Here is a 55,479-nt window from a genome sequence, read left to right on the forward strand (position 1 = left end):
CTTCGGCATCGGCGAGGTCGGCGGGGGCGGCAGGTTCGGCCGGGTCGGCCGGGGCGCCGATGACGGTGGCGGGCAGGCCGAGGGCGGTGAGCAGGCCGGGCCGGGGGTCGTCGGTGCGCGGGTCGACGACGAGGACGCCGTCCACCCGGCGCTCGGCCCACCAGCGGCGGTGGAGGGCGCACTCGGCGGCGAGGTCCTCCACGACCTGGAGCAGCAGGGCGGTGCCGCGGGCGGAGAGCACTTCCTGGATGCCGGAGACGAGTTGCAGGAAGAACGATTCGACGCCGAGGGTGCGGGCGGGGCGGGCCAGGACCAGGCCGAGGCAGCCGGCGCGTTCGCCGGAGAGGGCGCGGGCGGCGCTGTTGGCCTGCCAGCCCAGTTCGTCGGCGACCCGGCGGATCCGGGCGCGGGTGCCGGCCGAGACGCCGGGGCGGTCGTTGAGGGCGAAGGAGACCGCGCTCTCGGAGACCCCGGCCCGGCGGGCGATGTCCTTGATCGTCGGGCGGCGCGCCGGCCTGCGGCGGGCGGCCTCACCGGGCGCTGTCATCGCGGGCTCCTCCCCGGCCGGACGGCGTGGGTGCCGACAGTGTGGGCAGCGCGGCCGGGCCTGTCAAACCCCGTCGGGCGCCCGTGCCGTGCGTGCGGAAAATCCTTGCGGATACGGGGTGTTGACACCCGCTAAAGCGCATTAGTAGCGTCGTGCCGCGGCGCGGTCCGGCAGCCCGGTAAGGGGTGTGAGCGCGCCGGATCGCCGCACCGTGACGACCCCGTTGATTCCGCCCGCATTCCCCGGTCCGAGCACGTCCGCGTACGTCCGAGTACGCCCTCAGATTCACGGTCCACAAACCTTCCGGTCCGAGTACGTCCGAGCACGTCAGCCAAGGAGCCGGCCATGCGTCGTACCGTCCGTCGGGCACCCGCCGCCATAGCATTGCTGACCGGCTGGGCGCTGCTGCTGTCCGGCTGCGGTGCGCCGGGCGGCGGGGATTCCGGGAATGTGTCGGGGAAGGTGGCCGGCAAGGTCACGTTCCAGACCTGGAATCTCAAGGCGCGTTTCCAGAAGTATTTCACCGGTCTGATCACGGAGTTCGAGAAGACCTATCCGGGCACGGAAGTGGTGTGGGTCGATCAGCCGGCGGAGGGGTACGCGCAGAAGCTGAGCGCGGACGCCGCCGCCGGGACGCTGCCCGATGTGGTCAATGTGTCGCCGGATCTCGCCTATCCGCTGGCGAAGGCCGGGCTGGCGCTGGACCTGGAGAAAGCGGCCGGGAAATACCGCGGGGAATACCTGGACGGGGCGTGGCGGAGCCAGCAGATGCCGGGACTGCCCGGGGTCTACGGCTTCCCGTGGTATCTGAACACCGGCCCGATGTTCTACAACAAGGAGCTGTTCCGGAAGGCCGGTCTCGATCCGGCGAAACCGCCGGCCACCTACGACCAGTTGTTCGCCGACGCGCTGGCCATGGCGCGGAACAGCCGCCGGCGGATCGCGATGCTGGCCGGCGCCCCGGCGGTCGAGGACTTCGGACGCTACGGCGTCCCGCTGATGGACGCGGCCGGTACGCGTTTCACGTTCAACGGGCCCAAGGGCGTGGAGCTGGTGACGCGTTACCGCGAGCTGTACGCGGCCGGGGCGCTGGATTCCCAGGCGCTGACCGCGGTGGCCGAGTCGGCGGGGCGGAAGTTCGCGCAGCAGTCGGTGGCGATGAATCCGGGCAGCGCGCTGGACCTGGAGAATTTCCGGCGGGACGCGCCGGAGCTGTACCGGAACATCGGTATCACCGACGCGGTCAGCAACACCGGTAAGGCCAATATGTATGTGCAGGGCCTGATGGTGAACGCGCGGAGCGGGGTGAAACCGGCCGCGGTGGCGTTCGCGCACTTCGTCACCGATCGGAAGCACCAGATGGCGTTCGCCCGGCAGGTGACGGTCTTCCCCAGTGCGCGGGGCGCGCTGGACGATCCGTACTTCACCAAGGAGGACGGGACGGATGCCACGCGGGTGCGGGTGGCGGCGGCGAAATCGCTGAAGACGGCGGTGAATTACACACCGGTGGTGTTCAGCGACCAGATGAAGACGGCGCTGCGCAATGCGGTGGCGCGGGCGTTGCAGGGAAAGCAGTCGCCGAAGGAGGCGCTGGATTCCGCGGTGGCGGAGTGCGACCGCCTGCTGAGGAACGGCTGAGCCGGTGCGTACGGAGGCGGAGCGGCGGCCGGCCCGGGGAATCCGTACGCGGCTGCCGGTGAGCCCCTGGCTTTTCCTGGCGCCGGGGCTGCTGATCACCGGCGGATTCACCCTCTATCCGTTCCTGAGCACGGTGGCGCGGTCGTTCACCGATGCCCGGACGCTGACCGCGGGGCGTTTCACCGGCGGCGCCAATTACCGGGAGCTGGTGCACGATCCGGTGTTCTGGACGGCGCTGCGCAACAGCTTGCTGTACGTGGCGGGGGTGGTGCCGCCGCTGGTGGTGCTGCCGCTGCTGCTGGCGCTCCTCGTCCAGCGGCAGGTGCCCGGGATCGCGTTCTTCCGGGCCGCGTTCTACACCCCGGTGGTCGCCTCGGTCGTGGTGACCGGGCTGATCTGGGTGTGGCTGCTGGACGACCGGGGGCTGGTCAACGCGGTGCTGTCGGCGCTGGGCTCGGGCCGGGCCGGGTTCCTCAGCGATCCGTGGCTGCTGCTGGGCAGCGCGATGGCGGTGACGGTGTGGAAGGGCCTCGGCTACTACATGATCGTTTATCTGGCGGCGCTGGCGCGGGTGCCGCGGGAGCTGCACGAGGCGTGCGCGGTGGACGGGGCCGGTGCGGTGCGGCGGTTCCTGACCGTGACGGTGCCGGCGGTGCGCCCGACGATGGTGCTGGTCGCCGCGCTGGCGGCGGTCAACGCCTGCCGGGTGTTCTCCGAGGTGTATCTGCTGGCCGGGCCGGGCGGCGGGCCCGGCGGGGAGGACACCACGCTGGTGATGCTGGTCCAGCAGGCCGGGACGGGGCTGAGCGGCCGGACGGGTTACGCCTCGGCGCTGTCGGTGGTGGTGTTCGTGCTGACGCTGGGGCTGATGCTGCTGGTGCTGCGCGCCGACCGGACGGCGGACCGGTGAGCGGGCCGCGGGTGCCTGGCCGGGCGGGGCGCCGGTGGTGGCCGCTGGTGGTCCGCTACGTCCTGCTGCTCGGGGTGCTGGCGCTGACCATCGGGCCGTTCCTGTGGCAGCTGTCGACGTCCCTGAAGGGGCCGGGCGAGGACATCTACCGCTTCCCGCCGAGCCTGCTGCCGCAGCGGCCGACGCTCGCCAACTACGGCGCGGTCGCCGAGGTGGTGCCGGTCTGGGACTTCGCGCTGAACTCCCTGCGGGTCGCCGCGGCGAGTGTGCTGACCAACTGCGCGGGCGCGGCGCTGGCCGGCTACGCGCTGGCCCGGCTGCGGTTCCGGGGCCGCCGGGTCGCGCTGCTGGTGTTCCTGGCGGCGCTGCTGGTGCCGGCCGAGAGCATCCTGGTCGCCCAGTTCCTGACGATGCGTCAGTTCCAGTTGAACGACACGCTGCTGGGCGTCGTCCTGCCCGGCAGTATCGGCGCGCTGAACGTCCTGCTGATGCGGAACGCCTTCGCCGCGCTGCCGCCCGAGGTCGAGGAGGCGGCGTTCGTGGACGGCGCCAACGCCTGGCAGCGGTTCACCCGGATCGCGCTGCCGTCGGCCCGGGGGACGCTGGCGGTGGTCGCGGTCTTCGCGTTCATGGGCGCCTGGGACGACTTCCTGTGGCCGCTGATCGTGCTGAGCGACCAGTCGAAGTTCACCCTGACCGTCGGGCTGAACTACCTGCACGGCACGTTCGCCGACAACCAGCGGCTGGTGGCGGCCGGGTCGGTGATCGCCGTGCTGCCGCTGATCGTGCTGTTCGCCTGCCTCCAGCGCTCCTTCTTCCGCGGCGCCGGCGAGGGCGCCGTGAAGGGCTGAGGCCGCACCCCACCGGAGGGACCCCACCGTGCCCGTACCGAACGAGGACCGCCGGATCCGCTTCGGCGTCAACTACACGCCCAGCCAGGGGTGGTTCCATCACTGGCTGGATTTCGACCTGGACGCGGTGTGCGCGGACCTGGACGCGATCGCGGGGCTGGGCCTGGACCACGTACGGGTCTTCCCGCTGTGGCCGCTGTTCCAGCCCAACCGCACCCTGATCCGGCCGCGCGCCGTCGAGCAGCTGGTGCGCCTCGCGGACGCGGCGGCCGAGCGCGGGCTGGACGTGGCGGTGGACGGCCTCCAGGGCCATCTGTCGAGCTTCGACTTCCTGCCGGCCTGGACCCGGACCTGGCACCGGCGGAACCTCTTCACCGACCCGGAGGTGCTTTCCGGCCAGGAGGAGTACCTGCGGACGCTGGCCGCGGCGCTGGCCGACCGGCCGGCCTTCCTGGGGATGACGCTGGGCAACGAGATCAACCAGTTCGCGGACGGCCCGCACCCCGATCCGGACCGGATCACCGGCGCGCAGGCGGCGGCCTGGCTGGAGCGGATGCTGGCCGCCTGCGAGCGGGGCGCGCCCGGCCGGCCGCATCTGCACGCCGCGTACGACGCCGCGTGGTACCGCGACGGCCATCCGTTCACCCCGGCGCACGCCGCGCGGCTGGGCGCGATGACGGCGGTGCACTCCTGGGTGTTCAACGGGACCGCGCAGCGGTACGGCCCGGCCGGGGCCGCCACCGAGCAGCACGCCGCCTACCTCATCGAGCTGTCCAAGGCGTGGGCGGTGGACCCGCGGCGGCCGGTGTGGCTCCAGGAGGTGGGCGCGCCCGCCCCGCACATCCCCGGGGAGCGGGCGGCGGCGTTCACCGCGGCGACCGTCACCCACGCGCTGGACTGCCCGGACGTGTGGGGCGTCACGTGGTGGTGCTCGCACGACGTCCCCCGGTCGCTCGCCGACTTCCCGGAGCTGGAGTACGGGCTCGGGCTGCTGGCCGAGGACGGGTCGGTCAAGCCGGTCGGGCGGGCGTTCGCGGCGCTGGCGGCGCGGTGGCGGGGCCGTCCGCACCGGCCGCCGGCCCGGACCACCGCGGTGGTGGTGGACGCCGGGGACGTCGAGGGGGCGCCGCGCCGCTCGGTGTGCGCGCCCGGCGGGCCGGTCTTCGACGCCTGGGCGGCGCTCGCCGCGCGGGGCGCCCGGCCCGCCCTCGTCCTCGCCCAACTCTCCGAGGACGCACATCACTTGGCGTCCCGGGGGATCACCGAGGTGTGCCGTCCCGAGGAGGTGGGGCGGCGGTGAGCCGGCCGGCCCGCCGCCGGGTGCTGGCCGCCGGGGCGGGGGCGGCGGCCGCCCTGCTCGGCGTCCCGGCGGCCTCCGCCGCGCCCCGCCCCGGCGCGGACCCGGCGGATCCGGCGGCCCCGCTCCAGCCGTACGCCGCGTACTGGTTCCCCGACACGCTGCCGGCGGGAACGCCCCCGGACGGGGTGGTCTGGCGCAGTCTGGCGGCATGGACGCCGGAGACCGACCGCGATCTGCCGTTCAACACCGCGACGGTGCCGCTCGCCGCGCGGTTCACGCCGGTGCCCGCGAACCGCTCGGCCCGCGCCGGGCAGGCCCGGATCAGCGCGCTGGTCTCCTTCGGGCCGACCGCGGGCCTGCCGTCCCAGGGGGAGGCCACCGCCGACCGCTACGCGCCGACCCACTGGGCGTATCTGGACGAGCTGGTGTTCTGGGGCGGTTCGTCCGCCGAGGGGCTGATCCTGGCGCCCGCCGCCCCGGTGGTGGACGCCGCGCACCGCAACGGCGTCCCGGTGCTGGGCACGGTCTTCCTGCCCCCGGCGGCGTACGGCGGGCAGCTGCGCTGGACCCGCGACCTGGTGCGCGAGGACGGCGCCGGGCGCTTCCCGCTGGCCGCGAAGCTGGTGGCGGTGGCCCGGGCGTACGGCTTCGACGGCTGGTTCGTCAACGCCGAGACGGACGGCGGCGATCCGGCGCTGGCCGCCCGGATGCGCGGTTTCCTGCGGGCGCTGCGGTCCGGCGCCCGGCGGCACGGGCTGCGGGTCACGTGGTACGACGCGATGGACCGGGACGGCCGGGTGGCCTGGCAGGGCGCGCTGAACGACCGGAACGAGGAGTTCTTCCAGGACGCCGCGGGGCCGGTCGCCGACACCGTCTTCCTGGACTTCCGGTGGACCGCCCGGACGCTCGCCGACTCCGGGCGGCGGGCCGCGCGCCTGGGCCGGGACCGCTACGCGCTGTGGGCCGGGGTCGATGTCGAGGCGGCGGGCCGGGACACCGCGGTGGACTGGGACGCGATCGCGCCGCCCGGCCGCGACCATGTGGTGTCGTACGGCTTCTACCGGCCGGAGTGGACGCTGCACCACCTGCCCGCCGGGCGGACGCCCGGGCAGTTCCACGCCGAGGACGACCGCTTCTGGACGGGCGGGGCGGAAGCCGGCCCGGACCGGGCGGCGGACCCGGTCCGGGCGGCCGCGGGCGGTGGCGGCTGGCGGCCCCCCGCCGCGCTCGTCGCCGACCGCTCCACGGTCACCGCGCTGCCGTTCGCCACCGCCTTCAACACCGGGCACGGACTGCGCTGGTACGAGCGCGGCGCGGTCACCTCCGGCACGCCGTGGTACCACCTGGGCCTCCAGGACCGGCTGCCGCCGCGCCGCTGGCCGGTCCGCACCCGCTCGCCGCGCCCGGACATCGCGCTGGACTTCGCCGACGCCTGGTACGGCGGCAGTTCGCTGCTGGTCCGCGGCCCGCTGCCGTTCCCCGCCGTGCTCGACCTGTTTCCGGTCCGGCTGCCGTGCCCGCCCGGCACCGTTCTGGAGCTGGTGCACCGCGCCGACCCGGGGTCCGGGCCGGTGGCGGTGGAGGCCGCGGTGGCCCTGCGGGACGCCCCGGCGCCCGGCGCGCCGGTGCCGTACGCGTACCTCCCGGCCGGGACGGTGCGGGCCGGCGGCTGGCGGACCGTCTCGCTGCGGCTGGACGGGCTCGGCCCGGGAACGGTACGGGCGCTGGGTGTGCGGCTGACCGGGCGGGGCGGGCGGCCGGTGGCCTGGCGGCTGGGCGCGCTGGCGGTGCGCGGCGCCACCGGGACACCGGCCGCGCCCACCGGGCTGGCGGTCACCGGCGCCGCCACCGGCGGCGGGGCCACCGCGCTGCGGCTGGTGTGGCGGCCGGCGCCCGGCCCGGTCCGCCACTACGCGCTGCACCGCCGGCTGCCCGGTGGCGCCCGGCACTTCCTCGGCGGCACCTGCGGTACCGCGTTCTTCGCCGCGGGCCTGCGCCGGGCCGGCCGGGAGGCGGCCGCGGTACTGGAGGTGCGGGCCGTGGACGAACTGTTCGCCGCCTCCGCCCCGGCCACTGTCCGGCGCCCCTGGTGACCGCGGCCCCGGCCCGTAGGACCGCACCCCTCCCCCACCTTCCCCCGACTTCTGGAGCCGTCCGCCATGCATGACGATCGCGCACTGGTCGAAGCCCGTCTCGCCCGGGTCCTCAACGAACGCATCCGGCCCGCCGTGTACGCGGAGTCGGTCCCGCTGGAGGTGGCGGCCTGGGTGGCGCCCCGGGCGGAGTCCGGCAATCCGGGGAGCGACCCGGTGGCCGAGGGGCTGGCCGCGCCGCACACCCCGGTGGCGGTGGGCGATGCCTGGGGCGCGCCCTGGCGGACGACGTGGTTCCGGGTCCGCGGGACCGTACCGGAGGAGTGGGCCGGGCGGACCGTGGAAGCGGTGCTGGACCTGGGCTTCGACGAGCGGATGCCGGGGTTCCAGTGCGAGGCGCTGGTGTATCTGCCGGACGGTACGCCGGTGAAGGGCCTCAACCCGCGCAACCAGTGGGTGCGGGTGGGGGCGCCGGTGCGCGGCGGGGAGCGGGTCGAATGGCATCTGGAGGCCGCGTCCAACCCGGTCATCCTCGACGTCCACCCGTTCCGGCCGACGCCGCTCGGCGACCCGGAGACGGCGGGCGACGCGCCGCTGTACCGGCTGGCCCGGATGGATCTGGCGGTCTTCGACACCGAGGTGTGGGAGCTGGTGCAGGACCTGGAGGTGCTGGGCGAGCTGATGGCGGAGCTGCCGGTGGACGCCCCGCGGCGCTGGGAGGTGCTGCGCGCGGTGGGCCGGGCGCTGGACGCGGTGGATCTGCAGGACGTGGGCGGGACGGCCGCGGCGGCCCGCCGGGAGCTGGCCGGGGCGCTGGCGGCGCCGGCGGCCGCGTCCGCGCACCGGATCAGCGCGGTGGGGCACGCGCACATCGACTCGGCGTGGCTGTGGCCGCTGCGCGAGACGGTCCGCAAGGTGGCCCGGACGACGGCGAACATGACGGCGCTGCTGGCCGACGAGCCGGAGTTCGTCTACGCCATGTCGCAGGCGCAGCAGTACGCCTGGATCAAGGAGCACCGGCCCGAGGTGTACGCGAAGGTGAAGCGGGCGGTGGCGGAGGGGCGGTTCGTCCCGGCGGGCGGGATGTGGGTGGAGGCGGATACGAACATGCCCGGGTCGGAGGCGATGGCCCGGCAGTTCGTGCACGGCAAGCGGTTCTTCCTCGCGGAGTTCGGGATCGAGAACGAGGAGGTGTGGCTGCCGGACACCTTCGGCTTCGCCGCCGGGCTGCCGCAGATCATCAAGGCGGCGGGGTCGAAGTGGCTGCTGACCCAGAAGATCTCCTGGAGCCGGGTGAACGCCTTCCCGCACCACACCTTCCGCTGGGAGGGCATCGACGGCACCCGGATCTTCACCCACTTCCCGCCGGTGGACACCTACAACTGCCAGCTCTCGGGCGCCGAACTCGCCCACGCGGCAAGGAACTTCCGGGAGAAGGGCGCGGCCCGGCACTCCCTGGCGCCGACCGGCTGGGGCGACGGCGGCGGGGGCACCACCCGCGAGATGGTGGCCCGGGCGCGGCGGCTGCGGGACCTGGACGGTTCGCCGGTGGTGTCGTGGGAGAAGCCGGCGGACTTCTTCGCGCGGGCGGAGGCGGAGTATCCGGGCGCCCCGGTGTGGGTGGGCGAGCTGTATCTGGAGCTGCACCGGGGCACGCTGACCAGCCAGGCCCGCACCAAGCGCGGCAACCGCCGCGGCGAGCATCTGCTGCGGGAGGCCGAGCTGTGGTCGGCGGCGGCCGCGGTCGCCACCGGGTTCCGCTATCCGTACGAGGCGCTGGACCGGATCTGGAAGACGGTGCTGCTGCACCAGTTCCACGACATCCTGCCCGGGTCCTCGATCGCCTGGGTGCACCGGGAGGCGGAGCGGACCTACGCCGCCGTCGCCGCGGAGCTGGAGGAGCTGATCGCGGCGGCGCTGGCGGCGCTGGCCGGCCCCGGGGAGCGGCGGCTGCTGGCGAACGCGGCGCCGCACGCCCGCGGCGGGGTGCCGGCGGGCGCCGTGGGCGCGCCGGTCACCTCGGGCGCGCCCGTGGCGGCCGGTCCGCGCCCCGGCGGCGGCTTCGTGCTCGAAAACGGCCTGCTCCGGGTGGAGATCGACGGCCGGGGCCTGGTCGTCTCCGCGTACGACGAGACCGCCGGGCGGGAGGCCGTCGCCCCGGGCGCGGCGGCCAATCTGCTCCAGCTCCACCCGGACTTCCCGAACATGTGGGACGCCTGGGACGTGGATGCGTTCTACCGCGATGTGGTCACCGATCTGACCGGCGCGGAGGAGGTCGCGCTCGCCGAGGCGTCGGACGGGGCCGCTTCGGTCCGCGTGGTCCGCCGCTTCGGCCGCTCCCGGGTGGTGCAGACGCTGACGCTGGCCCGGGGGCAGCGGCGGCTGGACATCGACACCGAGGTGGACTGGCACGAGACCGAGAAGTTCCTCAAGGCCGCCTTCCCGCTGGATCTGCACGCCGAGCGGTGGGCGGCGGAGACCCAGTTCGGGCACCTGTACCGGCCCACCCACACCAACACCAGCTGGGAGGCGGCCAAATTCGAGGCGTGCGCGCACCGCTTCGTGCACGCCGGGGAGCCGGACTGGGGCGTGGCGCTGGTCAACGACGCGACGTACGGGCACGACGTGACCCGGACCGTGCGGGACGGCCGGGACGGTACCGCGCCGGGCACCACCACGACCGTGCGGCTCTCCCTGCTGCGCGCGCCGCGCTTCCCGGACCCGGCGACCGACCAGGGCCTCCACCGCTTCCGGTACGCGCTGGTGCCCGGCGCGACGCTCGGGGACGCGGTGCGCGAGGGCTACCGGATCAATCTGCCGGAGCGGGCGGTGACCGGGGCCGGGCCGGTGGAGCCGCTGGTCGCGGTGGACCACGACGCGGTGGTGGTCAGCGCGGTCAAGCTGGCCGACGACCGCGGCGGCGATGTCGTCGTCCGGCTGTACGAGGCCCGCGGCGCCCGGGCCCGGGCCACGGTGACCGCCGGCTTCCCGCTGGCCGGGGCGGTCGCCACCGATCTGCTGGAGCGCCCGGTGGACGACGGTCCCGAGCTGGTGCGGGACGGCCGGGCGGTGCGGCTGGCACTGCGGCCGTTCCAGATCGTGACGCTGCGGCTGCGCCGGGCGGCGGACCCGGCCCCGGCCGGCTGACCGGGCGCCCGGGCGGGGCGTAGCCGGTTCTTACGGGCCCGGGCCCGGCTCACCCCGGGTCGGCGGACGGCGTGCGGGCGTCGTGGCAGGTGTCGCGGCGGGCCGCCTGGCGCCGGTCCCGCCCGGCGGGACGGCCCCGGCCGCGCGGCGGGCCGGGGCCGGGCGCGGGGTCCCGGCCCGGGTCCCGGCTGGGGTCCAGCCCCAGCATGTCCATCAGCAACGACAGATCCGCCGCGTCCCGCGCGCGGCCGGCCAGCGCCTTCCTGGCGCGCCGCCGCTCCTCGGCGCCGGGCCCGGCGCGGGAGGCGCCGTCCTTCGCACTGCGGTGTTCATCGGTCACCGCTGCATTCTCGGCCGGACCGGGGTCCGCTGCCCGTCGAGCGGGCCGATGGGCGCACCACGGAACCGCCGGCAGCGGAATTCCCTCTTTATGGGCACTTGCACTTTGATCGTCCACGGTCACTCGTCTGTGATCGTCCAGTAGCGGAGTCACCGTTGAAAATCCCTTACGCCCGCGCGCTCACGGCCGTCGTCCTCGCCTCCTGCGCCCTGCTCACCGGCTGCTCGGAGAACGGCGAGCCGGTCGACTTCAACGCGGGCGCCCCGGGCAACCCGTCGTCCCCGGCCACCCCGGTCGACAAGGACACCCGGATGCCCACCGGACCCAAGAGCGAGTTCCGGATCACCCGCACGCTGGACGACGGCACGCATATCGCCCGGACGACCCTGACGGGCGCGAAATCCCACGTCACCGGCAGTGTATGGGTGTGGGCCCCGAAGGAATACCAGGACCCGAAGTACGCCAAGAGCGGTTTTCCGGTGCTGATAGCCCTGCCGGGCGGCCTGGGCAGCCCGAAGGACAAGGACGGCGTCACCAACTACTGGGTCGGCGGCGACATCAAGCTCCAGGAGAATCTCACGAAGTGGACGTCGGAGGGCAAGAGCCTGCCGTTCATCGTGGTGATGCCGATGCTCAACCCGGACACCCGCTACCACGACGGCAGCGACATACCCGGGCAGGCGAAGATGGGCACCTGGCTGACCGATGACGTGGTCGATCTGGTGAAGGCCAATTTCCGCACCTTCGACTCGCGTGACGGCTGGGCGTTCATGGGCTCGTCCTCGGGCGGCTTCGCGAGCCTGAAGGCCGTGCTGAAGTACCCGGAGAAGTTCAAGGCGGCGATCGCCAGCGGCCCGGACATCGTGCCGGATTCCCCGATGTGGGCCGGCCACCAGAAGGAGAAGGACGCCAACAATCCGGAGAAGCTCGCCGCGCAGCTGCTGAAGAAGGGCGGCCCGGACGTGTACCTCGCGTTCCAGGCCGGCAGCAAGGAGGGCGCGGCGGTCATCAATCCCGTCAACCGGTTCCGCCAGAAGTACGGCAAGGGCCCGATCCACACCGCGCTGCAGATGATCCCCGGCGGCCGGCACAACGCCTGGGACTACGAGAAGGGCATGGAGACCAGCTCCATCAAATTCATCAGCGACCATCTGAAGGCGCCGATCCCCAGCTCCTCCTGATGCGCCCGGCCGGGCCGGGGGCGATCCTGGCGGTGCGGGGAACCCGTGCCGAGGAGGACCACCCATGTCTGTGTTGGACAAGCTGAAGCAGATGCTCAAGGGCCATGAGGACCAGGCGGGCAAGGGCATCGACAAGGCCGGCGACTACGTCGACGAGCGGACCCAGGGCAAGTACAGCGGCCAGGTCGACACCGCGCAGGACAAGCTCCGCGAGCAGCTCGGCGGCGACCAGGGCCCGGACCGGCCGCAGCCGCCGCAGTAGTCCGCGCACGGCCGGGGACACCGGAACGCCCGGTGATTAGGCTGGACGGATGATCACCACGTCCGTCCGGCTCGTCCCCGGCATCGTGCTGCGTCCCGCCGAGGTGGCGGACGCGGCCGCGTTCGCGCGGGCCTATCAGCGCAGTCTGGAGCACCTCCGCCCCACCGAGCCGGTGCGGGCGGCGGATTACTACACCCCGGCCGGCCAGGAGGCCCGGCTCCGCGCCGCGGTGGCCGAGCGGGACGCCGGCCGGGCCATGCCCTGGGTCCTGGCCGGCGAGGTGGACGGCGGGTCCGGGGAGCCGGAGGTGGCCGGCGCGATCACGCTGTCCCAGATCACCTACGGGCCGCTGCGCAGCGCGAGCGTCGGCTACTGGATCGACGTCGGCCACCTGCGCCGCGGGCTCGCCTCGGCCGCGCTCCGGGCGGTCTGCGCGCTGGCCGACGAGGAGCTGGGCCTGCACCGGCTGGAGGCCGGCACGCTGCTGGAGAACACCGCCTCGCAGCGGGTCCTGACCGGCTGCGGCTTCACCCCGTACGGCACCGCGGAGCGGTATCTGCACATCAACGGCGCCTGGCGGGACCACCGGCTCTTCCAGAAGATCCTCAACGACCGGAACCCGTAGCCCGGCCCGCACGCGGCGGCGCCCGCCCCTGCGCTGTGCGGGGCGGGCGCCGTCGTACGGAAAGGCGGAGCGGGCGTCACGCGGTCGGGGTCACCCGGATCTTCTCCGCCTGGGGGCCCTTGTGGCCCTGCGTCACCTCGAACGTCACCTTCTGGCCTTCCAGCAGCTCGCGGTAGCCGGTGGCGTCGATGTTGGAGTAGTGCGCGAAGACGTCGGCGCCGCCGTCGTCCTGCGCGATGAAGCCGAAGCCCTTTTCCGAGTTGAACCACTTCACCGTGCCCGAAGCCATGTATGCGTCTCCTTCGCTCTATGGGCCCGAATCGGCTCCCGCACCACGCGGGACCCGGAGGTGATCGCCCTGGTCCGGAGACGTACCGGACAGCAGGAACGCCCGTGAACGCGGCACGGGCGCCCGGCACTTCGGAACCACGACAGCTGATCAGGACGCTACACCGACCCGGCCCGCCAGTCATCACAAACCGTGGCAAACGCGTCACGCTTCACCGGGCAAGGCCATATCGCGTCCTCCGTATCCGGGATCGATCGGACGGATGTACGAGAGGTGGGCGGGGCCGGCGGGACCGTCAGGAGGCCGGGCCGCCGCCGTCCTCCTGGGCGGCCGGCCGCCGGCGGCGCCACCACAGTCCGGCGCCCAGCCCGGCCAGCGCCACCACCCCGGCGGCGGCCGAGGACCACACGATCAGATCGCCGGTCCGGCCGGCGGGGCGGTCGGCGGCCGCCGGGTGCAGCGCGGTGACCGCCTGCCGGGCGGCCGGGCCGGTGCCGGTGCCGGGCCGGCCGTGGGGCGCCGGGGCGGGCAGCACACCGACCGCCGCGGCCCGGGGCGCGGCGGCGAAGCCCCAGTCCAGCAGCGCCCGGGCCTCCTCGTAGACCGCGTTCCCGGCGCCCGACTGCGGGTTCATCACCGTCACCAGCAGGGTCCGGCCGCCGCGCCGGGCGGCGGCGATCAGGGTGTTCCCGGCGTGGCTGGTGTAGCCGTTCTTCACCCCGATCAGCCCGTCGTAGGGGGTCACCCCGTGCGAGCCGACCAGCAGCCGGTTGGTGTTCTGGATGCCGTACGCGTCCGGGCCGGCGTCCTCGGGGAAGCGGGCCGTGCGGGTCGCGGCGAGCCGGGCGAAGTCCCGGTTGGTCAGCCCGGCCTGGCCGAAGAGGGACAGGTCGTAGGCGGACGAGACCTGGCCGGGCGTGTCGAAGCCGTCGGCGGACTCGACGGTGGTGTCGCGGGCGCCCAGCCGCTCGGCGGTGGCCTGCATGTCGTCGATGGTCTTGCCCCAGCCGCCGTTCATGGCGGCCAGGGCGTGCACCGCGTCGCTGCCGGAGCTGAGGAAGACGCCGTGCCACAGGTCCGCGACGCGGTAGGGCATGTCTTCCTTGATGCCGGCCAGCGCGCTGCCGGCCTCGATACCGGCCAGGTCGGCGGCGGAGACGGTGTGCACCGCGCCCTGGGAGAACTTCGGCAGCACGGCGAGCGCGAAGAGCGTCTTGAGGGTGCTGGCCGGCGGCAGCGGCCGGTGGGCGTCCTTGGCCGCCAGCACCCGGTGGGTGCCGAGGTCGGTGACGATCCAGGACAGCGCCGACACCCGGGGCGGCTCGGGCACGCCCGGCCGGGGCAGGAACTGCACGCCGGGCTCGTCCAGCAGATCCTCGGTACGGGCCGGTGGCGCGCCGCGCAGGTCGTCGACGCCGTTCGGGCCGTCGGCGGCCGCCGGGCCGCACAGGGCCAGCAGGCTCGCGGTGCACACGGCGGCGGCGGTCAGGGCTCTGACGGGGGACCAACTCGCTCTGGACATGTGGCCACGCTAAGAACGCCGGGGGCCGCGCGCCGGTTGGCCTACTCCATACGGTTCCGGCCGCCCGCCGCCGGTGTGGCGCCCCGTCAGGAAGGCGGATCCCGCCGAGGTGCCCAATGCCCTTGCACCACCGGCGGGTTGGGCTCACCTCAGCCCCGGCAGGCTCCGCAGTTCCCCGATCCGCAGCGCCTTCGCCACCAGGACGAACGCCGCCGCCATCGTCGCCCCGCCGGCGGCCAGGGTCAGCGCCGCCGTCCAGCCGGGCGGCACCGCCACCCCGGCGCAGGCCCGCGCCACCAGCAGCCCCAGCCCACCGGCCGCCGCCGCGGCCGCCGCCAGCTTCCCGTACGTACGGCACAGCCGGCGCCCGTCGAGCCGGCCGGCCAGCCGGCGGCGCAGCAGCCGCGCGGTCAGCAGCAGCCCCAGCCCGTACGCCAGGCTGTAGGCGGCGGCCATCCCGGTGACCGCCCAGCGGGCCGGCAGCCACAGGTGGCAGGCGGTGGCCAGCGCGATGTTGGTGCCGGCGATCCACACCGCCATCCAGAACGGCGTCCGGGTGTCCTCGAAGGCGTAGAAGCCGCGCAGCAGCAGGTACTGGGCGGAGAACGGGATCAGGCCGAGGCCGAACGCCTGGAGCATCTGCCCGGCCGGCCGGACCGAGACGGCGTCGGCCGCGCCGTGCGCGAACATCAGCTGGGCCAGCTGCGGGCCGAAGACCAGGAAGAAGAAGGCGGCCGGGACGATCACCACGCCGCTGACCCGCAGCCCGCGGGAGAGGTCCGCGCGCAGATCATCGAGGCGGTGCTCGGTGACCGCGCGGCTCATCCGCGGCAGCAGCGCGGTGACGAGGGAGACGGTGACGATCGACTGCGGGAGGTTCCAGATGGTCTGGGCGTAGCTGTAGGCGGTGTAGCCGGCGCCGGCGGTGGGGAGTTCCTGGTCCGCGGCGTTGGCGTAGTGGGTGACGACGGTCATCGCGGCGAGGTTGGCGAGCACGAACAGCAGCGTCCAGCGGGCGGCCGCGACGCTCTTGCGCAGTCCGCTGCCGCGCCAGTCGAAGCGCGGCCGGAAGCGGAAGCCGCAGGCGCGGACGAACGGGATCAGGGCCAGGCCCTGGAGGGCGATCCCGCCGGTGGTGGCCAGGCCCAGCAGGCCGATCTGGCCGGGGGTGATGTCCTCGACGCGGTCGGCGCCGGCCAGCAGCCCGAGGTAGAGCCCGAACATCGCGATCAGGACGATGTTGTTGAGCACCGGCGTCCACATCATCGCGCCGAACTTCCCGCGCGCGTTGAGCACTTGGCCGAGGATGAAGTAGAGCCCGTAGAAGAAGATCTGCGGCAGCAGGAAGCGGGCGAAGACCACGGTCAGCTCGAAGGCGGCGTGGTTGCCGGGGGTGTCGGGCGTGTAGACCGCGACGATGCCCGGCGCCGCCCACACCGCGAGCAGCGTGCCCACCGCCAGCACGCTCAGCACCAGCGTCACCAGCCGCTGCTCGTACGCCCGGCCGCCGTCCGGCTGCTCGGCGCGGGCGCGGACGAGCTGCGGCACCAGCACGGAGTTGAGCGCGCCGCCGATGAGCAGGGTGTAGATGCTCATCGGGACGACGTTGGCGGTGTTGTACGTGCTCGCCAGCAGCGCGGTGCCCAGCGCCGCGGCCTGGAGCACCTGGCGGATCAGGCCGGTGGCGCGGGAGACCACCGTGCCGGCCGCCATCAGCAGCGACGAGCGCCGCAGTCCCCCGCCGGCCGGCGGTCCGGCGGCCGCCCCGGGCTCGCCGGTTTCCGGCCCGTCCGGCAGGCGCAGGGCCAGGGTGTCGTGGTCCACGCGCAGCCGCATGGTGTCGTGCTCAGGGGTCCCCTCCGTCATCCGGTCAATCTAATGGATCATCCGGATCAGGCGATCCGGCGGCCGGCCTTCGGCACCGGCGCGGCCCCGGCCGGGCTCAGCAGCGGGGCGTGCAGATCGCCGTAGCGCTCGCGGCGGGCGGCGATCTCCTCGAAGCGGAAGGAGAGTTGGTCCGGCGCGGTGCAGCCGGCGACCTCCTCCCAGGTGACCGGGGTGGAGACGGTCGGTTCGGGGCGGGCCCGCAGGGTGTAGGCGACCGCGGTGGTCTTGGCGGCGGCGTTCTGCGAGAAGTCGATGAAGACCTTGCCGGGCCGCAGCGACCGGGTCATCTTGTGCGTGACGAGGTCCCCCAGCGCCGCCCCGGCCTCCACGGCCAGCGTCCGGGCGTAGGCGGTGGTCCGGTCGGACGGGGTGGGCTCGACGGCGACGACGAGGTGCAGGCCCTTGGAGCCGCTGGTCTTGGCGTAGGCGTCCAGGCCGTCGGCGGCCAGCCGGTCGCGCAGCCACCGGGCGGCGGCGCAGCACTCCACGATGGTGGCGGGCTCGCCCGGGTCGAGGTCGAAGACCAGGCGGTCGGCCACGCCCGGCGCGCCGCAGGTCCACTGCGGGGTGTGCAGTTCGACGACGAGGTTGGCGGCCCAGACCAGGGACGCGAGGTCCTGGAGGACGATCTGCCGGACCGGTCCGGACCTCGAATGGGGGACCTCGCAGCTCTTCACCCAGGAGGGCGTGCCCGGCGGGACGTTCTTGGTGAAGAACCGCTGGCCGTCCGGCCCGTCGGGGTAGCGCAGGAAGGACACCGGCCGGTCCTGGAGGTGCGGGAGGAGGAGGTCCGCGGTGGTGGTGCAGTAGTGCAGGACCTCACCCTTGGTGGTGCCGGTCGCGGGATACAGGACCTTGTCGAGGTTGGTCAGGGAGAGGCGCCGCCCCTCCACGACGGTGATCGGCGGCATACCATTGAGAATCCCACACAAGGGGCGAACTATGCGATCTATCTGGAATGGGTCCATATCGTTTGGCCTGGTCACCATCCCCGTGAAGACCTACAGCGCCACCGACCGCACCTCGTCGGTCTCCTTCGTCCGCGTCCACGAGAAGGACGGCGCGCCGATCCACTACCGCAAGGTCTGCGAGCTGGACGGCGAGGAGGTCCCCAACGAGGAGGTCGGCAAGGGCTATCAGCCGCCCGGCGACGACACCATCGTGCCGATCACCGACGAGGACCTCTCCCGGCTGCCGATGCCGACCGCCAAGACGCTGGCGATCCTCTCCTTCGTGGACCCCTCCGAGATCGACCCGCTCCAGTTGGACAAGGCGTACTACCTCGGCCCCAACGGGGCGTCCGCGGTCCGCCCGTACACCCTGCTGCGGGAGGCGCTGGAGCACCACGAGAAGGTGGCGATCGGCAAGGTGGCGATGCGCGGCCGGGAGAGCCTGGCGATGCTGCGGGCGCACGACGGGGCGCTGGTGATGCACGCGCTGCTGTGGCCGGACCAGATCCGCTCCCCGGAGGGGCTCGCGCCGGAGGACGTCAAGGTCCGCGAGAACGAGATGACGCTGGCCGAGACCCTGATGGACTCGCTCGGCGAACTGGACCCGGCCGAACTGCACGACGACTACCGCGAGGCGGTGGAGGAGCTGGTCGCGGCCAAACGGGAGGGCGGCGCCCCGCTCGCGCCCGCCGCCCCGGCCGACACCGGTGCCCAGGTCATCGACCTGACGGCCGCCCTGGAGAAGAGCCTGCGGGCGGCCCGCGGCGGCGAGCGGGCGGCGGGCGAGGACGCGGCGGGCTCGGTGACGCCGATACGGGGGCGGGGCGGGAGCGGGGCGCGCAAGGCCGCCCCCAAGGCCGCGGGGAAGTCGGCGGCGAAGGGCGGGTCCGGGGGCGGGTCCGGCGCAGCGGCGAAGGCCGGGGCGGGCGCGGCCGGGAAGAAGACCGCCAAGCGCGCGTCGTCGTCCTCGGCGTCCTCGGCTTCCTCGTCGTCCCGGGGCTCGTCCTCGTCCTCGTCCGGCAAGGCCGCCGCCAAGAAGCAGACCCGCGCCAAGCGCTCCGGCAAGTCCACCGCCTCGTAGGCCCGGCCGCCCGGTTCCCGCACTCCCGGGGGCTGCCGCGCTCCCGCCGGGCCCCCGTGGTCGCATACAGTCGCGGCATGGGTTCCGACGAGGGGATGACCACCGCCCGGGTCGACAGCTGGATCTGGTCGGTGCGGCTCACCAAGACGCGTTCGGCGGCCGCGGCGGCCTGCCGGGCCGGGCACGTCCGGGTCAACGGGGAGCGGGTGAAGCCGGCGCACGCGCTGCGGGCCGGTGACGAGGTGCGGCTGCGGCAGGCCGGCCGGGAGCGCGTCGTGGTGGTGGCGCGGCTGCTCCGCAAGCGGGTGGGCGCCCCGGTCGCCGTGGAGTGCTACGTCGACAACAGCCCGCCGGTGCCGCCGCGCGAGCAGATCCCGGTCATCGCCGTACGGGACCGCGGCGCGGGCCGCCCCACCAAGCGCGACCGCCGCGAACTGGACCAGCTGCGCGGCCGGCTCGGCCTGGGCCCGGACGCGCCCGGCCCCGACGACCGGCCCTGACGGCCCCGCCGGGCGGGCGGCCCGGCTACGCGTCGGGCAGCGCGTCCAGGTAGACCCACCGGCCGTCCTCACGGACGAAGCGGCTGTGCTCCTCCTGGCTGCCGGTGCGGCCGTGCGCGGTGTAGTGGGCGCGGAAGGCGACGGTGCCCTCGCCGTGGAAGGCGCTGCCGCCGGACGTGGAGAGGATCGCCAGGCCCGTCCAGCGCACCGCCGGGTCGAGGTCGAGGGCCGGCGGGCGGGTGGTGGAGTGCCAGCTGCGGAGCAGGTAGGCGGTGTCGCCCACCGCGAAGGCGCTGTAGCGGGAGCGCATCAGCCGCTCGGGCGTCGGGGCGGCGGCGCGGCCCTGGTGGAAGGGGGCGCAGCACTCCCCGTAGGTCGCCTCGCGGCCGCACGGGCACGGGGAGGTCTCGGTGACGGCGGGCGGGGCGGCGGGGTTCCGGCGGGTGCGCCGCCCGGTGGCGCGCGGCGGCTTCCTGGAGTGTGACACCCCATGATTGTGCCGGTCGGGGCGGGTGCGGCCGGCGGCGGGCCGGGCGGGCACCGGACACCACTGGCCCATTTGGGCGATTTCCACGATAAATACGCCGTTTGCGGCTTTTCATGGCTTGATACCGCAGGTGAGGCTGGAAGAACTCACGGTGACCGTCCCCACACCCAGGAGAGAACCCTCATGATTCTGTCCATTTCCGGCGTCGTCCTGCTCGGTGTCATCGTCTTCCTCTTCTTCCGCAAGGACGGCCTCAAGTTGTCCCACGCGCTGGTGTGCGCGCTCTTCGGGTTCTACCTCGCGGGCTCGGCCATCGCGCCCAGCATCAAGGCGGGCGGCGCCAGCCTGGCCAGCCTGCTGGGCGGGATCAAGCTCTAGCTGCCGCCCCAGGCATCCCCGCCCCGGCTCGCCGCCCACGAGCCGGCCCGCCGCCCGTACGACCCCCTGGAGGCACGCCGTGGCCCGGCGCCCCCTGCCCCGCATCCTCACCGGCAATGCCCTGACCAGCAGCGCGCCCATCGCGCGCGGCCGCGAACTGGCGCGGACCGCGGCCGATGGCGCGACCGATGTGCTCCACCCGCTGATCACCATCAGCCGGGGCCTGCGCCGGCTGGCGGTGGCCGGGCGGGGACGCTGGGCCGCCACCCCCAAGGAGCGGCGCGGGCCGCTGGGCTTCCTGGCCGCCGCCGGGGTGCTCGCCGTGGCCCTCGTCCCGTACGGTCCGCTGCTGGCGGGGGCCGCGGTGCTGGCCGCGGCGGCCTGGACGGGCCGGGACCGGCCGGCGCCGCCCGCGACCGGCCCGGACGAGGCGGAGACCGGACGGCTGCGGACGCTCTACGAGGCGCTGGTCCCGCACTTCTCCGCCGAGGCCGACCCCGCCCCGCTGTACGCCCACGACGGCGACTGGCAGCGGGCGTTCGGGGACCACGCCTTCGACGGCGACGGGCGGCTCACGCGGCTGAGCCTGGCGTACCCGGCGTACTTCCCGGACGGCGAGGACGGCGCCCGGGCCCGCGTCGAGCAGCTGCTGGCCGCGAAGTCCGGGCGCGGCCGGGAGTACCGCTTCGTCTGGGACGAGGAGGCCGGCCGGCTGGAGATGGCGGTGCTCGGGCCGCTGCCGGCGGACATCGCCGCGCAGCGGTTCGTGACCGCGCCGGGCGAGACGGTGCTCGGCTTCACCGACCCCGACGCCGTCCAGCGGACCCTGCCGGTGGCGCGCGAGGAGGGCGGGACCCGGGACGTGCCGCCGGTGGTGTGGCGCACCGGCCGGCGGTCCACCGAACCGCATCTGCTGGCGCTGGGGCAGCCGGGCGCGGGCGCCACGACGCTGCTGCGCTCGCTCGCGCTCCAGGCGCTGCGGCACGGCGAGGTGGTGGTGATCGACGGCGGCGGCACCGGCGAGTTCGGGTGCCTGGCCGGGCGGCGCGGTGTGCTGGCCGTGGAGAGCGGGCTGGCGGGGGCGCTGGCGGCGCTGGAGTGGGCGGCGCACGAGACCGAGCGGCGGCTGGTCGCGGCGAACCGGGCGCAGCAGGCCGGGCGGCCCGCGCCGGCGGAGGCCCGGCGGCCGCTGTGGATCCTCGCGGACCGGCTCACCGCGCTCTCGCACCTGGCGGCGGTGGAGGGCCGGGACGATCCCCAGCGGCTGCTCCAGGTGCCGCTGCGGCACGGCCGGGCGGCGCAGGTGACGGTGGCGGTGGCCGACCAGTTCGAGACCGCCGAGCTGCTGAGCGACCCGGTGCGGGCGCACACCAGGGCCCGGGTGGTGCTGGGCGCGGCCACCGCCGAGGAGATCCGCGCGGTGCTCGGGGCGCCGCCGCCCACCACCCCGCTCCCCCAGGTCCCCCCGGGGCGCGGCTACGCCCGGCTCGGCACCGGCCCGGTGCTCCGCCTCCAGGTGCCGGCGACCCCGGACCCGTACGACGAGGCCACCGGCGCCGCCCACCGGAAGGCCGTACTGGCCCTGCTGCCGGAACGGACCGTCCCGGGGGACGACGCGGCGCGGGGAGAGAGGGCGGGGCAGGACGGCGCGGGCGCGCCGGGCGATGCGGCAGAGGCGGGCGACGCGGCGGAGCGGGCGGACTCGGACGGGCCGGCGGACGCGGCCCGGCAGCCGGTCTCCCTGGCGAAGCAGGCGGCGGACGGCCCGCCCGCCTCCTGAGACCTTCGCCGTCCGGTCCCGGCCGCCGCGCCCTCAGGCCACGAACGCGTGCGGAGCGCCGGCCTCCGCCGGTGCGACGCCGGTGGCCACCAGCTGCGCGGCGTGCGCCAGCCGGACCACGGCCTCGTCGGCGACCGCGCCGCTGACCGTGAACGGCAGCCGGACGAAGCCCTCGAAGGCCCCGTCCACGCCGAAGCGCGGCCCCGAGGGCACGCGCACCCCGAGCCGCTCCCCCGCCTCGGCGATCCGCGAGCCGGAGAGCCCGCCGGTGCGCACCCAGAGGGTCAGACCGCCGCGCGGCACGCTGAACTCCCAGTCGGGCAGGTGCCGTTGGAGCGCCTCGACGATCGCGTCGCGGTTCTCCCGGGCCTGCTCGCGGCGGATCCCCACCGCCTCCTCCCAGCCGCCGCTCTCCAGCAGCGAGGCGATGGCGAGCTGTTCCAGGACGGGCGAGCCGAGGTCGGAGTAGGCGCGGGCGGCGACCAGGCTGCGGATGATGTCGGGCGCGGCCCGGACCCAGCCGATCCGCATCCCGGCCCAGAACGCCTTGCTGGCCGAGCCGACCGTGATCACCGCGCTGCCCGCGGGGTCGAACGCGCAGACCGGGCGGGGCAGTTCGGTGTCCGCGTCGAGCACGATCTCGGTCATCGTCTCGTCCACCACCAGCAGCGTGCCGGCCGAGCGGGCGGCGTCCACCAGGCGGCGGCGCTGGTCCTCGGTGGCGAGCGTGCCGGTGGGGTTGTGGAAGTCGGCGACGACATACGCCATCCGGGGCGCGGCGTCCCGCATCACCTGGCGCCAGACCGGGATGTCCCAGCCGGCCAGCCGCTCGCCGAGCCCGACCGGGACGAGCCGGGCGCCGGCGTCCCGCATCAGCTGGAGGATGTTGGCGTACGAGGGCGAGTCCACCGCGACCCGTTCGCCGGGGCTCGTACAGAGCCGGCAGATGGCGGCGACCGCGCCCATCGCGCCCGTGGTGACCATGATCTGCTCGGGCATGGTCGGTATGCCGCGGGCGGTGTAGCGGTCGGCGAGGGCCTGCCGCAGGACGGGCAGGCCGGCCGGGTAGTCGCCGTGGGTGTGCGCGTACAGCGGCAGGTCGGCCATGGCGCCCTGGACGGCGCGGGTGAGCCAGGGCTCGGGGGCCGGGAGGGCGGCGCAGCCGAGGTCGATCATCGAGCCGGCGGCCTCCGGCGGGAGCGGTTCCAGGCCGCGGGTGGGCAGCGGGTTGCCGGCCGGGACGGCGGTCCAGCTGCCCGAGCCGCGGCGGGACTCCAGGAAGCCCTCGGCGCGCAGCGCCTCGTAGGCGGCGGCGACGGTGGTGCGGCTGACGCCGACCGCGGCGGCGAGCTCCCGCTCGGCGGGCAGGCGGGCGGCGACCGGTACCCGGCCTTCGAGGACGAGCAGGCGGACGCCGTCGGCCAGGCCGCGGTAGGCGGGCAACTTCCGCCCGTTGGCGGTGAGTTCGGCGGCCCGCGGATCCTGCGACCGGAGGAGCCGGGCGAGCTGGGGCGCTCCCACCGCGGAGGTCCACTGCGCCATGAAGATCAGTCCACCTTCCCCGAATTGGCTCTACTTCCCGAGCCGGGACACGCCACATGGTGACACGCACCAGTCCAATCCCACCAGGAGGGGGAAGCGTCGTGTCCGTCACCCAAGGGTCCACCGGTCCGCGGCCGCGTCTGCCGCGCCGGCTCGTCCAGCTCTATCTGGGGCTGGTGCTGTACGGCGTGAGCATGGGCCTGATGGTCCGCGCGGGCCTGGGCCTGGAGCCGTGGAGCGTGCTCAACCAGGGCATAGCACGCCACACCGGGTTGTCGATCGGCATGGTGACGAACGTCATAGGGGCGCTGATCCTGCTGCTGTGGATCCCGCTGCGGCAGCGGCCGGGCCTGGGCACGGTCTCCAACGTGGTGATCCTGGGCTTCGTCATGGACGGGACGCTGGCGCTCGTACCCCCGCTGCACGCGCTCGCCGTCCGGATCCCGCTGCTGGCCTTCGCCGTCCTGCTCAACGGGGCCGCCACCGGCCTGTACATCACCGCCCGCTTCGGCCCCGGCCCCCGGGACGGCCTGATGACCGGGCTCCACCTGCGCACCGGCCGCCCGGTCCGGCTGGTGCGGACCTGCCTGGAGATCGCCGTGGTGGTGGCCGGTTTCGCGCTCGGCGGCTCGGTCGGCGCCGGGACGGTGGTGTACGCGCTGGCCATCGGGCCGCTGGCGCAGTTCTTCCTGCGCCGGTTCGCCATCCCGGGGCTGCCGGAGCGGCCGTCCCCGGTGGTGGCCCGCTCCGCGCCGGCCCCGGAGGGCGCGATACTGCCTGAGTGAGCACCGCGATACGCCTCCGCCACCCCTATCTCGACCACCCCGGCCCGCTGCCGTTCGCGCACCGGGGCGGGGCGGCGGACGGCCTGGAGAACACCGCCGCCGCCTTCCGCCGCGCGGTGGCCCTGGGCTACCGCTATCTGGAGACCGATGTGCACGCCACGTCGGACGGGGCCCTGGTCGCCTTCCACGACGCCACCCTGGACCGGCTCACCGACTCCCGGGGCGCGCTGGCCGAGCTGCCGCTGCGGGCGGTCCGCCGGGCCCGGGTCGCCGGGCGGGAGCCGCTGCCGCTGTTCGAGGAGCTGCTGGAGGAGTTCCCCGAGGCCCGCTGGAACGTCGACCTGAAGGCGGAGGCCGCGCTGGAGCCGCTGCTGGACCTGCTGCGCCGCACCGGCGCCTGGGACCGGGTCTGCGTCGGCTCGTTCTCCGAGGCCCGGGTGGCCCGCGCGCAGCGGCTGGCCGGCGGCCGGATGGCCAGCTCGCTGGGCACCCGCGGCGTGGCCGGGCTGCGGCTGCGCTCCTACGGGCGCGGGGCGGTGCCGCTGGACCGGCTGCTGGGCGCGGCGGTGCGCCGCAACGCGGTGTGCGTGCAGGTGCCCGAGCGCCGCTCCGGGCTGCGGGTCGTCGATCCGCTGCTGCTGCGCGCCGCGCACGCGCTGGGCATGCAGGTCCATGTCTGGACGGTCAACGACCCGGCCCGGATGGCGGCCCTGCTGGACCTCGGGGTGGACGGCATCATGACCGACCGCGTCGATACCCTGCGCGCGGTGATGACCGAGCGGGGCTGCTGGGCGTAGCCGGGCGGGCCGGGCACGTACGGGAACGCCGACTGCCGTGATTCCGCTACCTGACCTGACCGGATTTAGCCGTTCGGCATGCGGGGCGGTAGTGTACGCCCTTGGCTCACCGGACGGACCGTTACTGCGCGCTCAACTCCGTGAGGCGTTGGGTGACATCTGCTGCCAGATGTGACAAACCGGGCGTTGGTGGGTACAACAAGGGGCGGCACGACGGGCGACGCAGGCGACGCATGTCCCGATGACGGGAATCTTCACCGCCGACCGGACGTTGACCGGATGACGACGACAGCGACACCTGTCCTGTGGGCGACAAGCCCGGGAGGCACGATTCATGAGTGAGCGAGCTCTCCGCGGTACGCGCCTCGTGGTGACCAGCTACGAGACCGACCGCGGCATCGACCTGGCCCCGCGCCAGGCGGTGGAGTACGCATGCCAGAACGGACATCGGTTTGAGATGCCGTTCTCGGTCGAGGCCGAGATTCCGCCGGAGTGGGAGTGCAAGGTGTGCGGTGCGCCCTCGCTTCTGGTGGATGGCGATGGCCCTGAGGAGAAGAAGGGCAAGCCCGCGCGTACGCACTGGGACATGCTCATGGAGCGGCGGACCCGCGAGGAGCTCGAGGAGGTGCTGGCCGAGCGGCTGGCCGTCCTCCGCTCCGGCACCATGAACATCGCCGTGCATCCGCGCGACAGCAACCGCAAGTCAGCCTGACGAGCGGGCCGCGATAAAGCGGCATAGAGCAGAGAAGGGCCGGGGCCACCGGATCACGGTGGCCCCGGCCCTTCTTGTGCGTGCAAAGAGATCAGGGAGTCAGCGGCGGATGCCGCCGCCCCGCCGGACGGGACTCCTCGCCGCCCGGCCCGGACCCGGCGGGCCCGTCCTCGCGGATGACCTCGCCCTGGACGACCTTCCCGTCCGGCTGGTGCATCCGCACCTGCTGGTAGACATCGCGGAACGAGCCCGGCGCGGAGCCCGCCGAGCGGGTCAGCAGCTTGTCCGCCCGGCGCAGCAGCAGCCGGCCGGTCGGCGGGAAGAGGCAGAGCAGCCCGAGCACGTCGGACAGCAGCCCGGGCAGGATCAGCAGCAGCCCGCCGATCATCGGCAGGGTGTTGCCGGTGCCCCTGGCGCCGGTCTCGCGGGAGGCGGCCGGGTCGCCGGTCTGGAGGGCGCCGGTGAGGTTCCGCCAGGCGCGGCGCCCGGCCCGCTTGATCACGGCGCTGCCCGCGACGACCCCGGCGAGCAGCAGCAGGAAGACCGTCACCCCGTTGGTGGCCCCGCCGACCACCGTCAGCAGCCAGATCTCCAGCACCATCCAGGCGGCGACGCCCAGCGGGGCGAACCGGCGGGCGCGCGAGCGGGGCGGGCGGGGACTCGGCGGTGGCGTGGCTCCGAACGTCATGCCCCCAGTGTGCCTGGCCCGGCGGCCCGGTGGATCAGCGGCCGCGGATCTTGCTCACCTTGGAGCCGACGCCCCAGGCGGTGATCCGCCACAGCGCCTCCACGACGATGTCGCGGCTCATCTTGCTGTCGCCCAGCTCCCGGTCCACGAAGGTGATCGGCACCTCCACGACGTGGTAGCCGGCCTGGACGGCCCGGCGGGCCAGGTCGACCTGGAAGCAGTAGCCCTGGGAGGCCACCTCGTCCAGCCCCAGGCCCTTGAGCGTCTCGGCCCGGAAGGCCCGGAAGCCGCCGGTGACGTCGCGGATCGGGACGTCCAGCATGACCCGGGAGTAGGTGCTGCCGCCGCGGGAGAGGAACTCGCGGTACTTGGGCCAGTTCACCACCCGGCCGCCGGGCACCCAGCGCGAGCCGAGCACCAGGTCGGCGCCCTTGAGGGCGGTGAGCAGGCGGGGCAGCTCCTCGGGCTGGTGGGAGCCGTCCGCGTCCATCTCGACCAGGACGCCGTGGCCCTGCTCGATGCCCCAGCGGAAGCCCGCGAGGTAGGCGGCGCCCAGCCCTTCCTTGCCCTTGCGGTGCAGCACGTGGACCCGCTCGTCCTCGGCGGCCAGTTCGTCGGCGAGCTTGCCGGTGCCGTCCGGGCTGTTGTCGTCCGCGATCAGGACGTGTGCCTCGGGGACGGCGGACCGCACCCGCGAGACGATCGGCTTGATGTTCTCCGCCTCGTTGTACGTCGGAATGATCACCAACGTGGTGCCGAGCGGACCGTACTGCCGCTGACCGTCTGTCACTGCTGCCCCTTCTCGTCCTTCGGTCGCCCGCGCCGGCCGGCGATGACGGCGGCCCCGCAGGACAGGAGGCCCACGATAGCGAGCAGCCACTCGGGAGCCGCGCCAACGCGGTCGGCGAGCGTCGTTTCGTCGCGCAGAGGGATGCGCGCCGACACCACGCCCTGGGTGAATTCGGGAATCTGGTGCGTAACGGTCCCGTCGGGGGCGACCACCGCGCTGATGCCGCTGGTGGCCGCGGTGACCACCGCCCGGCCGTGCTCGACGGCCCGCAGCTTGGACATCGCCAGCTGCTGCTCGGGCTGGCCGGTCCGCCCGTAGGTGGCGTTGTTGGTCTGGATGACCAGGGCCCGGGCGCCGGCGCCGACGGTGTCGTGGACGATCTCGTCGTAGGCCACCTCGAAGCAGATGACGTCGCCGAGCCGGGCCGGGCCGACCTTCAGCAGACCGGTGTGGTTGCCGGGGTAGAAGTCGCGGGGCACCCGCTGGAACCGCGTGATGATCTTGCTGAGCTGCTCCCGGAACGGCACGTACTCGCCGAACGGCACCGGGTGCTGCTTGGTGTACGAGGCGCCGGGGCCCGTCCTGGGGTCCCAGACGATGCCCTCGTTGAAGACGTAGCCGGGCTTGGACGGGTGGTCGACCAGGGCGCCGACCAGCACCGGCACGCCGATCGCCTTGACCGCCTCGTCGATCCGGTCGTACGCCTGCGGGTACTGGTACGGGTCGAGGTCGGAGGAGTTCTCCGGCCAGATGACCAGGTCGGGCTTGGGGGCGCGGTGGTGGCGGACGTCGTCGGCGAGCTTCTCGGTGGCGGTGGCGTGGTTGTCGAGGATCTGCATCGGGCGGCCCAGGAAGTCCATCCCGGGCCGCTGGACGTTGCCCTGCACCACGGCGATCCGCACGGTGTCGTCGGCCTTGGTGGGGACCGGCACCGCGAGCCCGGCGAGGGTGACGGCGGCGGCCAGCCCGAACGCCTCCAGGGCCCGGACCAGCCCGCGGGTCCCGCCGCGGCGGCGCACCAGGCCCCATCCGGCGACCGCGGCGGCGCCCAGCAGCCCGCCGGCCAGCGCGACCGCGAACGTCACCAGCGGGGCGCCGCCGAGCGCGGCGAGCGGGGTGAACGGCGAACCGGTGTTGGCGAACGCCAGCCGGCCCCAGGGGAAGCCGCCGAACGGCAGCCGGTCCCGGGCCCACTCCTGCGCGACCCACAGGCAGGCGGCCCACAGCGGCCAGCCGGGCAGCCGGGAGGTGAGCGCCAGGCCCGCGCCCAGCACCACCACGAACAGCGCCTCGGCGACGGACAGCCCGGCCACCGCGTCCCAGCCGATCACATGCAGCCACTTCAGCAGGACCAGGAAGAACGGCAGGCCGAACGCGAAGCCGGTCCAGGCGCCCTGGCGGGCCCGCCGGCCGCGGGTCAGCAGCGCCAGCGCGGCCACCGCCACCAGCGACAGCGGCCACAGGCCGTACGGCGGGAAGGCCAGGGCCAGCGCCAGGCCGGCCACGGCGGCCAGGGCGGCGCGGGGGGCCTCGCGCCGGGCCAGGGCGGCGAGCCGGCGGAGGCGGCCGGGGCGGCGCGCGGTGCCGGCCGCGGCGGGCGCGGTGGACGGCACCGGGCCGCCGGGCGCGGTGGAGCGCACGGCTGCTGCGGTGGTGTCGGAACCCGATGACACGGTCGCGGGCCTTCCTTGCAGGTCGTCCGGTAGTCAGCTGACCGTACATCGCAGGGGCGCCGGCGCGGGCCCGGGGTGCGCGAGGGTGCGGGAATGACCTGGGCGGGAGCGGGCGCGGGCGGGGCGCGGGATACGGATCGGGGCCCGGCGCCCTTCGGGCCGACCTGGGACCCGCTGGCTGCGGGTCGACCGAGAGCCGTTGTCTACTGAGCGCCGGGCCCCACCCGGGTCGCACCTGCCGACCGGCCTGGCCATCGCCCCGTGCCGCTGGCGCTGGACCTGGCTCCCAGTGGCGGTGTGCCGGATGGCTCGCCGCCCCGTGGCCCAGCTGCGTCGACGACTGCGCGGAGGTCTCCCGGTCGGACGTCCTGTGGTGGACCCGGCCGAACCTACCGGCCGACCGGCGGCCGCTGTCAACAGTCGCCCCGCCTGCGTCGTTTTCGCGTCGTCCCAGGTCAGTGCCGAGCCTTCCCAGGTAGGGCGCGGGCGTTCGGGCGCCGGGTCCGGCGGCACCGGCGCCCGCGATGTCACTCGTTCGGCCGGTCGAAGACCGTCCGGCCGCCGACGACCGTGCGCAGGCAGCGCGGGAGGGCGGCGCCGGGGGTGAGATCGGGCAGGCCGGGGGTGCCGGAGCGGGGGTCGGTGGACCAGCGCTCGACCCGCTCGTCGGGGGCCTGGACGAGCAGTTCGCCGGTGTGCCAGACCGCGTAGTCGGCCGGGGCGCCGGGCACCAGGACGCCGGCGTCGTCGCGGCCGATGGCGCGCCAGCCGCCGCGGGTGTGCGCGGTGAAGGCGGCGCGGGCGGAGATGCCGTGGCCGGGGGTGCGGTGGAAGACGGCGGCGCGCACGGTGCCCCAGGGGTCGAGGGGGGTGACCGGGCTGTCGGAGCCGAGGGCGAGCGGGACGCCGGCCTTGAGCAGGGCGGCGTACGGGTTGAGGCCGGCGGCCCGTTCGGCGCCGAGGCGGGCGGCGTACATCCCGTCCGGGCCGCCCCAGGCTGCGTCGAAGGCGGGCTGCACGGAGGCGGTGAGCGCGAGGTCGGCGAAGGCGGCGATGTGCGCGGGGGTGAGCATCTCGGCGTGTTCGACGCGGTGCCGGGCGGCCCGGACCCGGGCCGTGCCGAGCCGGTCGGCGGCGGCCCGGACGCCGTCGGTGACGGCGGTCAGCGCGGCGTCGCCGATGGCGTGGAAGCCGGCCTGGAGCCCGGCCTCGGTGCAGGCGGCGACATGGGCGGCGACGGCGTCCGCGTCGAGGTGCGCGGTGCCGGTGTGCGGGGCGTCGGCGTAGGGGGCGTGCAGATGGGCGGTGTGCGAGCCGAGCGAGCCGTCGGCGAAGAGGTCGCCGGCCGCGCCGAGCGCGCCGAGCTCCCGGATCCGGTCGGCGTCCTTTGCGGATGCGACGAGTTCGGCCCAGTAGCCGATGACGCGGGGGCCGGTGCCCTCGGCCGCGAGGGCGAGCAGCCCGGCCAGGTCGTCCTCCCCGGAGATCTCCGGTCCGGCGCACTCGTGGACGGTGCCGATGCCCAGCGAGGCGGCCCGGGCCAGCGCGGCGGCCTGCGCCTCGGCGCGCTGGGCGGGGGTGACGGTGGCGTACGCGGCGGCCCGGACGGCGTGGTGGGCGTCGCCGGTCAGCGGGGCGCCGGGCGCGTAGCCGGACCGTTCGCGGATGCCGGGGACGAGGTCGAGCAGGGCGGTGCTGACGACCGCGGAGTGCACGTCGATCCGGGTGAGGTAGAGGGGGCGGCCGCCGGCCGCGGCGTCCAGTTCGGCGCGGGACGGCGGGCGGCCCTCGGGCCAGGCGGCGGCGTCCCAGCCGTGGCCGAGCAGCACGGCGCCGGCCGGGCGGGCGGCGGCGTACTCCGTGATCCGCCGCAGCGCCTCGGCGAGGGTGGCGGTGCCGGAGAGGTCCAGCCCGGTGAGGGTCAGCCCGGTGGCGGTGGTGTGCACATGTGCGTCCGTGAACGCGGGGGTGACCAGCGCGCCGTCGAGGTGGACCACCTCGTCCACGCCGTCGGCGAAGGAGTCGGCCGCGCCCTCCTCGCCGACCCAGGCGATCCGGTCGCCCTCGACGACCATCGCGGTGGCGAAGGGGTCGGCGGGGCTGTGCACCTCGCCGCCGCGCAGGAGGACGGTGCGGTGGGGCTGCTCGGGGTTGCGCTCGCTCATACCGGACAGTCTCGCGCCTGCGCGGGCGCGCGCGGCGCCCGGGGTCGGCTCCCGGGCGGGTCAGATACGCGGCGGGCGGGCCTCGTACGGGGTGGAGAGCACCACCGTGGTGCGGGTGGAGACCCCGGCCAGGGTGCGGATGCGGGTGAGCAGGTGCTCCAGCTCCAGCGGGGTGGCGACCCGGACCTTGAGGATGTAGTTCTCGTCGCCGGCGACGCTGTGGCACGCCTCCAGCTCGGGGACCTCGGCGAGCCGGTCGGCGATGTCGTCGGGGGCGCTGGGGTCGAAGGGTTTGACCGAGATGAACGCGGTCAGCGGCAGGCCCACGGCCTCGGGGTCGACGATGGCGGCGTAGCCGCGGATCACCCCGCGCTGTTCCAGGCGGCGCACACGCTGGTGCACCGCCGAGGTGGACAGGCCGGTGGCCTTGCCCAGGTCGGTGTAGCTCATCCGCCCGTCCTTGACGAGCAGATCCACGATTTGTCGGTCCAGCTCCTCCACCCGCTCAACCTACTGTGCGCGGGCGCGCACGCGCATCGCGCACCGGATGCTGGACGCCCGGGCGGCGCCCTGTGTGAGCAACGCCACACCGGCGGCAACGGGTCCGGGGGGCGCCGGTGATTATGCGCCCGGCATGAGGGGCATTGCTCGTGTTGGCCGAGACCGCCGGTCACACGAACGAAGTCAGCGGTCCGACGTGGCCCACCCGAGGGGGATGGACATCATGCGACGCCTTGAGCAGGAATCCGCCGCGGCCGGAATCGACGCCCAGGAGGGCGACAGTCCCGGCTTCCCGGACGGCTTCGGTGCCGACGATCCCTTCGACACCTTCGAGATCTACCGCGTCACCTGCCCGGACTGCCGCCGGCCGATCGCGCTGCTGGCCGACGAGGACACCCTGCCGGAGCACGCCCTGTGCCCCTCGCCGTGGAACCCGTTCGCGCTGACGGTCTGCCCGGGCTCCGGCCGGCCGGCCGCCGACGCCCCGGACACCGAGGACACCGCGGCCGCCGAGGAGCGGGACGCGGCGATCCTGCTCACCCTGCCGGAGACCCTGGACTGGCGCCGCCAGCCGTTCTCGCACCCCGGCGGCCCCGGTGAGCGGCCGGCCCGGGTGCCGCGCGCCCGCCGCCGGGCCTGACGCCCCGCACGCCACCCCTGCCGGCCGCGGTGGTTCACCAGTAGCGGCCGGCCAGCATCGCCTCCAGCGCGTCCCGGTGCAGGATCAGCCCGTCGGGGTCGTCCGGGACCGGCACCTCGCCGAAGTGCACGCGCCGGTAGGCGATCCGCAGCATCACCACGGCGTGCCGCAGGGCCGCGTAGAGGGTGAAGAACTCCATCGCGCGCGGCCGGTGGCCGGTCAGCCGGGCGTAGCGGCGCTCCACGCGGTCGCGGTCGAGGAAGCCGGGCAGCCCGCGCCGGCCGCCCTGTTCGGCGAGGTCCTGGAAGAAGCGGTGGAGGTAGATCATCCAGCCGAGGTCCAGTTCGCGCGGGCCGAGCGCGGCCAACTCCCAGTCGAGCACCGCGGCCGGTGCGAAACCGTCGTAGACGATATTGCCGATCCGGGCGTCGCCCCAGCTCAGGACGGTGTCGCCGGGGTCGTCGGCACCGGTCGGCCAGTGGTCGGCGAGCCAGCCGAAGCCGCGCTCGATCAGCGGTGAGCGCGGCAGGCCGTCAACGACCCAGTGGTAGTAGGCGCGTTGGGCCTCGACATGGCGCCGGAGCGGGGTGCCGGGGCCGGGCAGCGCCAGGAACGCGGCGGCGTCCGCGGGCACCTGGTCGTGCAGCCGGGCCAGGACGGCGACGCTGGCGGTCTCCAGGCGGTCGCGTTCGGCGCCGGTGGCGTCGTGCAGCCAGTTCCCCTCGTAGGTGTACGGCATGACGTCGGGCGGGACGCGGCCGGCGGCGCGGGCCATCACGAAGAACGGCGCGCCGAGGGGCGCGGGGTCCTCCTCCAGCCAGAGGGTGCGCGGCACCGGCAGGTCGGTGCGGGCGGCGACCAGGGCCATGGTGCGGTACTGGCGGGGCATGTCGTAGCGGGGGAAGACGGTGTACGCGGCGGGGTCGGCGGCGAGCCGCAGGGCGCAGGCGGCCGGGATGCGGCCCGGGCGGCCGGAGGCCGGAAGGCCGGCGGCGGCCGGGTCCGGGTGCGCGATGTCGAAGAGCAGGGTCTCGCTGGACATGCCGTTGGAGGCGGGCACGGTGGCGGCGGTGGCGCGGGCGCCGGGGAGCTTGGTGCCGAGCCAGGCGGTGAGCCGCCGGGTGAGGTCCTCGGGGTCGCGGGTGGTGGTGCGGGGGCGGGGCGCGGTGGTCATCGGGCGGCCTCCCCGCGGCGGGCCGGGGCGACCGCGTCGTAACCGGTGAAGCCGCTGGGGTCGTGGCGGCCGAAGCTGCCGTGTTCGAAGATGCCGTAGCCGGTGCGGCCGCCGAGGGTGAAGCGGGCGGCGTGGTCGGTGACGCCGTAGGCGGCGCGGGGGTGGGCGGCCGGGTCGGTCAGGTCGTAGCTCCGGCGGTCGGTCCAGCCGCGGCCCTGCCAGGTGCCGTGCTGCCAGTCGTCGGCGGGCGGGTAGCCCGCGCCGAGGGCGAGCGGTGAGGAGGTGAGGATCTCGGCGGTGAGGTCCAGGGGTTCGCGGTCGGGGCCGGTGAGGTGGATGACGGCCCGTTCGGGGTGGCGGGTGCCGGGGCGGTAGGTGATGTCGGCGTACGGCCAGCCGAGTTGGCGGTCGCGGGCGCCGTCGCGGACCAGCAGGGCCTCGTTGAGGGTGCGGTGCCCGTCGGCGTCCTCCTGGAGGATGACCATGACGAAGCGGTCGTCGAAGCGGACCGGGCACCACAGCCAGTGGAAGCCCTCGGTGGGCGCCTCGGCGGCGGCCCGGCCGCCGTCCTCGCCGGGTATCGGGCGCACGCCCCAGCTGCGGTCCCGCGTGCCGGTCCACTCCCCCGCGGTCACGGTGAGCCGTTCGCCGGCGGCCGTGATCGTGCCGGTGCAGGTGCCGGCCTGGACGAAGCGGCGGCCCTCCAGGATGAGCCGGCCGCCGCGGTGCTGGGTGTGGTGCGGTTCCCAGGTGGCGGGGAAGGCGGCGGTCCAGGTCAGGTCGTAGGCCAGGCCGTCCGGGTCGGCGGGGTCGGGGTCGCAGGTGAGCCGGAGGCGGCGCAGGGGCTCCTCGACGGTGATGGTGAGCGGGCCGACGGTGAGCGCCAGGCGGTCGTCGGTGAGCGCGTCGGAGGCCCGGACGGCGTGCAGCCGGTCGCCGAGCCGGAGGGTGGCGTAGGCGTCGATGACGCCGGTGTTGGGGTAGACGCCGAGGCCGGCGATGAGCAGGGCGCGGCCGGTGTGGTCCAGGACGTGGAAGATGCAGCGGTCGTAGGCGTTGCGGTCGCTGGTGGCGACCTGCCGCATGGAGAGCGGTGCCTGGTGGATGGGGTATTCGTCGAGCGCGATCGGACGGTCGGACACGGTCCCCTCCTGGGCTCGGCCGTACTGCGGAAGTGGCAGGACTGAGCGAGGAGTTGACGGTACGTCAGATAGCCGGGGCAGGCCACACCCCGGCGGTGCGCGGTCCGGGCGGAGCGGGTGGTGCGGCCCCGCCCGGGACCGTCAGTGCGACTCGGGGCCGGCCAGATGGCGGGCGATCACCATCCGCTGGATCTGGTTGGTGCCCTCGACGATCTGGAGCACCTTGGCCTCGCGCATATAGCGCTCAACGGGGAAATCGGCGGTGTAGCCGTAGCCGCCGAGCAGCTGGACGGCGTCGGTGGTGACCCGCATCGCGGTGTCGGTGCAGAAGAGCTTGGCCATCGCCGCCTCCTTGGCGAACGGCAGACCCGCGTCGCGCAGCCGGGCGGCGCTCAGATACAGCGCCCGGCCGGCCTCCACCTGCGTCGCCAGCTCCGCGAGCATGAACCGCAGGCCCTGGAAGTCGGCGATCGGGCGGCCGAATTGGCGCCGGCCCGCGGTGTACGCCAGCGCCTCGTCCAGCGCGGCCTGGGCGACGCCGATGGCGCACGCGGCGATGCCGAGCCGGCCGGAGTCCAGGGCGGAGAGCGCGATGGAGAAGCCCTGCCCCTCCTCGCCGATCCGGCGGGCGTCGGACACCCGCACCCCGTCGAAGTGCAGCTGCGCGGTCGGCGAGCCCTTCATGCCCATCTTGCGCTCGGGCCGGGCCGCGGTGAGCCCCTCGGCGTCGCCGGGGACGAGGAAGGCGGTGATGCCGTGCGGACCGCTGCCGCCGGTGCGGGCCAGCACGGTGTAGAAGTCGGCGATCCCGCCGTGGGTCGTCCACGCCTTGGTGCCCTCGATGGTCCAGACGTCGCCGCTGCGGGTGGCGCGGGTGGTCAGCGAGGCGGCGTCGGAGCCGGCGGCGGGCTCGGAGAGGCAGTAGGCGCCCAGCAGGCCGCCGCCGAGCATGGCCGGCAGGTGCTCGGCGCGCTGCTCCTTGGTGCCGTAGCCGGCGAGCGCGTGGCAGGCCAGGGTGTGCACGCTGACGCCGAGGCCGACGGTGAGCCGGGCGGCCGCGAGCTCCTCCAGGACCTGGAGGTAGACCTCGTAGGGCTGGTCGCCGCCGCCGAACTCCGACGCGTACGGCAGGGAGAGCAGTCCGGATTCGGAGAGCAGGGTGAACAGCGCGCGGGGGAAGCGGCCGGCTTCCTCCTCCTCGGCGGCCGGCGGGCGGATCTCGCGCTCGGCGAGCTCCCGGACCAGGGCCATCAGGTCGCGGGCCTCCTCGGTGGGCAGCCTGCGGTCCACCGGCGGGGGAACATACTCGGTCATGGCGGCGCTCTCCTCCCTTTCGGGCGCTGCGGCGACGCGCGCGCGGGGTGGGCGGCGGCGCCGGTATCCGTCGTGCCTCGGCCGATGATCGCCCTCCGGGTCGCGGATGGCGATGACCTGCGGCTGTGGCGCTAGGAGTATGCCCGATCGGCGGCCCGCCGTCACGGGTCGATCTTCGATCACCGGCCCGTACCGGGCCACTTGGCGGCCGGACCGGACCGGGACACCGAATTGGTCCGAACCATTGACGCACTGGTCTAGTCCTTCTACCTTCTCACCAACGTTCCGCGCGTTCATGCCAATTCGGCAGGCATACGGGCCGGGACGCCGCCCTGCTCCACCCTCGCCCCCTCCGAGGAGACGACATGATCGGACCGCACCGGAAGCGGGCCCCGCGGCAGCTGCTCGCCACCGCGACCGCCCTGTGTACCGCGGCCCTGGCCGGCACCCTCTTCGCCGGCTCGGCCTCCGCCCACCCGTCCCCGGCCGGCGCCCCCACCGCCGGCCGCCCGGCCGCCGCGGCCCCCGCGAAGACCGCCACGACCGCGACGACCACCGCGAGCACCGCGGCCGGCAGCAAGGTCGTCGGCTACTTCACCGACTGGGGCATCTACGACCGCAACTACCAGGTCAAGAACATCGAGACCTCCGGCTCCGCGGCGAAGCTGACGCATATCAACTACGCCTTCGGCAACACCCAGGGCGGCCGGTGCTCCATCGGCGACGCCTACGCCGACTACGACAAGGCGTTCACCGCCGACCAGAGCGTCGACGGCAAGGCCGACACCTGGGACGACCCCAACGGCCTGCGCGGCAACTTCAACCAGCTCCGCAAGCTCAAGAAACTGCACCCCAACCTCAAGGTGCTGTGGTCGTTCGGCGGCTGGACCTGGTCCGGCGGCTTCACCGAGGCCGCCAAGAACCCGGCCGCGTTCGCCCAGTCCTGCTACGACCTGGTCAAGGACAAGCGGTGGGCGGATGTCTTCGACGGCATCGACATCGACTGGGAGTACCCCAACGCCTGCGGTCTGACCTGCGACTCCAGCGGCCGGGCGGCGTTCACCAACGTCCTCAAGGCGGTCCGGGAGAAGTTCGGCCAGGGCAGCCTGGTGACCGCGGCGATCACCGCGGACGCCTCGGACGGCGGCAAGATGGACGCCGCGGACTACGGCGGCGCGTCCCAGTACGTCGACTGGTACAACGCGATGACCTACGACTACTTCGGTGCCTGGGACGCCAAGGGCCCGACCGCCCCGCACTCCCCGCTGACGTCGTACAACGGCATACCGAAGGCCGGCTTCAACGCCACGGACACCATCGCCAAGCTCAAGAAGCTCGGCGTCCCGGCGAACAAGCTGCTGCTGGGCATCGGCTTCTACGGCCGCGGCTGGCAGGGCGTCACCCAGGACGCGCCGGGCGGCACCGCGACCGGCGCGGCCCCCGGCAAGTACGAGGCGGGCATCGACGACTACAAGGTGATCAAGGCCCGCTGCCCGGCCACCGGCACGGTCGGCGGCACCGCGTACGCCAAGTGCGGTGACCAGTGGTGGAGTTACGACACCCCGCAGACCATCGGCACCAAGATGGCCTTCAAGGACGCCCAGGGCCTGGGCGGCACCTTCTTCTGGGAGCTGAGCGGGGACACGCCGAACGGGGAGCTGATCAAGGCGATCCGGTAGCGGGACCGGCCACGGGTACGGGGAACGAGCGGGCGGGAGGCATCGACCTCCCGCCCGCTCAACTTGCTTGCCTGCCTGAGTGTTTGACGTGGCGTCATAAAGTGGTCGGCCGAGGAGGCGCCGGAAAATCCGGCTCGTACTCCTCGATCAGCCGCAGGGTGTCCCCCAGGCCGCGCACCAGCAGCGAGACCACCGTCTCCCGGGGCAGCTCCGGCCGCTCGATCCAGTCCAGGGTGACGCCCTCCACGCTGGAGAGCCAGCCGGTCAGCGCCGTCCGGGCGAGCGGCGGGATCTCCTCGCGGCCCCAGGCACCCCGGGCGATGGTCCCCAGCAGCCGGGTGCGGACCCGGGCCCGGATGGCCAGCACCTCGGCGTCGAAGCCGACCCCGCCGGTGACGATCGCGCGGTAGGCGGCCTGGTGGTGCTGGGCGTAGCGGAGGTAGCCGTCGACGGTGCGCCGGACGCGTTCGACGGGCGGCAGCTCATGGGTGCTGCCGGCGCGCTGGACCAGTTCGCCGACCGCGTCCTCGATGATCGCCAGGTAGTAGCCCCGCTTGCTGCCGAAGTAGTAGTAGATCAGGCCCTTGGCGACGCCGGCCCGGCGGGCGATGTCGTCCATGGACAGCGCGTCGTAGGACGTATCGGCGAACAGCGTCCGCCCGGTGGCTATCAGTTCGGCGCGGCGCACCCGCGACCGCTCGGTACCGCCGGGCCGCGAGGCCGTCCGTCCGCGCTGTTGACTCTTATTCAAAATCCGCCCTACTCTCCAACTGCCGGGTAATCAGGCGAGTATGACAGCGCGTCACACCGCTGTTGCCGGTCCGCGACGGGCGTGCCCCAGTCAGCCGTACCACCGCCGCGGACAGTCACGTCATCTCCATACCTCCGCACCTCCGCGTCTCCACTCAGCACTTCCCTCGCGCATTCGACCACTGCCCCGGGGAGGAACCGGTGAGCACTCCGCACAGCAGGGCACCCGAAGGACGGACCTCCTGGAAGAAGACCGCGGTGGCGGCGGTACCCGCGGTACTCGCCGTGGGCGCCCTGGCCACCGTGATGGCCCAGGGCGTACTGGCCGCCTCGTTCGCGGTGTCCGGCACCAACTTCCAGGTCTCCTCGGGCCGGCTGACCAGCAGCGGCCTCGCCTCGTACGTGCACACCGACCGCGACACCGACGACCGCGGCCACCCGGTGGCGCTGCTGGGCATCGGCAAGGCCGAACTGGCCGACATCTGCCAGGCGGCGCGGGTGCCGACGCCGGTGGGGACGGTGGTGTTCAAGCTGACCGCGGGCGGCGCGGCGGGGCCGGTGCGCGCGGACAGCCTCGTCATCGACGGTGAGGACCTGGTGGGCGACGCCCGGTTCGGCACCGCGCAGATCGGCCGGGACGCCGGGACGCTGGACGCGGTGCCGGGCGTGAAGGGCCCGCGCGGGAAGTTCGGGCTCCAGGCCGGGAACATCGAGGTGGCCGGCGTCAAGTCGCACGCCTGGTCGGCGACCGGCGGCAACTTCCGCCTCAAGGGCCTGCGGGTGAGCGTCAGCCTGGACGGGCGGACGTGTTTCTGAGGGCGCGGCGGGCCCGGTGGGGCGCCCGGCTCGACGGGGCGCCGCCCTGGCCGGAGCGGCGGGCGGCGCTGCGGCGGTGGCGCCGCACCCGCCCCTTCTGGGCCGGCCTGCTGCTCCTCCTCGCCGGCGCGGAGCTCCTGATCATCCCGCTCTCCCCGCTGAACGTCCTGGTCAGCCTGGGCCTGGGCGGACTGGCCGCGCTCGGCATCGGCCTGGCGCTGATGGTGGCCGGCCTCTTCCTCTGGTACGCCCCGGCCGCGCACCACTACGTGAGCGTCAACGCGCTGATCCTCTCCGTCCTCTCCTTCGCCGCGACCAACCTCGGCGGCTTCCTGGTCGGCACGCTGCTGGGCATCGCGGGCGGGGCGCTGGGGTTCGGGTGGACGCCGGGGGTGGCGGAGGCGGGGGCGGCGGAGGCGGGGGCGCCGGCGGAGACCGGGACGGAAGCGGCGGGGTCCCCGGTGGGCGGTACGTCCGCGGACCGTACGCCTCCGGGCCCGCGCGGCGCCGCCGGCGGCAAGGCCCTCACCGCCGCCCTCCCCCTCGCCCTGCCCCTCGCCCTGCTCACCGCCCTCGGTGGCCCGGCGCAGCGGGCCGGCGCGGCCCCTCCCCCGGCGCCACCGGCCCCGCCGACCGTGACCACCACCCGCTTCGCGCCCCAGGGCTTCACCCTGGCCGGGGTCACCACCGTCCCCACCGTCAACGGCCCCCGGAAGGTGATGGTGCTCCGCATGCGGGCCGCGTCACTCACCGACTACCGCCTCACCACCCACGACGCCCAGGGCCCCCAACTCGGCCTGTCCGCCGACGCGTTGGACCTCAAGGGCGCGGTGACCCTCTACCTCACCAAGTTCAGCGGCTGCATCGAGGGCGTGCTCTGCCTCACCTTCACCCCCGACACCCTCCCGGTCCCCCCGGTCGTCCCGCCCTTCGTCTACATGACCCGGGTCAGCGCCGAACAGGCCCTCGTCACCTCCGACGTGATCGTCGCCAACGGCCTGCGCCTCCAGGCAGCCGGCCACTGACCACCGGCGGCCGCCCCCACGCCACTCGCCCCCAACACGCCCGGAACTGAACGCCCTCACCGGACGCCCCCTTGCCCGAAGCCCCCAACCGCACAACCCTTACCGCTACGGCGCTGACCGCCCGGCACGGGACGCACCGTCCCACCCGCCGCTGCCGAACGACCCGCAAGGAGGCCGCCCGTGGCACGCTACGCGAACCCTGGTTCCCCCGATGCCGTGATGTCCTACCGGTCCCGCTACGACCACTGGATCGGCGGGGAGTTCGTGGCCCCCGCGCAGGGCCGGTACTTCGAGAATCCGACACCGGTCAACGGCCAGGCGTTCACCGAGGTCGCCCGGGGCACCGCCGAGGACGTCGAACGCGCCCTGGACGCCGCGCACGCGGCCGCCCCCGGCTGGGCCCGCACCCCCGCCGCCGAACGCGCCGCCGTCCTCAACCGCATCGCCGACCGGATGGAAGCCCACCTGGAGGAGCTGGCGGTCGCCGAGAGCTGGGAGAACGGCAAACCGGTGCGGGAGGCGCTGGCCGCCGACATCCCGCTCGCCATCGATCACTTCCGCTACTTCGCGGGCGCGGTCCGCGCCCAGGAGGGCACCCTCTCGGAGATCGACGAGGACACCGTCGCGTACCACTTCCACGAGCCGCTGGGCGTGGTCGGCCAGATCATCCCCTGGAACTTCCCGATCCTGATGGCCTCCTGGAAGCTCGCCCCGGCGCTGGCCGCGGGCAACGCCGTGGTGCTCAAGCCCGCCGAACAGACCCCCGCCTCCATCCACTTCCTGATGAGCCTGATCGCCGACCTGCTGCCGCCGGGCGTGGTCAACATCGTCAACGGTTTCGGCGTCGAGGCCGGCAAACCGCTGGCGTCCAGCCCCCGGGTGGCGAAGATCGCGTTCACCGGCGAGACCACCACCGGCCGGCTGATCATGCAGTACGCCTCCGAGCACATCCGGCCGGTCACCCTGGAACTGGGCGGCAAGAGCCCCAACATCTTCTTCGACGACGTCTCCGCCGCCGCGGACGACTTCCGCGACAAGGCCCTCGAGGGCTTCACCATGTTCGCCCTCAACCAGGGCGAGGTGTGCACCTGCCCGTCCCGCGCCCTGATCCAGCGCGGCCACTACGCCGACTTCCTCGCGGACGGCGTGGCCCGTACGGAGCGCATCGTCCAGGGCCACCCCCTCGACACCGACACCATGGTCGGCGCCCAGGCATCCAACGACCAGCTGGAGAAGATCCTCTCCTACATCGACATCGGCCAGAAGGAAGGCGCCCGCGTCCTGACCGGCGGCACCCGCGCCGAACTCGACGGCGAACTGGCCGGCGGCTACTACGTCCGCCCCACCGTCTTCGAGGGCGACAACACCATGCGGATCTTCCAGGAGGAGATCTTCGGCCCGGTCGTCGCCGTCACCCCGTTCACCGACTTCACCGACGCGATCTCCCTCGCCAACGACACCCTCTACGGCCTCGGCGCCGGCGTCTGGACCCGCGACGGCTCCACCGCCTACCGCGCCGGCCGAGCCATCCAGGCCGGCCGCGTCTGGACCAACTGCTACCACGCCTACCCGGCCCACGCCGCCTTCGGCGGCTACAAACAATCCGGCATCGGCCGCGAAAACCACAAAATGATGCTCGACCATTACCAGCAGACCAAGAACCTGCTGGTCTCGTACTCACCGAAGAAGCTGGGCTTCTTCTAACCAAACACGAGGAAGGCGCCTGACCTGGGCTTTTACCGGTCCGCCAGGCGCCTTCCGCTCGTACCGAGCAGACCAGGGATCGGTTTACGCCATAACTCCCAGTTCCTCCCCCTGGTCTCCCGCCCCTGACCAGCTGTTCCGGACCAGTCGCGGACCAAAACTCCGACCCACCCCGCAGGCGCCCCTCCCCGACTGGCGCGGTCCCACTCCATCATCGACTGCTCGATGAGGCGGTTGGCCTGCTCCCGGAGCCCGTCCAGGAATTTGGCGTAGTGGCGGAAGAGGACGGCGATGCTCTGCCCTGCGCGGCGAGCGCATTCGGCAGGGTCCACACCGGAGTACAGCCAGAACGAGATCCCGGCGTGCCGGAGGTCGTAAGGCCGCTTGGCCGGACCGGAGACGAGTTCGGTGCGGGTCAGGGCCTACTTCCTTGCCCGCGCCCACGTCTTGTTGTAAGCGGAGGCGTCCACATAGTTGCCGGCCTCGTTCCGGAACAGCCGTCCGTCAGGCGCCACCCCGAACCGTTCGACGTGCGCGCGGAGCATACGCACGAACTGCGGCGGGATGGGCACGGGCCGGGTGGCGGAAGCCGCGCGGCGCTTGAGCGAGTGCACCTCGTGCACCGCGCCGTCGTTCGACCACTCCTTGCCGGCGACGACCACGCCACCCGACAGGTTGAGCATCCCCCAGCCGGTCTCGGGCAGATGGCACTGTTCGAGCCGGAGGTGAATGACCTCCGCCGGACGCATCGCCGCGTAGTACATGCAGCCGAAGAACGCCTCCAGGTGCGGGCCGCGCCCGCGCTGCTGAGCGACCGCCGCGAGATGGGGCGCTTGTCCGCGAGCGCGCATTCTGTAGAACGCCGACGGACTCATACGGATCTCTGCCAGAACCTCAGCGAGCTTCAGCGCCGGGGGACGAGCCATGCAATATCACTTTCGTAGCGAGAAGGGCTTCATGCCGGAAACCCAGGGCGCGCAACGGCACACCTGGCGAACGGGCAGGGAGGGAGCCCGACGTCCCGAGCAGTCGGCTACAGCCATGGGCACGCAGGCGCGGCCACTGATGTATCAGCAGCTGACAGCAGCCTTCCCATTGCTTCTTCGCGACGTATGCGCCACTGCCAACTGCGTCCGCCGCGGCTCCACCACCGAGCACAGCCGCTTGCGAACACCGTCAACGATCCGCACGATCGCCGGTTTGGGTAACCGGCGATCGTCGCCTATTTTTCGCCCCGCTCCCAATGGAGGATCGCACTCCACCCCACTGTTTCGGCCCTGTTAGCAGGTTGGCCGACAGGGCAGGTGGGCATGACATCGTTCGCGCCGAGTATCAATAGCCCTTCGTCGATTAGACGGTTAAGGCCACGCGACGGGACGAACGTAGCAGCGGAAAGGATGGACCGGGCCGTCTGGGTCAAAAGATGGACCTCCTCGGGCCGGGACTCAGCAAAGAGATTTCCAAGACGTTGTACGTTGACATCGTCCCGGCGAAGGTTCCAGTCCTTGCGCGAGCTTTCTCCTCTGCCGTGAGCGAATGCTCTGGTGGCGCTCCGGATTCCACGCTCTGGTTCAACCAAACCCGATCCGCACCAGGCGCTGGGGGGCAAGGCATTGAGCTGGAACAATCGGCCTCGGCCGTCACCGAACTCCTGCGCCGCGAAGCGACGTCCAGTTCCTCATCCGCCTGGCCGCACAGGGCCTCGCCCTCGCCGGCCGGCACATCACAACCGGCCAGCTCGTCGTCCTCCTGCTCGCCACAGGCAACCGCGCCCCCGGGCCTTCCCCCACCCCGACCTCGCACGCACCCCCAACCACCACCTCACGCTCGGATCCGGCCTCCACTCCTGCCCGGGAACAGCCCTGCTCTGGATGCAAGGCGAGATCACCCTGGCCGACTGGCCACCCGCATGCCCCGCCTCCGCCTGGCCAGCGACACCATCCGCTGGAAGACCACCGCCGGACTCCCCGGGCCACTCCGTCTGCCCGTCCGCTGGGACTGATCTCTCCGCGACTTACGACCCGGTCCGGGACTGAGGTCGGGGCGTGCTGGTCTGGCGCTTCGGCTGGTGGTTGATCAGTAGGCCATCTGTCGGGCGAGAACCAATCCGGTGCTTGGCTTGCGGCGGGTTGGCCGCCAGGCGGAGCGGTCCGAGGTCAGTGAAGCGATCGCGCGATGGGTCTCGGCGTAGTCCTCACGCCGACCGGTGTAACGCTGGAGCGGCCGCCACTGCCGTAGTTCGGCATGGGCGTGCTCGGCGCAGATCCGATCCGAGGACTGCCGTCGGCGCATCTCCCGCCATGCGTACTGGTCGCCGAGCGGTGTTGTCGTCGTGCGGCTTCTTCGGCGGGGCGCTGACCTGGCCAGGGAATTCGTTGGCCAGGCCCCGGTAGCCCTCACCGACCTCGGCTCCCGGTACCGGGCGTAGCCGGAACTGCTCGGCGATGCCCTCGGCGCGCATCGCGGTCTGGTCGTGCATGCGGCCCGGCCGGTCCGCGCCGGACCACAGCAGACGACCCTGGCCGTCGCTGACGGTGGTGGTCTTGATGGTGTTCTGCTTCTTCTTGCCCGAGACGAAGGCCCGTCGTCCGGGACGGTTGGTCTTGGGCCGGCGGACCTGAGTGGGCTCCGTGGATCCTCAGCCGGATCCCCTCGGCTTCCGCGTGGGCGAACACGTCCGCCAGGGTATGCAGCCGCATCCCGGGGCGGTCAGGGACGGCGAAGCCGCTCGCCGCCAGGAGCGGGTGGATCTCGCCGATGGAGCGGGAGACCGTGGAGCGGGCCGTGCCGTACAGCTCGGCGAGCGCGGCGTGCCGGAGCCCCGTTTTGCGCAGAGGGGCCAGGGCGACCAGCACCCGGCGGGCGAATACCAAGTCGGGGTTCGGTCCGGCACCGGCGGCCCCCTCGATGTCACCCACCGAGAAACTCGCCTGGCGCATGCCGCCCCTGGCGCTCCCGAAGCCCGTGCGCTGGTCCGCGGGCACCCGACTGGGCATGATGGCCCTGCGCGGGTATCTGATCCTGAGCGCTCTCCTGCTGCTCATCAAGGCGATCAAGTAGTGCCTGACCGGGAAGCCGGTCCGCACGCAAACGCCGGCCCGGCGGAACCCGCGCGACCACCCTCACGACAGGCCGGACCGGTTGCTGCTAGGCGTCGTCATCGGGGTGCTCTTCCCCGTGCCAGTGCAGGTCGCGCACACCCGGCTCCAAGGACAGCCGGGCGATGACCGGTTCCAGCGCCGGCGCAAGATCTCCCGTGATCACGACGGTGGCCAGTACCGCGGTGTCCGCTCCCTCCTGCTGCCGGCGTGAGCGCAGCGCGGTCGGAACCAGACCGCTGGCCGCCAGCGCCTGAAGCAGCAAGGCACGGAGATGACCCTCGTCGCGCCGGTCGCACACCACGTGGACGGTCGCACGTGACGCGGCGTCGGGGTCGCTCCCGGCGGCCGGCGCGCGGTCGAGCAGGCGGCCGGCCGGGCGCAGCAGGAGGTGAACGGCGAGGATCGTGAGCGTGCCGAGCACCGCGAGAACGAGCCTGCCGGAGGCGGCCAGCACGCCGACGGCGGCCGAACACCACAGCGTGGCGGCGGTGTTGAGACCTCGCACTCCGGCACCGTCCCGCAGGATCACTCCGCCGCCGAGGAAGCCGATACCGGAGACGACGTAGGAAGCGACCCTGGTGGGGCTTCCCGCGTCACCGACCGCCGCGCTGTACAGGACGAACAGCGTGGCCCCTGTCGCTACCAGCGCGTTGGTGCGCAGGCCCGCCATCCGGGCTCGCCACTGCCGCTCAACGCCGATCAAGGCTCCACAGGCCACTCCTGTGGCGAGCCGGATCAGGAACTCGAAAGTGGTCAGGGTGTGCACGGCGCACCTTCTTCGCTGTCGGCGTGGGACGGCAGGGGCGCCATGCAGCGCCCTGGTGGGGTGTCGTCCGACGGTCGGAGGTCCCAGCGAACGGCATGGACACCGGGATCGAGCCATACGAGGGTGAGGACGCGCCCCAGCGTCGCGGTGACCGGGCCGGCTATGGCCGCGGTGGCTTCCAGGGCGGTGGATCCGGGATCGGTGTCCCGGGAGTGCAGGTGAAGGAGGTCCACGCCCGGCCCGCCGAGGGCCTGCCTGAGCAAGGCGCGGACGCGGGGCTCTTCGCCGTCGTCGCAGACGGTGTGCACTACGGCGTGCACCGGGGCGCCGATGGCGGCCGGCGGCGTGCGGCCGACCAGTCGTTCAACGGAACCCATCAGCAGGCGAGGCAGCACGGTCATGTCGGCGCCTCCTCTCTGTGGTCGAAGCGGCAGTGCCGGCTCATTCGTCCTGGTGTCGGGTGGCACTCAGATGTACCCGCCGAGCGGGCCGGCCGAGCCGCCCGTGCGCAGCGCCCGTGCGGGGGCGGGCAGGCCGCTGTGCGTGCCGGTCAGCCGAGCGGTTCGAGGAATTCCAGGCGGTTGCCGACCGGGTCCTGGGTGACGAAGCGGCGGTAGCCGGGAAGGCTGGTGTTCCAGACGACCGGGGCGCCGAACGCTTCCAGTCGGGCGGCGAGCGCGTCGAGGCCGACGACGCGGACCGCAGGGTGGGCCTTGCGGGGCGGGCGGTAGCCGTCCTCGATGCCGACGTGGATCTCCAGACGGCCGCCGTCGGCCGCGGCGAACCAGCAGTCCCCGCGCCGGGCGAGCGCGGGAGGCCGGGGTATCTCCACCATCTGCAGGGCGGTGAGGTAGAAGCTGCGCAGTACGTCCTGGGAACCGGCCGGGGCGGCGAGCTGGACGTGGTCGAGTGCGGCGAGCATGACGAAGGGACCTCCGTTCTCAGGGTGGGGAGGGGGCGGCGATCGGGCTGCGGCGCGACCGCCACACCCCGTGGGGGAGGCGATACGGGGGCGGTCGGGGGCGGGACGCCGCCCGAGCGACTGCCTACTGTCCGAGGGCGACCTGGACGATCTTGATGATGACCAGGACCATCGCGACCAGGAGATACGTGCGCAGCGCGCCCATGCCGATCTTGCGGCCGGTGGACATGGTGGGCCGGGCAAGGGTGTCGAGGGGCGGCATCCGCCAGTTGTCGCGGCCGGTGCGGTCGATCGGGTCCTCCTTGGTACCGGTACGCCGACGGGTGAAGGAGTAACCGGCCGCGAGGATCCCGATGACGCCGCAGCCGGCCATGATGTCGAGGATCGCGGTGGAGCTGATGCCGGGGAACAGCACCGAGGCGGTCAGGATGACGGACAGGGTGACCAGGACACCCACCACCGCCGACGTGAACGCGTTGGTCTTCGGCCCATTCGCCCACGGGCCCAGGACGGCCCTGTCGTTGCACAGCAGCAGCAGGAAAACCGACGCCGGGATGGCCGGCACCGCGAAGTCGTGGACCATCTGCGAGGTCTTCGGGTGGACCATGAAGTAGAGGGGGACCAGGAGGAGAGACCCTGCGCACAGGGCGATCGCGACGCGTTCGAAGCGGCGGAAGGAGCCGGTGAACGCGGAGGCGATGATCACGGCGGCGGCCAGGAGCACCGCTCCTGCCTTGGGCAGCCCCAGATAACCGGCCGCCAGCGTGATGCCGATGAACTCCGTGACCAGCGTGAGCGCGTTCAGCAGGAACAGGTCGATCACGCTGAACGCACCCCAGAACTTCCCGAACCGCTCGAGAATCAGGCGGGCGTGGCCGACACCGGTGACCGCGCCCAGGCGCAGCACCATCTCCTGGTTGACGTACAGGACGGGCACGAGGAGCAGCAGGGTCCACAGCAGGCTGGTGCCGTAGTTCTGCCCGGCCTGGCCGTAGGTGTCGAAGGCGCCGGCGTCGTTGTCGCCAACCATCACGATCAGGCCGGGGCCGGCTATCGCGAGCAGTGTCTTGAACTTGGCCGTCAGACCTAGGCGTTCACCGGTGTCGTGCTGCTTGATGGTGCCCAGCGCGCCCTGGATGTCACCGAGGTGCGCCTCGTCCAGGACGGCGGAGCGCGACGCGCGGGCAGCTGCGGGGCCGGTGGTCAGGTCGGTCATGAGAGAGCCTCCCAACCTCCCCCGGAAGGGGAGGAGTTGGCGGCACGCGGAACTCTGCGGGCGCGTCAAGGCAGCCCAGCCACGCGCGGCAGCCCAAGGGGCCGCACGGGTGCTGGAGCAGCGAACGTGTCCGTGTGGGGTGAGTGCTGTCAGCGCGTACCGAGGACGGGCGAGGTCGATCGGGTGCGGGGCCGACTGTGACCCGGACTACTGCCTTGGCAATCCATCTCTCTCGCCTCCTTCCGGCCGGAGCGCACGCGGGCGCTGAACGACGCGGCAAGGAGCGGACCGGCCCAGGCGGCCGGTTCACCCCAACTCGTCAGAGCTTTGGCACTGCACGGCGTAATCCCCTGGGGAAGCCACTTGGGGTCACCCCTTAGGCCGGGGAGACCTGTCCTGAACCTGGGCGTCTCTCGACGTCGTCGGGTCAGTGGCCTGTGTCCGTACAGACGCCTCACCGAACGAGGTGCCTTCTGCAAACCTCCAGAAGCATAGCCGCATACTTGCAAGATCACGCAACCATTTCGCCCGATCCTTGACGCGACGCGAGGGAAACGTGATGCAGGATATGACCGGGCATGAGGCCGGACACCGGGTGCCCCGATACCTGTCCAATTCCAACATTGCCTGGATGCGAGGCGCCGAGGTGCGGGCCTTGGCCGCCAGCCCCACGCGACGGCCGAGGTAGTGATCGGCGACCGGGTGAGAGTCCCCCGGCCTTGCCGCCGACGCGGCTGGAGGGAAACCGGACAGGCGGCACGCCGCCGTCACCCTGGAAGAAGATCAAGAACGGGATCCCGAACGTGGTGCTCTCCGTGCGTTCGTCGAGGGGCACGGCCAGCGGGTGGCAGCCTGCGGCTGGAGTCGCTCGGATGGTCCATGGCCCCGTCTCATCTCAAGATCTGCCACGTATCGTCAGCCGCTGTCGGTAGCGACGAACCCTGCGCCCGCTCGTCTACTCTGCCCGGCCTGTGGTGCCTCATCCGCGCAAACGCCGACTGGGGCGTGTCCTGAGCGGCCATCCGCAGGGCCGGACGGGGCTGTTGTGGTCTTCGCGGCAACGAGGCTGGCGTAGCCGGCCTGGTGGGAGTGGGTGAGCCTGGCCGGAGCGGGACCACCGGGCACCCGTCCCGTGGCCGACGCCGATTATCTCACCGCACGAGACACGAAAATCTATGTCGGCCGAAGTAGACATTAGGAAGCGGTGGGGCTATGGTTTCTCTCGTAGCCAGAGGGACAACAAGGACCGGCAGACACGAACGCCGGGCAGCAGTACCGCAGTTGCAGTTCGCAGGACGGTGCGGTGGTGGAGTTTCGAAGCCAGGGTTGTTGCAGGACGGCGACGGGGCTGACGGCCGGACCGGGCGGCCCGCAGTGATAAGGGGCTGCCGTGAGCAGTACCGCAGTTCACGCATGAGCAGGACACGCAAGTGCAGTACTCAGCAGTGAAGGCCAAGTGAGCAGCACCTCGGTGAAGGCGTCGGCTGCGGGCGCACGCACCGGGAGGTTCGGCAGTGGGGTTCTGAGCCAGAGCAGACGCAGGACGGGCAACGGGGCTGGCTGCCGAAGAGTGGTAAGTGTTTGATCCCAGAGGGAAGAACGGAGGAACCAGGCGCCATCAGGATCGCCTGGGCGGAGACTTGAGCCCGGGTACCGCAGAACATCGATAGTGAGGTGGTCTCCGGTCAAGCAACCGCGATCCCCGCACCCCCGACAGCGGTCAGGTCGGGCCAGCGGAAGCAGAAGGCCGGCGCAGTACCAGGGCCGGCAGATGGTGTAGCAGTTCCTTCGGGGCCCGGGTGTCATATGGCACCCGGGCCCCTCCACGCGTTCCACAACAGAGGTGCAAATGACACCAGACGACTCGTTCGGCCGTCTCGACGACGACGATTACCCCGCCTACACCATGGGCCGGGCCGCCGCGATGCTCGGCACCACCCAGGGCTTCCTCCGCGCCGTCGGCGAAGCCCGCCTGATCACCCCGCTACGTTCCGAGGGCGGCCACCGCCGCTACTCGCGCTATCAGCTGCGCATCGCCGCCCGAGCCCGGGAACTCGTCGACCAGGGCACCCCCATCGAGGCCGCCTGCCGCATCGTCGTCCTCGAAGACCAGCTCGAAGAAGCCCGGCGTATCAACGCCGAGTACCGCCGCACCGCACCCCAGCCTGCAACCGGCGATTGACCTGCGGTCGCGGCAACCTTCCGGCGTTCTCCTTCCACCGGTTCCCCGCATGAGCGCATGACTGCTGAAAATACCCATCCTGCGGCACACAGCCGCGAACGCCAGCACCCTTCCGGCGCCCACCACCTTCCCGCGGACGATCCGCCTCCCGGCCCGCCCGCCCGGCGGACAGGTGCCGCACCGGAGAACGCCCTGGAGTGCACGGCGGCTGCGCTGAAGGCGAGGATGCGGGGCTTACTGCACGCCGGAGTGCTCCCCTTCGCGCTGGCCGGCGGCATCGTCCTGATCGCCCTTACCCACTCGGCAGCAGCAGTTGCCGCCTGCTCGGTGTACGCGCCGTCGGCCTGCCTGCTGTTCGGTACCAGTGCGCTCCCCCACTTCGCACACACCGGCGGCACCGCGGTGGTCGCCCTCGTCATCGCCGGGGGTCTGCTCTACACAGCGGGCGCCGCCGTGTACGGCCTCAAGCGCCCCGACCCCTGGCCGCGCTGGTTCGGCTTCCACGCACTCACCATCGCCGCCCTCACCGCGCACTACACAGCCATCTTCCTGGGAGCTACCTGACCAGCGACAGCCATGTCCGCCGTGCGCCGTGCGCCGTAAAAGACGTTCACTGCTATTCACCTATCTATTGCGGCCGGATGAGGGTTTAGCATGCCTCGTGAACAGTGTTTCTGCCGACGCAAGCAGAGTGCCGCCAGTGACCGGACATGCACCGTTACCGCGTGCTAGTGTCGACCTCAGTTGCAGTTGTGGTTCCCAAAAACTTCAACGCTTACGGCAGCATTTAGCTGCGGGAAGCGCTATGTATTCCCGGCTGTTCTCCGGGCGGGGCATCATCGCGGCGACCCGGCATCCGTGGATTGCAGGTGCCGGCGTACTGCCCCACAAGGAGATATGACATGGCGTCTGGCACTGTGAAGTGGTTCAACGCGGCCAAGGGTTTCGGCTTCATCGAGCAGGACGGCGGAGGCGCTGACGTGTTCGCCCACTTCTCGAACATCGCCGCACAGGGCTTCCGTGAGCTGCTCGAAGGCCAGAGGGTCACCTTCGACATCGCATCGGGCCAGAAGGGCCCGACTGCCGAGAATATCGTCCCCGCCTGACGCTGACGCGCACTTCCTGGACGGGCAACGTATCCGTCGGGTACCGGCCCCAGCTACGGGCATGCCCTCAGTGATGCCACCTGTGGGACAGGACCGCCCCCAAGCTCTTCTCCAGGGGTGCACGCCGTTCCCGGGCCAACGCCCGTTGACGTCCGGGATCCCACTCCCATAAGACCTCACCCATTTCATCACCTGCGCGCCGCCCCGGATTCACTGCATGGCGACTTCGCTTTCGCATTCCATTTCGGCCCGTTCTTGTGATTCCCTGCGCTGCTCTTCCGCTGCGGGAATTCCTTGATACGTGCCGTATCAAGGAAGGTTCTCAAATGAACCCCACACGTACGAACGACCGCACCTCCCGGACCCGCCGCACCGGCGGCCCCGCTTTCGGTTCCGGCGCCGGTTCGGGCCGGGGCAGTCGCTTCGGCTCGTCCGCCCCGAGCCGTTCAGGGGGCCCGAGCCGCTCAGGCGGCCACGGCCGGCGGCGGCCCGCCGCCTCCTCGGGCGAGTTCGCCCTGCCGAAGACGATCACTCCCGCACTGCCCGCGGTCGAGGCGTTCGCCGACCTCGACATGCCCGCCCAACTGCTGGCCGCACTGACCGCGCAGGGCATAAGCGTCCCGTTCCCGATCCAGGGCGCGACTCTGCCCAACACTCTCGCGGGTCGTGACGCCCTGGGACGCGGGCGCACCGGATCCGGTAAGACCCTCGCCTTCGGCCTGGCTCTGCTGGCCCGCACCGCCGGCCTGCGCGCCGAGCCCCGCCAGCCGCTGGCCCTGGTCCTCGTCCCGACGCGTGAGCTGGCCCAGCAGGTGACCGACGCGCTCACCCCCTACGCCCGCTCGGTGAAGCTGCGTCTGGCCACCGTCGTCGGCGGAACGTCGATCGGCAGGCAGGCCAGCGCCCTGCGGGGCGGCGCGGAAATCGTCGTCGCCACGCCGGGCCGGCTCAAGGACCTCATCGACCGCGGTGACTGCCGGCTGAACCAGGTCGGTATCACCGTCCTGGACGAGGCCGACCAGATGGCCGACATGGGCTTCATGCCCCAGGTCACCGCGCTCCTGGACCAGGTGCGCCCCGAGGGCCAGCGGATGCTGTTCTCCGCCACCCTCGACCGCAACGTCGACCTTCTGGTCCGCCGCTACCTCACCGACCCGGTCGTCCACTCCGTCGACCCGTCCGCCGGTGCGGTCACCACCATGCAGCACCACGTGCTGCATGTGCACGGCGCGGACAAGCACCGTACGACCACCGAGATCGCGGCACGCGACGGCCGGGTGATCATGTTCCTGGACACCAAGCACGCTGTGGACAAGCTCACCGAGCACCTGCTGGCCAGCGGTGTCCGGGCCGCCGCGCTGCACGGCGGGAAGGCGCAGTCGCAGCGCACCAGGACCCTGACCCAGTTCAAGACCGGGCACGTCACCGTGCTCGTCGCCACGAACGTCGCCGCCCGCGGCATCCACGTCGACAACCTCGACCTGGTCGTCAATATCGACCCGCCGACCGACCACAAGGATTACCTCCACCGCGGCGGCCGCACCGCGCGGGCCGGTGAGCAAGGAAGCGTCGTTACCCTGGTCACCCCCAACCAGCGCCGCAGCATGAGCCGGCTCATGACCGCCGCCGGAATCGTGCCCCAGATCACCCAGATCCGTGCCGGCGAAGAGGCGCTGAGCCAGATCACCGGCGCCCAGGCACCCTCCGGCATCCCCGTCACGATCACCGCGCCGGTGGCCGAGCGGCGTAAGCGCAGCGCGGCCTCACGCGGCCGACGCAGCCCCGCCTCGGCTGCCCTGCGCAGGACCGCGCGGCAGACCTCCTTCGACGCCGCGGCGGCCTAGCAACCTCGTGATGCCAGAAGCCTTGTGATCAGGAAATGGACCCATCACTGCAGGAGGCACCTTTTGACGCTGGTTCAGATGCAGCCCCGCTCGACGAACATCACCCCAGCACACAGGACTGCGGCGGACGCCATGGACGCAGGCGCACTGCAAGTCTGCGACGACATGACCGTCGAAGTCGCCCTGTCCGTCATGGCCGGCGCCCGCACCGGGCACCTGGCCGTCTGCGACAACGACGGCCTGTGCGCCCAACTGGTCACCCGGAGCCAGCTCACCGCAATCCGTGACGGCTTCGCGTACACCGACCGCGTTCAACTGCGCGACATCCTCGGCGCCAGCGGGCCGTCCACCTCACCCGTGACCACGAGCGCCGAAGCCGAGCACGCGGTGCTGGGCGGCCGACTCGCCGCGCTGCCGGTCGCCGAAGACCAGGACAGCGCTCCCGGCGTCCTCGCCCTTGCCCTTGCGCACTGAACCGCCTCACCGCGGTAGAACCATCCCGTCCTTCTCCCTGTGAGGCATCATGCGCTGCATCATCGCCCGCTTCCCGTTCGACCTCACCAAGAGCGGCGTCCTGGAAGCCATGAAGGGCGTCAAGCCAGAACAGGTCATCGGCGAGTCGGTGATCATCGGCCGCCGCACCTACCCGGTCAAGCAGGTCGGGCAGGCCATCACGCGCCAGGACCGCCGCGATTTCAGCGCCGGTGAAGTTCTCCGGGCCATGACTCAGCTCGGCTTCACCTGCCCCGGCCTCCGCCGGACCGCCGCGCGCAAGCGTGTCCCCGCCCCGTTCCAGCAGGCTCCCGCGATGCCCGGCGCCCCTGCCGCCGTCTGACCGACGGGCAGGCCCGAGCCGCCACCGGGACAACAGTGAGGGTCCGACCGGCAGGTACCGGTCGGGCCCTCGCCTCATGCCACGCGGTCCGTCAGCGCGCAGCGTTGCACTTCACTGGTCGGAGTAGCTGAAGTCACCCACGGTCCAAGCGCTGACGTCCTCGATCGCCACGCGGTACATCCCGCCTGTCTCCGGGATCCCCACCGTGCCCTGCAGAATCCGCGCCACATGGAAATGCAGATGAGTGGGCGCCTTCTCCGCACTCGTCGTAGCGGTGAAGGCGGCGGAGAATTCATGGAGACGGGCCGAGTCCGCCAGGACCTCGGACACCCGCTGCCTCCAGACAGCTTCGGGAGCCAGCCGACCCGTGATGACAGCACCACCGGCGACCACGGTCAGAGACATCTGATTGCTGTGCCCGGACTCCACCAAGGCAGCGACGTCAACAAGCAGTTCGTCAGGCTTCGACATGGGAAGCCATTCTAATCAACGCCATTCGGTCCGCCTGAGCGGTGGCACTGCTATCGCTCAGCCAGCTGGTGCACACACATGCAACGTTGAGGAAGAAACAACAATTCTGTCCAATGACGTCGCAGTCTGCGGATTGAAGCTTTGCTGTGCGGGGGATCGGACATTGCGGTGAGGGGCGGGGTCAGCCGGACGTGGTGCATGCCTGGCGGTCCCGCCAGATGGTTCCGTCGGGCCGCCGGCTGATGAGTTCGAGGTCGCGTACGTCGCCCCGGACCGGTCGGAGTTACGGGCGGCTGGCGGACGGGTGGACAGTGCCGCCGTGCTCGGGCCGTGGCGACGCCAGCACTCGGGGCACATGGCCAAGCGGTGCTGTGCGAGGTGCACTACGGCCCTACGCCCTCTCGCGCGTCTTCGTCCGCACCACGGGTCGCTGGATCACCGCACCGTGGGCTCCGTCTGCCGCTGGTGAACCCCGCCTTCGCGGACTTCACCTGGCACCACGTCCCCGCGGACCGCCGCGGCCGGCCTGGACGACACCAACGAGGCCGCCGTCGCGCGCGCCCTGGACACGTTGCTGACCCGCGCCGAGTACGGACCGGATGCCCGCACAAGCGCGCGTTCTCGGCCGGACCCGCGCGGCCGCCGCCCTCCCGGCGCCCGCCCGGCGGCTGCAACCGAGCCCCCTCCCGAGGCCGGGGGCAGGACTCCACCGCGCCGGTACGGGCCGCCGGGTGGTGTCCTTCGGGATCTTCGACGCCCATGCCGAAGCTGAAAGGCTGTGCAGGGCAGCAGCCAGTTGGTGCCCGCGGTGAGGTTGGTCAATCAGGGCCAGCCGACATTCTGTGCTACGAGCCACATCAGCCCCAGCCATCCCCCGGCCGCGACCAGCAGGACGAGAGAGAGGAGCATGAGTGTGGCGATTCGTATCGGCGGGTCCGGCTCCGGCGGCTCCGGGGGGACATGACCGTGGATATGTTCCGCACGCAGGCAGTCAGGGCAGCCGGGATGATTCAGCATCTCAGGACCACCTCCCGCTGCCGGAGAGAGGGGTCTGGTACCGGGCCTCCAGGTCGGGGGCGACGGAGAGCACCGCGGTGAGTCGGAAGGGGCCGGCCGGGCTCGGCGGCGGGCCGGGGGCGAGGCGGGAGTCGGCGTTGTTGCCGTGATCGGCTGCCGTCATCAGACGATGTCCTGGTCGAATCGGTCGTCGGAGAGGTCGAAGTTGCGGCCCACCTGGCGCTTGAGGCGGGGGTCCCACTCCTCCGCCAGCAACCCCAGGTCGTTGCGGAGCGAGAGCAGCCGCTCGAAGAGCTTGCGGGCCTCCTCCACCCGGCCGATCATCGCCAGATCGTCCGCCAGCCAGAACGAGCA

General features: G+C 72.9%; 53 protein-coding genes, 1 pseudogene and 1 riboswitch. Of the genes and pseudogenes, 28 read left to right on the forward strand and 26 right to left on the reverse strand.

Annotated elements, in window-relative coordinates; all coding sequences use genetic code 11:
- A partial coding sequence (locus ADL22_RS19360; protein WP_159048688.1) for a LacI family DNA-binding transcriptional regulator occupies positions 1 to 547 on the reverse strand: 547 nt, incomplete at its 3' end.
- Positions 548 to 892: 345 nt separating this feature from the next.
- Between ADL22_RS19360 and ADL22_RS19365 the strand changes: the two genes are divergently transcribed.
- The 6 genes from ADL22_RS19365 (at position 893) to ADL22_RS19390 (ending at position 10,486) form a co-directional block, all read left to right on the forward strand.
- Positions 893 to 2,185 carry an ABC transporter substrate-binding protein gene (locus ADL22_RS19365; protein ID WP_066980938.1) on the forward strand — a complete coding sequence of 431 codons (1,293 nt, stop codon included), beginning with the start codon at positions 893 to 895 and terminating at the stop codon, positions 2,183 to 2,185.
- 4 nt (positions 2,186 to 2,189) lie between these two features.
- A complete protein-coding gene (locus ADL22_RS19370; protein WP_066980942.1) occupies positions 2,190 to 3,095 on the forward strand; it encodes a carbohydrate ABC transporter permease in 906 nt (301 codons plus the stop codon).
- A gap of 11 nt (positions 3,096 to 3,106) precedes the next feature.
- On the forward strand, positions 3,107 to 3,946 hold the full coding sequence (locus tag ADL22_RS19375) for a carbohydrate ABC transporter permease (RefSeq protein ID WP_234430772.1): 840 nt from the start codon (positions 3,107 to 3,109) through the stop codon (positions 3,944 to 3,946).
- A gap of 28 nt (positions 3,947 to 3,974) precedes the next feature.
- A complete protein-coding gene (locus ADL22_RS19380) occupies positions 3,975 to 5,246 on the forward strand; it encodes a glycoside hydrolase 5 family protein (protein ID WP_199836333.1) in 1,272 nt (423 codons plus the stop codon).
- Positions 5,243 to 7,339 (forward strand): endo-beta-N-acetylglucosaminidase, encoded by a 2,097-nt coding sequence (locus tag ADL22_RS19385; RefSeq protein WP_066980948.1) that lies wholly within the window; start codon positions 5,243 to 5,245, stop codon positions 7,337 to 7,339. Before ADL22_RS19380 ends, ADL22_RS19385 begins: the two co-directional genes overlap by 4 nt.
- A 66-nt stretch (positions 7,340 to 7,405) precedes the next feature.
- Positions 7,406 to 10,486 carry an alpha-mannosidase gene (locus ADL22_RS19390; protein WP_066980951.1) on the forward strand — a complete coding sequence of 1,027 codons (3,081 nt, stop codon included), beginning with the start codon at positions 7,406 to 7,408 and terminating at the stop codon, positions 10,484 to 10,486.
- A 49-nt stretch (positions 10,487 to 10,535) separates the two neighbouring features.
- Here the strand turns inward: ADL22_RS19390 and ADL22_RS19395 are convergent, their stop codons facing one another.
- Positions 10,536 to 10,826: a hypothetical protein gene (locus tag ADL22_RS19395; protein WP_066980954.1), complete on the reverse strand. Its 291-nt coding sequence runs from the start codon at positions 10,824 to 10,826 to the stop codon at positions 10,536 to 10,538.
- Positions 10,827 to 10,981: 155 nt separating this feature from the next.
- Between ADL22_RS19395 and ADL22_RS19400 the strand changes: the two genes are divergently transcribed.
- From ADL22_RS19400 to ADL22_RS19410, 3 genes are all read left to right on the forward strand, one after another.
- Positions 10,982 to 12,007 carry an alpha/beta hydrolase gene (locus tag ADL22_RS19400; RefSeq protein WP_066980957.1) on the forward strand — a complete coding sequence of 342 codons (1,026 nt, stop codon included), beginning with the start codon at positions 10,982 to 10,984 and terminating at the stop codon, positions 12,005 to 12,007.
- 64 nt (positions 12,008 to 12,071) lie between these two features.
- Positions 12,072 to 12,269, forward strand: a complete 198-nt coding sequence (locus ADL22_RS19405) for an antitoxin (RefSeq protein WP_079064267.1) — start codon at positions 12,072 to 12,074, stop codon at positions 12,267 to 12,269.
- 49 nt (positions 12,270 to 12,318) lie between these two features.
- Positions 12,319 to 12,894 (forward strand): GNAT family N-acetyltransferase, encoded by a 576-nt coding sequence (locus ADL22_RS19410; protein ID WP_066980965.1) that lies wholly within the window; start codon positions 12,319 to 12,321, stop codon positions 12,892 to 12,894.
- Between the two features lie 76 nt (positions 12,895 to 12,970).
- Here ADL22_RS19410 and ADL22_RS19415 read toward each other — a convergent pair whose 3' ends face one another.
- The 4 genes from ADL22_RS19415 to ligD all read right to left on the reverse strand — a co-directional run bounded on the left by ADL22_RS19415 (position 12,971) and on the right by ligD (position 17,503).
- Entirely contained in the window at positions 12,971 to 13,183 is a 213-nt protein-coding gene (locus tag ADL22_RS19415) for a cold-shock protein (protein WP_066980967.1), read from the reverse strand.
- A gap of 295 nt (positions 13,184 to 13,478) precedes the next feature.
- Positions 13,479 to 14,705, reverse strand: coding sequence for a D-alanyl-D-alanine carboxypeptidase family protein (locus ADL22_RS19420; protein WP_079064268.1), 1,227 nt, complete (start codon positions 14,703 to 14,705; stop codon positions 13,479 to 13,481).
- Between the two features lie 144 nt (positions 14,706 to 14,849).
- The gene (gene murJ, locus ADL22_RS19425) at positions 14,850 to 16,571 is read right to left on the reverse strand and encodes a murein biosynthesis integral membrane protein MurJ (protein WP_079064269.1); all 1,722 of its coding nucleotides are present in this window, start codon (positions 16,569 to 16,571) and stop codon (positions 14,850 to 14,852) included.
- 26 nt (positions 16,572 to 16,597) lie between these two features.
- Positions 16,598 to 17,503, reverse strand: coding sequence for a non-homologous end-joining DNA ligase (gene ligD, locus ADL22_RS19430; protein ID WP_066980970.1), 906 nt, complete (start codon positions 17,501 to 17,503; stop codon positions 16,598 to 16,600).
- Between the two features lie 31 nt (positions 17,504 to 17,534).
- On the opposite strand from ligD, the gene ADL22_RS19435 reads away from it, so the two are divergent.
- Together ADL22_RS19435 and ADL22_RS19440 are read left to right on the forward strand one after the other, a co-directional pair.
- The gene (locus tag ADL22_RS19435) at positions 17,535 to 18,623 is read left to right on the forward strand and encodes a Ku protein (RefSeq protein WP_066980973.1); all 1,089 of its coding nucleotides are present in this window, start codon (positions 17,535 to 17,537) and stop codon (positions 18,621 to 18,623) included.
- Between the two features lie 77 nt (positions 18,624 to 18,700).
- Positions 18,701 to 19,123, forward strand: a complete 423-nt coding sequence (locus ADL22_RS19440) for an RNA-binding S4 domain-containing protein (protein WP_066980976.1) — start codon at positions 18,701 to 18,703, stop codon at positions 19,121 to 19,123.
- Positions 19,124 to 19,148: 25 nt separating this feature from the next.
- On the opposite strand, the gene ADL22_RS19445 is transcribed toward ADL22_RS19440, so the two are convergent.
- On the reverse strand, positions 19,149 to 19,610 hold the full coding sequence (locus ADL22_RS19445; protein ID WP_066981063.1) for a YchJ family protein: 462 nt from the start codon (positions 19,608 to 19,610) through the stop codon (positions 19,149 to 19,151).
- A gap of 183 nt (positions 19,611 to 19,793) precedes the next feature.
- Between ADL22_RS19445 and ADL22_RS19450 the strand changes: the two genes are divergently transcribed.
- Positions 19,794 to 19,988, forward strand: coding sequence for a hypothetical protein (locus ADL22_RS19450; protein ID WP_066980979.1), 195 nt, complete (start codon positions 19,794 to 19,796; stop codon positions 19,986 to 19,988).
- 79 nt (positions 19,989 to 20,067) lie between these two features.
- Positions 20,068 to 21,768 (forward strand): hypothetical protein, encoded by a 1,701-nt coding sequence (locus tag ADL22_RS19455; protein WP_066980982.1) that lies wholly within the window; start codon positions 20,068 to 20,070, stop codon positions 21,766 to 21,768.
- 33 nt (positions 21,769 to 21,801) lie between these two features.
- Here the strand turns inward: ADL22_RS19455 and ADL22_RS19460 are convergent, their stop codons facing one another.
- Complete coding sequence (locus ADL22_RS19460; protein WP_066980985.1) at positions 21,802 to 23,310, reverse strand: PLP-dependent aminotransferase family protein; 1,509 nt, start codon at positions 23,308 to 23,310, stop codon at positions 21,802 to 21,804.
- Positions 23,311 to 23,411: 101 nt separating this feature from the next.
- Between ADL22_RS19460 and ADL22_RS19465 the strand changes: the two genes are divergently transcribed.
- The 3 genes from ADL22_RS19465 (at position 23,412) to ADL22_RS19475 (ending at position 25,604) form a co-directional block, all read left to right on the forward strand.
- Positions 23,412 to 24,095 (forward strand): YczE/YyaS/YitT family protein, encoded by a 684-nt coding sequence (locus tag ADL22_RS19465; protein WP_066980988.1) that lies wholly within the window; start codon positions 23,412 to 23,414, stop codon positions 24,093 to 24,095.
- Positions 24,092 to 24,892 (forward strand): glycerophosphodiester phosphodiesterase, encoded by an 801-nt coding sequence (locus ADL22_RS19470; protein WP_066980991.1) that lies wholly within the window; start codon positions 24,092 to 24,094, stop codon positions 24,890 to 24,892. Before ADL22_RS19465 ends, ADL22_RS19470 begins: the two co-directional genes overlap by 4 nt.
- 334 nt (positions 24,893 to 25,226) lie before the next feature.
- Positions 25,227 to 25,604: an RNA polymerase-binding protein RbpA gene (locus tag ADL22_RS19475; protein WP_026170122.1), complete on the forward strand. Its 378-nt coding sequence runs from the start codon at positions 25,227 to 25,229 to the stop codon at positions 25,602 to 25,604.
- A 91-nt stretch (positions 25,605 to 25,695) separates the two neighbouring features.
- Here the strand turns inward: ADL22_RS19475 and fxsA are convergent, their stop codons facing one another.
- The 5 genes from fxsA to ADL22_RS19500 all read right to left on the reverse strand — a co-directional run bounded on the left by fxsA (position 25,696) and on the right by ADL22_RS19500 (position 31,421).
- Positions 25,696 to 26,292: an FxsA family membrane protein gene (fxsA, locus tag ADL22_RS19480; protein WP_066980994.1), complete on the reverse strand. Its 597-nt coding sequence runs from the start codon at positions 26,290 to 26,292 to the stop codon at positions 25,696 to 25,698.
- Positions 26,293 to 26,326: 34 nt separating this feature from the next.
- Positions 26,327 to 27,082: a polyprenol monophosphomannose synthase gene (locus ADL22_RS19485; protein ID WP_066980998.1), complete on the reverse strand. Its 756-nt coding sequence runs from the start codon at positions 27,080 to 27,082 to the stop codon at positions 26,327 to 26,329.
- Positions 27,079 to 28,755, reverse strand: a complete 1,677-nt coding sequence (gene lnt / locus ADL22_RS19490) for an apolipoprotein N-acyltransferase (RefSeq protein ID WP_107116340.1) — start codon at positions 28,753 to 28,755, stop codon at positions 27,079 to 27,081. The genes ADL22_RS19485 and lnt overlap by 4 nt, the downstream gene beginning before the upstream one ends.
- 527 nt (positions 28,756 to 29,282) lie before the next feature.
- The gene (locus ADL22_RS19495) at positions 29,283 to 30,920 is read right to left on the reverse strand and encodes an amidohydrolase (RefSeq protein ID WP_066981000.1); all 1,638 of its coding nucleotides are present in this window, start codon (positions 30,918 to 30,920) and stop codon (positions 29,283 to 29,285) included.
- Positions 30,921 to 30,980: 60 nt separating this feature from the next.
- Entirely contained in the window at positions 30,981 to 31,421 is a 441-nt protein-coding gene (locus ADL22_RS19500; protein WP_026170119.1) for an Lrp/AsnC family transcriptional regulator, read from the reverse strand.
- Between the two features lie 223 nt (positions 31,422 to 31,644).
- On the opposite strand from ADL22_RS19500, the gene ADL22_RS19505 reads away from it, so the two are divergent.
- Positions 31,645 to 32,061, forward strand: coding sequence for a hypothetical protein (locus tag ADL22_RS19505; protein ID WP_066981069.1), 417 nt, complete (start codon positions 31,645 to 31,647; stop codon positions 32,059 to 32,061).
- A gap of 34 nt (positions 32,062 to 32,095) precedes the next feature.
- Here ADL22_RS19505 and ADL22_RS19510 read toward each other — a convergent pair whose 3' ends face one another.
- From ADL22_RS19510 to ADL22_RS19520, 3 genes are all read right to left on the reverse strand, one after another.
- Complete coding sequence (locus tag ADL22_RS19510; RefSeq protein WP_066981003.1) at positions 32,096 to 33,235, reverse strand: phosphotransferase family protein; 1,140 nt, start codon at positions 33,233 to 33,235, stop codon at positions 32,096 to 32,098.
- A complete protein-coding gene (locus ADL22_RS19515; RefSeq protein WP_066981006.1) occupies positions 33,232 to 34,377 on the reverse strand; it encodes a hypothetical protein in 1,146 nt (381 codons plus the stop codon). Before ADL22_RS19515 ends, ADL22_RS19510 begins: the two co-directional genes overlap by 4 nt.
- Before the next feature lie 141 nt (positions 34,378 to 34,518).
- Complete coding sequence (locus tag ADL22_RS19520; RefSeq protein ID WP_066981008.1) at positions 34,519 to 35,691, reverse strand: acyl-CoA dehydrogenase family protein; 1,173 nt, start codon at positions 35,689 to 35,691, stop codon at positions 34,519 to 34,521.
- 365 nt (positions 35,692 to 36,056) lie between these two features.
- Here ADL22_RS19520 and ADL22_RS19525 point away from each other — a divergent pair, with 365 nt between their 5' ends.
- Positions 36,057 to 37,370 carry a glycoside hydrolase family 18 protein gene (locus ADL22_RS19525; protein WP_066981011.1) on the forward strand — a complete coding sequence of 438 codons (1,314 nt, stop codon included), beginning with the start codon at positions 36,057 to 36,059 and terminating at the stop codon, positions 37,368 to 37,370.
- Positions 37,371 to 37,464: 94 nt separating this feature from the next.
- On the opposite strand, the gene ADL22_RS19530 is transcribed toward ADL22_RS19525, so the two are convergent.
- Positions 37,465 to 38,121 carry a TetR/AcrR family transcriptional regulator gene (locus ADL22_RS19530; RefSeq protein WP_066981014.1) on the reverse strand — a complete coding sequence of 219 codons (657 nt, stop codon included), beginning with the start codon at positions 38,119 to 38,121 and terminating at the stop codon, positions 37,465 to 37,467.
- 200 nt (positions 38,122 to 38,321) lie between these two features.
- Here ADL22_RS19530 and ADL22_RS19535 point away from each other — a divergent pair, with 200 nt between their 5' ends.
- The 3 genes from ADL22_RS19535 (at position 38,322) to ADL22_RS19545 (ending at position 41,665) form a co-directional block, all read left to right on the forward strand.
- Positions 38,322 to 38,936, forward strand: coding sequence for a DUF6230 family protein (locus ADL22_RS19535; protein ID WP_066981017.1), 615 nt, complete (start codon positions 38,322 to 38,324; stop codon positions 38,934 to 38,936).
- The gene (locus tag ADL22_RS19540; RefSeq protein ID WP_199836334.1) at positions 38,927 to 39,961 is read left to right on the forward strand and encodes a DUF6114 domain-containing protein; all 1,035 of its coding nucleotides are present in this window, start codon (positions 38,927 to 38,929) and stop codon (positions 39,959 to 39,961) included. Before ADL22_RS19535 ends, ADL22_RS19540 begins: the two co-directional genes overlap by 10 nt.
- Before the next feature lie 180 nt (positions 39,962 to 40,141).
- Positions 40,142 to 41,665, forward strand: a complete 1,524-nt coding sequence (locus ADL22_RS19545) for an aldehyde dehydrogenase family protein (RefSeq protein ID WP_066981020.1) — start codon at positions 40,142 to 40,144, stop codon at positions 41,663 to 41,665.
- Between the two features lie 422 nt (positions 41,666 to 42,087).
- Here the strand turns inward: ADL22_RS19545 and ADL22_RS36840 are convergent, their stop codons facing one another.
- Together ADL22_RS36840 and ADL22_RS37000 are read right to left on the reverse strand one after the other, a co-directional pair.
- Positions 42,088 to 42,591 (reverse strand): hypothetical protein, encoded by a 504-nt coding sequence (locus ADL22_RS36840; protein WP_159048689.1) that lies wholly within the window; start codon positions 42,589 to 42,591, stop codon positions 42,088 to 42,090.
- Positions 42,592 to 43,859: 1,268 nt separating this feature from the next.
- Positions 43,860 to 44,270: pseudogene (locus ADL22_RS37000) on the reverse strand (transposase family protein); the annotation flags it as partial.
- A 302-nt stretch (positions 44,271 to 44,572) separates the two neighbouring features.
- On the opposite strand from ADL22_RS37000, the gene ADL22_RS19555 reads away from it, so the two are divergent.
- Entirely contained in the window at positions 44,573 to 44,725 is a 153-nt protein-coding gene (locus ADL22_RS19555; protein ID WP_199836335.1) for a hypothetical protein, read from the forward strand.
- Positions 44,726 to 44,812: 87 nt separating this feature from the next.
- Here the strand turns inward: ADL22_RS19555 and ADL22_RS19560 are convergent, their stop codons facing one another.
- The 4 genes from ADL22_RS19560 to ADL22_RS19575 form a co-directional block, all read right to left on the reverse strand.
- Positions 44,813 to 45,532, reverse strand: a complete 720-nt coding sequence (locus ADL22_RS19560) for an MgtC/SapB family protein (RefSeq protein ID WP_066981025.1) — start codon at positions 45,530 to 45,532, stop codon at positions 44,813 to 44,815.
- Positions 45,520 to 45,933 (reverse strand): hypothetical protein, encoded by a 414-nt coding sequence (locus ADL22_RS19565; protein WP_066981028.1) that lies wholly within the window; start codon positions 45,931 to 45,933, stop codon positions 45,520 to 45,522. Before ADL22_RS19565 ends, ADL22_RS19560 begins: the two co-directional genes overlap by 13 nt.
- A 149-nt stretch (positions 45,934 to 46,082) precedes the next feature.
- The gene (locus tag ADL22_RS19570) at positions 46,083 to 46,454 is read right to left on the reverse strand and encodes a VOC family protein (protein ID WP_066981030.1); all 372 of its coding nucleotides are present in this window, start codon (positions 46,452 to 46,454) and stop codon (positions 46,083 to 46,085) included.
- Between the two features lie 124 nt (positions 46,455 to 46,578).
- The gene (locus ADL22_RS19575; protein ID WP_066981032.1) at positions 46,579 to 47,670 is read right to left on the reverse strand and encodes a divalent metal cation transporter; all 1,092 of its coding nucleotides are present in this window, start codon (positions 47,668 to 47,670) and stop codon (positions 46,579 to 46,581) included.
- A 303-nt stretch (positions 47,671 to 47,973) separates the two neighbouring features.
- Positions 47,974 to 48,143: riboswitch (M-box (ykoK) riboswitch) on the reverse strand.
- Positions 48,144 to 49,519: 1,376 nt separating this feature from the next.
- Between ADL22_RS19575 and ADL22_RS19580 the strand changes: the two genes are divergently transcribed.
- The 6 genes from ADL22_RS19580 to ADL22_RS19605 all read left to right on the forward strand — a co-directional run bounded on the left by ADL22_RS19580 (position 49,520) and on the right by ADL22_RS19605 (position 53,637).
- Positions 49,520 to 49,852 carry a MerR family transcriptional regulator gene (locus ADL22_RS19580; protein WP_066981035.1) on the forward strand — a complete coding sequence of 111 codons (333 nt, stop codon included), beginning with the start codon at positions 49,520 to 49,522 and terminating at the stop codon, positions 49,850 to 49,852.
- 57 nt (positions 49,853 to 49,909) lie between these two features.
- On the forward strand, positions 49,910 to 50,416 hold the full coding sequence (locus tag ADL22_RS19585; protein ID WP_199836336.1) for a hemolysin III family protein: 507 nt from the start codon (positions 49,910 to 49,912) through the stop codon (positions 50,414 to 50,416).
- A gap of 338 nt (positions 50,417 to 50,754) precedes the next feature.
- Positions 50,755 to 50,958: a cold-shock protein gene (locus ADL22_RS19590; RefSeq protein WP_066981040.1), complete on the forward strand. Its 204-nt coding sequence runs from the start codon at positions 50,755 to 50,757 to the stop codon at positions 50,956 to 50,958.
- Positions 50,959 to 51,284: 326 nt separating this feature from the next.
- Complete coding sequence (locus tag ADL22_RS19595) at positions 51,285 to 52,802, forward strand: DEAD/DEAH box helicase (RefSeq protein ID WP_066981042.1); 1,518 nt, start codon at positions 51,285 to 51,287, stop codon at positions 52,800 to 52,802.
- Between the two features lie 63 nt (positions 52,803 to 52,865).
- Positions 52,866 to 53,276 carry a CBS domain-containing protein gene (locus tag ADL22_RS19600; protein WP_066981045.1) on the forward strand — a complete coding sequence of 137 codons (411 nt, stop codon included), beginning with the start codon at positions 52,866 to 52,868 and terminating at the stop codon, positions 53,274 to 53,276.
- 49 nt (positions 53,277 to 53,325) lie between these two features.
- Positions 53,326 to 53,637 (forward strand): SCO5918 family protein, encoded by a 312-nt coding sequence (locus ADL22_RS19605; protein ID WP_066981047.1) that lies wholly within the window; start codon positions 53,326 to 53,328, stop codon positions 53,635 to 53,637.
- 111 nt (positions 53,638 to 53,748) lie between these two features.
- Here ADL22_RS19605 and ADL22_RS19610 read toward each other — a convergent pair whose 3' ends face one another.
- From ADL22_RS19610 to ADL22_RS19615, 3 genes are all read right to left on the reverse strand, one after another.
- Entirely contained in the window at positions 53,749 to 54,108 is a 360-nt protein-coding gene (locus tag ADL22_RS19610) for a hypothetical protein (protein ID WP_066981050.1), read from the reverse strand.
- A 1,018-nt stretch (positions 54,109 to 55,126) separates the two neighbouring features.
- The gene (locus tag ADL22_RS35425) at positions 55,127 to 55,288 is read right to left on the reverse strand and encodes a hypothetical protein (RefSeq protein ID WP_159048690.1); all 162 of its coding nucleotides are present in this window, start codon (positions 55,286 to 55,288) and stop codon (positions 55,127 to 55,129) included.
- Positions 55,288 to 55,479 (reverse strand): hypothetical protein (locus ADL22_RS19615; RefSeq protein WP_159048691.1); only part of this gene is annotated, 192 nt, incomplete at its 5' end. The genes ADL22_RS19615 and ADL22_RS35425, both read right to left, overlap by 1 nt.

The organism is Streptomyces sp. NRRL F-4489, from assembly GCF_001509485.1.
In the GTDB taxonomy this organism is placed as follows: domain Bacteria; phylum Actinomycetota; class Actinomycetes; order Streptomycetales; family Streptomycetaceae; genus Streptomyces.

Excerpts from the sequence above, each read along its gene's own strand:
- ADL22_RS19405 (WP_079064267.1), top strand. The coding sequence starts at position 12,072 with ATGTCTGTGTTGGACAAGCTGAAGCAGATGCTCAAGGGCCATGAGGAC.
- ADL22_RS19410 (WP_066980965.1), top strand. The coding sequence starts at position 12,319 with ATGATCACCACGTCCGTCCGGCTCGTCCCCGGCATCGTGCTGCGTCCC.
- ADL22_RS19570 (WP_066981030.1), bottom strand. The coding sequence starts at position 46,454 with ATGCTCGCCGCACTCGACCACGTCCAGCTCGCCGCCCCGGCCGGTTCC.
- ADL22_RS19440 (WP_066980976.1), top strand. The coding sequence starts at position 18,701 with ATGGGTTCCGACGAGGGGATGACCACCGCCCGGGTCGACAGCTGGATC.
- ADL22_RS19575 (WP_066981032.1), bottom strand. The coding sequence starts at position 47,670 with ATGACCGACCTGACCACCGGCCCCGCAGCTGCCCGCGCGTCGCGCTCC.
- ADL22_RS19365 (WP_066980938.1), top strand. The coding sequence starts at position 893 with ATGCGTCGTACCGTCCGTCGGGCACCCGCCGCCATAGCATTGCTGACC.
- ADL22_RS19595 (WP_066981042.1), top strand. The coding sequence starts at position 51,285 with ATGAACCCCACACGTACGAACGACCGCACCTCCCGGACCCGCCGCACC.
- ADL22_RS19495 (WP_066981000.1), bottom strand. The coding sequence starts at position 30,920 with ATGAGCGAGCGCAACCCCGAGCAGCCCCACCGCACCGTCCTCCTGCGC.
- ADL22_RS19390 (WP_066980951.1), top strand. The coding sequence starts at position 7,406 with ATGCATGACGATCGCGCACTGGTCGAAGCCCGTCTCGCCCGGGTCCTC.
- ADL22_RS19580 (WP_066981035.1), top strand. The coding sequence starts at position 49,520 with ATGACACCAGACGACTCGTTCGGCCGTCTCGACGACGACGATTACCCC.
- ADL22_RS19610 (WP_066981050.1), bottom strand. The coding sequence starts at position 54,108 with ATGTCGAAGCCTGACGAACTGCTTGTTGACGTCGCTGCCTTGGTGGAG.
- ADL22_RS19590 (WP_066981040.1), top strand. The coding sequence starts at position 50,755 with ATGGCGTCTGGCACTGTGAAGTGGTTCAACGCGGCCAAGGGTTTCGGC.
- ADL22_RS19585 (WP_199836336.1), top strand. The coding sequence starts at position 49,910 with ATGACTGCTGAAAATACCCATCCTGCGGCACACAGCCGCGAACGCCAG.
- ADL22_RS19450 (WP_066980979.1), top strand. The coding sequence starts at position 19,794 with ATGATTCTGTCCATTTCCGGCGTCGTCCTGCTCGGTGTCATCGTCTTC.
- ADL22_RS19565 (WP_066981028.1), bottom strand. The coding sequence starts at position 45,933 with ATGACCGTGCTGCCTCGCCTGCTGATGGGTTCCGTTGAACGACTGGTC.
- ADL22_RS19420 (WP_079064268.1), bottom strand. The coding sequence starts at position 14,705 with ATGTCCAGAGCGAGTTGGTCCCCCGTCAGAGCCCTGACCGCCGCCGCC.
- ADL22_RS35425 (WP_159048690.1), bottom strand. The coding sequence starts at position 55,288 with ATGACGGCAGCCGATCACGGCAACAACGCCGACTCCCGCCTCGCCCCC.
- ADL22_RS19510 (WP_066981003.1), bottom strand. The coding sequence starts at position 33,235 with ATGACCACCGCGCCCCGCCCCCGCACCACCACCCGCGACCCCGAGGAC.
- ADL22_RS19435 (WP_066980973.1), top strand. The coding sequence starts at position 17,535 with ATGCGATCTATCTGGAATGGGTCCATATCGTTTGGCCTGGTCACCATC.
- ADL22_RS19475 (WP_026170122.1), top strand. The coding sequence starts at position 25,227 with ATGAGTGAGCGAGCTCTCCGCGGTACGCGCCTCGTGGTGACCAGCTAC.
- ADL22_RS19460 (WP_066980985.1), bottom strand. The coding sequence starts at position 23,310 with ATGGCGCAGTGGACCTCCGCGGTGGGAGCGCCCCAGCTCGCCCGGCTC.
- ligD (WP_066980970.1), bottom strand. The coding sequence starts at position 17,503 with ATGCCGCCGATCACCGTCGTGGAGGGGCGGCGCCTCTCCCTGACCAAC.
- ADL22_RS19520 (WP_066981008.1), bottom strand. The coding sequence starts at position 35,691 with ATGACCGAGTATGTTCCCCCGCCGGTGGACCGCAGGCTGCCCACCGAG.
- ADL22_RS19415 (WP_066980967.1), bottom strand. The coding sequence starts at position 13,183 with ATGGCTTCGGGCACGGTGAAGTGGTTCAACTCGGAAAAGGGCTTCGGC.
- ADL22_RS19505 (WP_066981069.1), top strand. The coding sequence starts at position 31,645 with ATGCGACGCCTTGAGCAGGAATCCGCCGCGGCCGGAATCGACGCCCAG.
- murJ (WP_079064269.1), bottom strand. The coding sequence starts at position 16,571 with ATGACGGAGGGGACCCCTGAGCACGACACCATGCGGCTGCGCGTGGAC.
- ADL22_RS19605 (WP_066981047.1), top strand. The coding sequence starts at position 53,326 with ATGCGCTGCATCATCGCCCGCTTCCCGTTCGACCTCACCAAGAGCGGC.
- fxsA (WP_066980994.1), bottom strand. The coding sequence starts at position 26,292 with ATGACGTTCGGAGCCACGCCACCGCCGAGTCCCCGCCCGCCCCGCTCG.
- ADL22_RS19525 (WP_066981011.1), top strand. The coding sequence starts at position 36,057 with ATGATCGGACCGCACCGGAAGCGGGCCCCGCGGCAGCTGCTCGCCACC.
- ADL22_RS36840 (WP_159048689.1), bottom strand. The coding sequence starts at position 42,591 with ATGGCTCGTCCCCCGGCGCTGAAGCTCGCTGAGGTTCTGGCAGAGATC.
- ADL22_RS19555 (WP_199836335.1), top strand. The coding sequence starts at position 44,573 with ATGTCACCCACCGAGAAACTCGCCTGGCGCATGCCGCCCCTGGCGCTC.